Annotated in this window: 63 protein-coding genes (1 of these 63 running past the window's edge); 41 read left to right on the top strand and 22 right to left on the bottom strand. The window is 33.8% G+C overall.

Annotated elements, in window-relative coordinates:
• The 15 genes from MKX53_RS19070 to MKX53_RS19000 form a co-directional block, all read left to right on the top strand.
• Positions 1-1,040: the 3' portion of a DEAD/DEAH box helicase gene (locus tag MKX53_RS19070; RefSeq protein WP_340913552.1), read on the top strand. It extends 2,302 nt beyond the left edge of the window; the window shows 1,040 of its 3,342 coding nt (coding positions 2,303-3,342); the start codon falls outside the window, past its left edge; the stop codon is at positions 1,038-1,040.
• Positions 1,041-1,111: 71 nt separating this feature from the next.
• Entirely contained in the window at positions 1,112-1,684 is a 573-nt protein-coding gene (locus MKX53_RS19065; protein WP_340913550.1) for a hypothetical protein, read from the top strand.
• Positions 1,685-2,051: 367 nt separating this feature from the next.
• Positions 2,052-2,744, top strand: a complete 693-nt coding sequence (locus MKX53_RS19060) for a hypothetical protein (RefSeq protein WP_340765693.1) — start codon at positions 2,052-2,054, stop codon at positions 2,742-2,744.
• Complete coding sequence (locus MKX53_RS19055; protein ID WP_340913548.1) at positions 2,741-3,280, top strand: hypothetical protein; 540 nt, start codon at positions 2,741-2,743, stop codon at positions 3,278-3,280. Before MKX53_RS19060 ends, MKX53_RS19055 begins: the two co-directional genes overlap by 4 nt.
• Before the next feature lie 68 nt (positions 3,281-3,348).
• Positions 3,349-3,861, top strand: a complete 513-nt coding sequence (locus MKX53_RS19050) for a hypothetical protein (protein ID WP_340913546.1) — start codon at positions 3,349-3,351, stop codon at positions 3,859-3,861.
• 84 nt (positions 3,862-3,945) lie between these two features.
• On the top strand, positions 3,946-4,260 hold the full coding sequence (locus tag MKX53_RS19045; protein WP_340765700.1) for a DUF2325 domain-containing protein: 315 nt from the start codon (positions 3,946-3,948) through the stop codon (positions 4,258-4,260).
• Between the two features lie 177 nt (positions 4,261-4,437).
• Positions 4,438-4,995, top strand: coding sequence for a metallophosphoesterase family protein (locus tag MKX53_RS19040; protein ID WP_340765701.1), 558 nt, complete (start codon positions 4,438-4,440; stop codon positions 4,993-4,995).
• Positions 4,996-5,007: 12 nt separating this feature from the next.
• A complete protein-coding gene (locus tag MKX53_RS19035) occupies positions 5,008-5,193 on the top strand; it encodes a hypothetical protein (RefSeq protein WP_340765703.1) in 186 nt (61 codons plus the stop codon).
• Complete coding sequence (locus MKX53_RS19030; protein WP_340765705.1) at positions 5,190-7,376, top strand: type IA DNA topoisomerase; 2,187 nt, start codon at positions 5,190-5,192, stop codon at positions 7,374-7,376. The genes MKX53_RS19035 and MKX53_RS19030 overlap by 4 nt, the downstream gene beginning before the upstream one ends.
• 40 nt (positions 7,377-7,416) lie before the next feature.
• Entirely contained in the window at positions 7,417-8,265 is an 849-nt protein-coding gene (locus tag MKX53_RS19025) for a hypothetical protein (protein ID WP_340913544.1), read from the top strand.
• A 34-nt stretch (positions 8,266-8,299) separates the two neighbouring features.
• Positions 8,300-9,070, top strand: coding sequence for a helix-turn-helix domain-containing protein (locus MKX53_RS19020; protein ID WP_340913543.1), 771 nt, complete (start codon positions 8,300-8,302; stop codon positions 9,068-9,070).
• A gap of 25 nt (positions 9,071-9,095) precedes the next feature.
• Positions 9,096-9,380 carry a hypothetical protein gene (locus tag MKX53_RS19015; RefSeq protein WP_340765711.1) on the top strand — a complete coding sequence of 95 codons (285 nt, stop codon included), beginning with the start codon at positions 9,096-9,098 and terminating at the stop codon, positions 9,378-9,380.
• A gap of 109 nt (positions 9,381-9,489) precedes the next feature.
• The gene (locus MKX53_RS19010; protein ID WP_340913542.1) at positions 9,490-9,774 is read left to right on the top strand and encodes a hypothetical protein; all 285 of its coding nucleotides are present in this window, start codon (positions 9,490-9,492) and stop codon (positions 9,772-9,774) included.
• A gap of 498 nt (positions 9,775-10,272) precedes the next feature.
• Complete coding sequence (locus tag MKX53_RS19005; RefSeq protein WP_340913540.1) at positions 10,273-10,428, top strand: hypothetical protein; 156 nt, start codon at positions 10,273-10,275, stop codon at positions 10,426-10,428.
• Between the two features lie 18 nt (positions 10,429-10,446).
• Positions 10,447-11,175 carry a hypothetical protein gene (locus MKX53_RS19000; protein ID WP_340913537.1) on the top strand — a complete coding sequence of 243 codons (729 nt, stop codon included), beginning with the start codon at positions 10,447-10,449 and terminating at the stop codon, positions 11,173-11,175.
• 102 nt (positions 11,176-11,277) lie between these two features.
• Here MKX53_RS19000 and MKX53_RS18995 read toward each other — a convergent pair whose 3' ends face one another.
• Together MKX53_RS18995 and MKX53_RS18990 are read right to left on the bottom strand one after the other, a co-directional pair.
• A complete protein-coding gene (locus tag MKX53_RS18995) occupies positions 11,278-11,949 on the bottom strand; it encodes an SOS response-associated peptidase (RefSeq protein WP_340913533.1) in 672 nt (223 codons plus the stop codon).
• Positions 11,950-11,968: 19 nt separating this feature from the next.
• The gene (locus MKX53_RS18990; RefSeq protein WP_340913529.1) at positions 11,969-12,832 is read right to left on the bottom strand and encodes a helix-turn-helix domain-containing protein; all 864 of its coding nucleotides are present in this window, start codon (positions 12,830-12,832) and stop codon (positions 11,969-11,971) included.
• A 430-nt stretch (positions 12,833-13,262) separates the two neighbouring features.
• Here MKX53_RS18990 and MKX53_RS18985 point away from each other — a divergent pair, with 430 nt between their 5' ends.
• Entirely contained in the window at positions 13,263-14,111 is an 849-nt protein-coding gene (locus tag MKX53_RS18985; protein ID WP_340913528.1) for a hypothetical protein, read from the top strand.
• A 576-nt stretch (positions 14,112-14,687) separates the two neighbouring features.
• Here MKX53_RS18985 and MKX53_RS18980 read toward each other — a convergent pair.
• The 3 genes from MKX53_RS18980 to MKX53_RS18970 all read right to left on the bottom strand — a co-directional run bounded on the left by MKX53_RS18980 (position 14,688) and on the right by MKX53_RS18970 (position 17,003).
• Complete coding sequence (locus MKX53_RS18980) at positions 14,688-15,398, bottom strand: M50 family metallopeptidase (RefSeq protein WP_340913526.1); 711 nt, start codon at positions 15,396-15,398, stop codon at positions 14,688-14,690.
• Positions 15,399-15,433: 35 nt separating this feature from the next.
• Positions 15,434-15,751, bottom strand: coding sequence for a hypothetical protein (locus MKX53_RS18975; RefSeq protein WP_340913524.1), 318 nt, complete (start codon positions 15,749-15,751; stop codon positions 15,434-15,436).
• A 67-nt stretch (positions 15,752-15,818) separates the two neighbouring features.
• On the bottom strand, positions 15,819-17,003 hold the full coding sequence (locus tag MKX53_RS18970; RefSeq protein ID WP_340913522.1) for a tyrosine-type recombinase/integrase: 1,185 nt from the start codon (positions 17,001-17,003) through the stop codon (positions 15,819-15,821).
• A gap of 329 nt (positions 17,004-17,332) precedes the next feature.
• Between MKX53_RS18970 and MKX53_RS18965 the strand changes: the two genes are divergently transcribed.
• The 9 genes from MKX53_RS18965 (at position 17,333) to MKX53_RS18925 (ending at position 23,537) form a co-directional block, all read left to right on the top strand.
• Entirely contained in the window at positions 17,333-18,046 is a 714-nt protein-coding gene (locus MKX53_RS18965) for a hypothetical protein (protein WP_340913520.1), read from the top strand.
• 144 nt (positions 18,047-18,190) lie between these two features.
• Positions 18,191-18,859 carry a hypothetical protein gene (locus tag MKX53_RS18960; RefSeq protein ID WP_340913518.1) on the top strand — a complete coding sequence of 223 codons (669 nt, stop codon included), beginning with the start codon at positions 18,191-18,193 and terminating at the stop codon, positions 18,857-18,859.
• A gap of 41 nt (positions 18,860-18,900) precedes the next feature.
• Positions 18,901-19,263: a hypothetical protein gene (locus tag MKX53_RS18955; protein ID WP_340913515.1), complete on the top strand. Its 363-nt coding sequence runs from the start codon at positions 18,901-18,903 to the stop codon at positions 19,261-19,263.
• Between the two features lie 20 nt (positions 19,264-19,283).
• Complete coding sequence (locus MKX53_RS18950) at positions 19,284-19,964, top strand: response regulator transcription factor (RefSeq protein ID WP_340765794.1); 681 nt, start codon at positions 19,284-19,286, stop codon at positions 19,962-19,964.
• A gap of 31 nt (positions 19,965-19,995) precedes the next feature.
• Positions 19,996-20,748: a thermonuclease family protein gene (locus MKX53_RS18945; RefSeq protein ID WP_340913514.1), complete on the top strand. Its 753-nt coding sequence runs from the start codon at positions 19,996-19,998 to the stop codon at positions 20,746-20,748.
• An 89-nt stretch (positions 20,749-20,837) separates the two neighbouring features.
• On the top strand, positions 20,838-21,188 hold the full coding sequence (locus MKX53_RS18940) for a DUF6075 family protein (RefSeq protein WP_340765798.1): 351 nt from the start codon (positions 20,838-20,840) through the stop codon (positions 21,186-21,188).
• A gap of 1 nt (position 21,189) precedes the next feature.
• Complete coding sequence (locus MKX53_RS18935; protein WP_340913512.1) at positions 21,190-22,197, top strand: helix-turn-helix transcriptional regulator; 1,008 nt, start codon at positions 21,190-21,192, stop codon at positions 22,195-22,197.
• A gap of 446 nt (positions 22,198-22,643) precedes the next feature.
• On the top strand, positions 22,644-22,829 hold the full coding sequence (locus MKX53_RS18930; RefSeq protein ID WP_340913510.1) for a hypothetical protein: 186 nt from the start codon (positions 22,644-22,646) through the stop codon (positions 22,827-22,829).
• 9 nt (positions 22,830-22,838) lie between these two features.
• Entirely contained in the window at positions 22,839-23,537 is a 699-nt protein-coding gene (locus tag MKX53_RS18925; RefSeq protein WP_340913508.1) for a UPF0489 family protein, read from the top strand.
• A gap of 135 nt (positions 23,538-23,672) precedes the next feature.
• On the opposite strand, the gene MKX53_RS18920 is transcribed toward MKX53_RS18925, so the two are convergent.
• Positions 23,673-24,041, bottom strand: a complete 369-nt coding sequence (locus MKX53_RS18920; protein ID WP_340913506.1) for a hypothetical protein — start codon at positions 24,039-24,041, stop codon at positions 23,673-23,675.
• A 204-nt stretch (positions 24,042-24,245) separates the two neighbouring features.
• Between MKX53_RS18920 and MKX53_RS18915 the strand changes: the two genes are divergently transcribed.
• The 10 genes from MKX53_RS18915 to MKX53_RS18870 all read left to right on the top strand — a co-directional run bounded on the left by MKX53_RS18915 (position 24,246) and on the right by MKX53_RS18870 (position 31,902).
• Positions 24,246-25,118 carry a hypothetical protein gene (locus tag MKX53_RS18915; protein ID WP_340913504.1) on the top strand — a complete coding sequence of 291 codons (873 nt, stop codon included), beginning with the start codon at positions 24,246-24,248 and terminating at the stop codon, positions 25,116-25,118.
• Positions 25,119-25,241: 123 nt separating this feature from the next.
• Positions 25,242-26,096 carry a hypothetical protein gene (locus MKX53_RS18910; protein WP_340913502.1) on the top strand — a complete coding sequence of 285 codons (855 nt, stop codon included), beginning with the start codon at positions 25,242-25,244 and terminating at the stop codon, positions 26,094-26,096.
• A gap of 299 nt (positions 26,097-26,395) precedes the next feature.
• Positions 26,396-26,869 (top strand): hypothetical protein, encoded by a 474-nt coding sequence (locus tag MKX53_RS18905; RefSeq protein ID WP_340913501.1) that lies wholly within the window; start codon positions 26,396-26,398, stop codon positions 26,867-26,869.
• Between the two features lie 29 nt (positions 26,870-26,898).
• Positions 26,899-27,375: a hypothetical protein gene (locus MKX53_RS18900; RefSeq protein ID WP_340913499.1), complete on the top strand. Its 477-nt coding sequence runs from the start codon at positions 26,899-26,901 to the stop codon at positions 27,373-27,375.
• A 59-nt stretch (positions 27,376-27,434) separates the two neighbouring features.
• Positions 27,435-27,848, top strand: a complete 414-nt coding sequence (locus MKX53_RS18895) for a hypothetical protein (protein ID WP_340765814.1) — start codon at positions 27,435-27,437, stop codon at positions 27,846-27,848.
• A 71-nt stretch (positions 27,849-27,919) separates the two neighbouring features.
• Complete coding sequence (locus tag MKX53_RS18890) at positions 27,920-29,953, top strand: ATP-dependent helicase (RefSeq protein WP_340913497.1); 2,034 nt, start codon at positions 27,920-27,922, stop codon at positions 29,951-29,953.
• A 147-nt stretch (positions 29,954-30,100) separates the two neighbouring features.
• The gene (locus MKX53_RS18885; RefSeq protein ID WP_340765838.1) at positions 30,101-30,301 is read left to right on the top strand and encodes a DUF2187 family protein; all 201 of its coding nucleotides are present in this window, start codon (positions 30,101-30,103) and stop codon (positions 30,299-30,301) included.
• A 1-nt stretch (position 30,302) separates the two neighbouring features.
• Entirely contained in the window at positions 30,303-30,683 is a 381-nt protein-coding gene (locus tag MKX53_RS18880) for a hypothetical protein (RefSeq protein ID WP_340913496.1), read from the top strand.
• Between the two features lie 254 nt (positions 30,684-30,937).
• A complete protein-coding gene (locus tag MKX53_RS18875) occupies positions 30,938-31,600 on the top strand; it encodes a response regulator transcription factor (protein WP_340913494.1) in 663 nt (220 codons plus the stop codon).
• 26 nt (positions 31,601-31,626) lie between these two features.
• Complete coding sequence (locus tag MKX53_RS18870) at positions 31,627-31,902, top strand: hypothetical protein (protein WP_340913491.1); 276 nt, start codon at positions 31,627-31,629, stop codon at positions 31,900-31,902.
• 771 nt (positions 31,903-32,673) lie between these two features.
• On the opposite strand, the gene MKX53_RS18865 is transcribed toward MKX53_RS18870, so the two are convergent.
• On the bottom strand, positions 32,674-33,990 hold the full coding sequence (locus MKX53_RS18865) for a serine/threonine-protein kinase (protein ID WP_340913488.1): 1,317 nt from the start codon (positions 33,988-33,990) through the stop codon (positions 32,674-32,676).
• Positions 33,991-34,531: 541 nt separating this feature from the next.
• On the opposite strand from MKX53_RS18865, the gene xerS reads away from it, so the two are divergent.
• On the top strand, positions 34,532-35,647 hold the full coding sequence (gene xerS, locus MKX53_RS18860) for a tyrosine recombinase XerS (protein WP_340913487.1): 1,116 nt from the start codon (positions 34,532-34,534) through the stop codon (positions 35,645-35,647).
• A gap of 151 nt (positions 35,648-35,798) precedes the next feature.
• Here xerS and MKX53_RS18855 read toward each other — a convergent pair whose 3' ends face one another.
• On the bottom strand, positions 35,799-36,398 hold the full coding sequence (locus tag MKX53_RS18855) for a hypothetical protein (RefSeq protein ID WP_340913485.1): 600 nt from the start codon (positions 36,396-36,398) through the stop codon (positions 35,799-35,801).
• A gap of 187 nt (positions 36,399-36,585) precedes the next feature.
• Here MKX53_RS18855 and MKX53_RS18850 point away from each other — a divergent pair, with 187 nt between their 5' ends.
• The 4 genes from MKX53_RS18850 (at position 36,586) to MKX53_RS18835 (ending at position 40,534) form a co-directional block, all read left to right on the top strand.
• Positions 36,586-37,899 (top strand): hypothetical protein, encoded by a 1,314-nt coding sequence (locus tag MKX53_RS18850; RefSeq protein ID WP_340913484.1) that lies wholly within the window; start codon positions 36,586-36,588, stop codon positions 37,897-37,899.
• Between the two features lie 10 nt (positions 37,900-37,909).
• Positions 37,910-38,461, top strand: a complete 552-nt coding sequence (locus MKX53_RS18845) for a hypothetical protein (RefSeq protein ID WP_340913481.1) — start codon at positions 37,910-37,912, stop codon at positions 38,459-38,461.
• A 431-nt stretch (positions 38,462-38,892) separates the two neighbouring features.
• Entirely contained in the window at positions 38,893-40,320 is a 1,428-nt protein-coding gene (locus MKX53_RS18840; RefSeq protein WP_340913478.1) for a metal-binding protein, read from the top strand.
• 13 nt (positions 40,321-40,333) lie between these two features.
• Positions 40,334-40,534: a hypothetical protein gene (locus tag MKX53_RS18835; RefSeq protein ID WP_340913477.1), complete on the top strand. Its 201-nt coding sequence runs from the start codon at positions 40,334-40,336 to the stop codon at positions 40,532-40,534.
• 24 nt (positions 40,535-40,558) lie between these two features.
• Here the strand turns inward: MKX53_RS18835 and MKX53_RS18830 are convergent, their stop codons facing one another.
• The 11 genes from MKX53_RS18830 to MKX53_RS18780 all read right to left on the bottom strand — a co-directional run bounded on the left by MKX53_RS18830 (position 40,559) and on the right by MKX53_RS18780 (position 53,143).
• Complete coding sequence (locus MKX53_RS18830) at positions 40,559-41,683, bottom strand: hypothetical protein (RefSeq protein WP_340913474.1); 1,125 nt, start codon at positions 41,681-41,683, stop codon at positions 40,559-40,561.
• A 229-nt stretch (positions 41,684-41,912) separates the two neighbouring features.
• Positions 41,913-42,542: a hypothetical protein gene (locus tag MKX53_RS18825; RefSeq protein ID WP_340913468.1), complete on the bottom strand. Its 630-nt coding sequence runs from the start codon at positions 42,540-42,542 to the stop codon at positions 41,913-41,915.
• A gap of 17 nt (positions 42,543-42,559) precedes the next feature.
• Complete coding sequence (locus MKX53_RS18820; protein ID WP_340765876.1) at positions 42,560-44,470, bottom strand: peptidoglycan DD-metalloendopeptidase family protein; 1,911 nt, start codon at positions 44,468-44,470, stop codon at positions 42,560-42,562.
• An 8-nt stretch (positions 44,471-44,478) separates the two neighbouring features.
• Positions 44,479-47,850, bottom strand: coding sequence for a type IV secretion system protein (locus MKX53_RS18815; RefSeq protein ID WP_340913466.1), 3,372 nt, complete (start codon positions 47,848-47,850; stop codon positions 44,479-44,481).
• Between the two features lie 27 nt (positions 47,851-47,877).
• A complete protein-coding gene (locus MKX53_RS18810) occupies positions 47,878-49,959 on the bottom strand; it encodes a VirB4 family type IV secretion system protein (protein WP_340913465.1) in 2,082 nt (693 codons plus the stop codon).
• On the bottom strand, positions 49,925-50,827 hold the full coding sequence (locus tag MKX53_RS18805; RefSeq protein ID WP_340765881.1) for a hypothetical protein: 903 nt from the start codon (positions 50,825-50,827) through the stop codon (positions 49,925-49,927). Before MKX53_RS18805 ends, MKX53_RS18810 begins: the two co-directional genes overlap by 35 nt.
• Before the next feature lie 12 nt (positions 50,828-50,839).
• On the bottom strand, positions 50,840-51,160 hold the full coding sequence (locus tag MKX53_RS18800) for a PrgI family mobile element protein (protein WP_340765882.1): 321 nt from the start codon (positions 51,158-51,160) through the stop codon (positions 50,840-50,842).
• A 75-nt stretch (positions 51,161-51,235) separates the two neighbouring features.
• Positions 51,236-51,607, bottom strand: a complete 372-nt coding sequence (locus tag MKX53_RS18795) for a hypothetical protein (protein WP_340765884.1) — start codon at positions 51,605-51,607, stop codon at positions 51,236-51,238.
• 284 nt (positions 51,608-51,891) lie between these two features.
• Positions 51,892-52,311 carry a hypothetical protein gene (locus tag MKX53_RS18790; protein ID WP_340913463.1) on the bottom strand — a complete coding sequence of 140 codons (420 nt, stop codon included), beginning with the start codon at positions 52,309-52,311 and terminating at the stop codon, positions 51,892-51,894.
• Positions 52,312-52,547: 236 nt separating this feature from the next.
• Complete coding sequence (locus MKX53_RS18785; RefSeq protein ID WP_340913461.1) at positions 52,548-52,925, bottom strand: YolD-like family protein; 378 nt, start codon at positions 52,923-52,925, stop codon at positions 52,548-52,550.
• Entirely contained in the window at positions 52,922-53,143 is a 222-nt protein-coding gene (locus MKX53_RS18780; RefSeq protein WP_340913460.1) for a transcriptional regulator, read from the bottom strand. Before MKX53_RS18780 ends, MKX53_RS18785 begins: the two co-directional genes overlap by 4 nt.
• 136 nt (positions 53,144-53,279) lie before the next feature.
• Between MKX53_RS18780 and MKX53_RS18775 the strand changes: the two genes are divergently transcribed.
• Positions 53,280-54,056 carry an ATP-dependent DNA ligase gene (locus MKX53_RS18775; RefSeq protein WP_340913458.1) on the top strand — a complete coding sequence of 259 codons (777 nt, stop codon included), beginning with the start codon at positions 53,280-53,282 and terminating at the stop codon, positions 54,054-54,056.
• A gap of 88 nt (positions 54,057-54,144) precedes the next feature.
• On the opposite strand, the gene MKX53_RS18770 is transcribed toward MKX53_RS18775, so the two are convergent.
• The 3 genes from MKX53_RS18770 to MKX53_RS18760 form a co-directional block, all read right to left on the bottom strand.
• Positions 54,145-54,867: a hypothetical protein gene (locus MKX53_RS18770; protein ID WP_340913456.1), complete on the bottom strand. Its 723-nt coding sequence runs from the start codon at positions 54,865-54,867 to the stop codon at positions 54,145-54,147.
• Between the two features lie 127 nt (positions 54,868-54,994).
• Complete coding sequence (locus tag MKX53_RS18765; protein ID WP_340913453.1) at positions 54,995-56,023, bottom strand: PIN domain-containing protein; 1,029 nt, start codon at positions 56,021-56,023, stop codon at positions 54,995-54,997.
• Between the two features lie 484 nt (positions 56,024-56,507).
• Positions 56,508-57,020: an HAD-IIIA family hydrolase gene (locus tag MKX53_RS18760; RefSeq protein WP_340913451.1), complete on the bottom strand. Its 513-nt coding sequence runs from the start codon at positions 57,018-57,020 to the stop codon at positions 56,508-56,510.
• Positions 57,021-57,671: the final 651 nt, after the last annotated feature.

The following is a 57,671-nucleotide window of genomic DNA, read 5'->3' as shown; positions in this document are numbered from 1 at the left end:
CAAAAGAGAAGAAACTACAAGAAATTGTGGCGGGAGAAATGGAAGAAGGTAGAAAGTCGATAGTATATGTACGAGATACTGGTTCCTCTGTTGCAGGAAGAGACCTACGTCCTCGCTTGAAGCAAAAGCTAGAGGAAATTGGAGCAAAGGTATGTATTTTAGATACCTCCACTACGAAAACCAATGCAAGAAGTGAATGGTTAAAGAAAAAGATGGAGCAGGAAGGATACGATGTTTGTATAGTGTCTCAGGAATTAGTGAAAGTTGGACTAGACCTCCTATGTACACCTACGTTAATTTATTATCAGTTCTCCTGGAGCCTCTTTACTATTAACCAGAGTGCTAGACGGGCATGGCGCATCGGGCAGTCACAAGAGTGTCGTTTATTCTACTTAGCCTATAGTGGTACTTTTCAAGAAAAAATGGCGGAGATCATTGCTATGAAGAATCGGGCGACAGCAGCAATAAACGGCGAGGTATCTTCTGACGGTTTAAGCGCGATGCTTGGAGACGAGGGAGATTTGCAATCTATGCTTATTCAGAGTGTAAAAAAAGGTGGAGCAGTTATGAAAGGCTCAGCTGAAGATTGGATCGCTCAAAGTTCAGACCGAGCAAGAGAACTCCTTGCAAACATTGGTAAAAAACGAGAGAAACTAACCTTAATCCAACAATTTGAACAATGGGTAGAGGCGGGAATAAAAGGTGTTAGTACAAAAGAGATCTTACTTCGCGATAAATCTATTCTTACTCAAAACATTGAGAACAATCTTATTCCAGGCTTTGAATGGAAAGGGAATGTATTAGCAGTGGATATCGTAGAAGGAATTGGCTTCGATAGAAAATTCGTTTCTGATGGCGCTATATTGTATCACCTATCCAAACCACAAATTGGAGAGCGAGAGCATATAGATTCTAAACCAACAGAACAGGATACTTCACCGGTCATTATTTCTATCAAGGATGTAGAGAAAAAGAAAGTTAAAAAATCAAATAAAAAAGTTGTTTCAGAAAATCAACTTGCTTTTGATTTATTCGCTTAATAATACTTTAGGGAACTCTTGTATGGATGTATAGGTTCGCAAGAGTTTCCAATCAAGAGAGGACGGAGCATATGCTATTAATTATAGAAAGTTTACTTACACAAGGAATAATGTTTTTTATGACTTTAGGAGAAAGTTTATATTACTTTTTGACAAAACAAAAGGTGTCTGCAGAGGAGCCATTACCACTTTGGGGACTCCCTCGTTCTGTAGTTTCAGTGGGGAACCAGGAATCTGTTAGGCAAAACGAATATACAGCTTCTGTATTAACGGCCGAACAAGAACAATTCTTTCAACAGTTTCTTTCCGGAACAAATGAAATGGAAGATTGTATGGAGAATAATTATCTAGAATCAGTAACACCTATAGAAGATCCATCGTATGAATCAGAACTTTTATCGATGGCTTCTTGGGATGAATTAGAACCACAAGCTGTTTTGTTATCTTCTAAACTTGCATCTAAAGCAGATTGTAGAATCAAAGATTTAGTGATAGGGAAACAACTCTGGGTTGTTGAAGTAGTAGGAGAAGAACAAGGTTATTTACATGTCAGTGATGGAAGTGCAAGGGAATGGGTAAATTTACTTTTATTAGGAATATTAACAAGGGTGACATTTTGTCCATTTTTGTCGAAAGAAATGTAGATAATCACATTGACATACTAGCAATTGATATGCTACAAAAATATTCTTCTGACTTTTCCATAGAGGAAGAATTAATGATAAATGACGACTATTTCCATACTGAATCACATGTAGTAGCCTAGTTTATAAGGTCTGAGTCTAACTAAATTAGTTAGGTTCTTTCCTTCTTATTGGTTTTTAACTTATAGAAATCAATAAGAAGGAAGGAACCATAGTTATTATAAATAAAATAAATTGGAATTTTATGATAATTAATACGCGAATTATTATGTTGAATTAACCATATATGTTTGATATTGTTATGTTCATAGAACTAACGAAAGATATAAATCGCATGACATAAGTACCACGAAGGGGAAGATTAACGTTGAATAATGTCACTGAAATATCGAAATATAAATCAAATACCAGTCATTATGAAGTATTGGATCAAGCGATACAGAAAGGATTATTATTTTCTACAATTGAAATGGAATATAAAAGAGGTGCAAAAAATTTCTATACTAACGGGGATGGTAGAAAAGGTTTTTCATTAAGTGCGTCTTACTATAAACATTTGGAATTCCAATTAGATTCTATTAGAAATAGAATTATCATACCAATTATCAACAAATTAAATTGTAGTTTCGTGATTGTGTTTGAAGTTTCTCAAAAAGGTGAAATTCTTTCTGATCACGTTAAATTGTCATTACAAATGGAATGTCCTAAACGACTACCTTACTTAGAAACAGTAGAGGAAGTATTCAACGTGCTGATGCCATTCACTGATTATATAAGTAATCTCGAAGTAAATGGTCATAGTAGAGGACTATCTTATATCAGAGCTGAAATGAATATCAGTCGTGAAGATCTAATGGATACAATTCTAAATCCCTATGTAGATGAATTCATTGAGAAACAATGGCATGATTTTGGCATAATAGCTTACCACGAAGCCAAAGAACAGTTTTCATTAAATGTACGAATTCCTTTTACATATGGAGCTTTTACATGGGATACGATTGAAAAAAGCATAAGAATAACTCAACAAGAAACCTTAAAAGAGTTAATGAATATATGATAAAAACACCATTTTATATTCAAGCAAGTTCTATCATCCCATCTATTAATCCCGAAAATGAGTTTCAAGCTGATGGTTCATCCGACTTCTTAGGTAATGTAGTAGGAGATTTAGCAGCAGTTGTTGTACCGATTCATTACTGGGGAATCATTGGTCTAACAGCGATTTTTATTATAGGTACATTAGTGATGATTCTCTCTGCTTTGTTTAAGAATGGGCAGTGGCAGAAATACGGACAAAATTCGATGTTTTGGTCATTCCTTGTTATGTTGCTACTTCGGGGTGGTCCTATATTAGTCTTATCCATTAGGGATTCTTCCGATATAGATTCGTTATTACAAGATTTCGTTTTGACACTTAGTTATTCTGCAATCTTTTTAGGGGCTCTTACAATAGCGGCTAGTGGATTATACCGATTCGGATATAACTTGATTGAACATCCTGAATTTTACCGACGCTCTAAAGCACTTGTCATGGTATCTGTTCTAATGATGGCATTCGCAATGATTATTCCTAAAGCGTTCCAATTTATATAAAAGTGAACGCTTTCAAATTAATTAATAATATAGGTAAAATAGCCTTTAATATTTATGGGTTGTTTGCTATGATAAATAAAAGAATATTTCACAAAATCAAAGGGCGTACCCCTTTCTTTAAAGCATTATTAATGTGCTTAAGGAAAGGAGTGCGTCCTTTTTTTGGGTTTGAACACAAGGAGTTTAATACACTTATGAAAATAAATTTAATATATAACCAGAAGAGTTTGGTATCTACCTGGGAAGATATTCTCTCACTTCTTTACCCGAATGCCATTCAATCGTGTTTTCCAATAACTGACTGGAACAAACAAACAAACCAAGAAGATGTTGATTTGGTGTTCTACATTTCGATGAATGTAACGGATTCATTTAAAAAAATTTCGGATTATTACTACAAACTAAATATTCCTATTCTTTGCGTCATGGAACACTATACAGAAGTCGAATACAAGGTTTTAAGAAATAGCAAGTTGAAAGGCCTTATCCATATGCGTACTACCTCCGTAAAATCAATCAAGGAAATTACTGATTTAATCTTAGATGGTGGCTACTATTTAGAACCTCCGATAAAGAGCTGAAAATAAAAAAATATAATTATTGTTTACATATATAAAATATTAATATATTATAAATATTAACAATAATCATTAGGAGTGAGTTAGATGTCAAAAACAAAATTAGCTATTATCGGTGGCAGTCAAGAGCATACATATCAACAGATCGGCAAGAAAATGGGTTGTGAAGTTCTGTTTCATAATGGAAAGTCACGAAATGGTGGAGTTAAAAAGGATTTCCGTCCAATTATTAAGAAAGCCGATTGTGTCGTAGTACTACTAGGGGCAATTGGGCATGTATCAATGGATGTCGTAAAGGAACTTTGTAAAGAAAATGATAAACAGTTAGTATTCCATCAAGGTAGAGGAGCATCTGGAGCAGTATTTTCAGGATTAGAGTCTATCGGAAAGGTAGTCGCATAATGATAAGAGATTTTCAAAAGGGTGAACACCCAAGACCGAAGAATGGCTTTGGATTATTTTTATTTTGTTTATTGGTATCCCTATTCGTATATACCTTTTCCAATGATGTACATATAACGCCACCAGCAGAAAACGAACCAGATATAATCGCAAAGATAAATAATAGGAGTTGAGTAAATGAACATTTTAGCATTTGCAGATATTCGTACTTCTCTCGAATTACCGGATGTGCAGCCTGATGTGATTCTTTTGTTAGGAGATATACCTTCACTAGCCGTGGCTCGAATTGATAGAAAGTACGATTGCATCAAACTAGGTGTACTAGGAAATCATTGTCACCCTTCAGTATTCAGTGGTACCTCTGTAATCAATATGCATGAAAAGACGATTCTTATTAAAGGTATAAGCTTTGCAGGTTTCGAGGGAGTACCGCCATATAAAGATAGACCTCATGGTCAACGGACAGAAGCGGAGCTGCAGTCTTTTTTGAATAAAGTTAAGAATCAGCATATCGATATATTCATCATGCACTCAAATCCTTCATATGGAGACAAGGGATTAGATGATGCACATCGAGGCTATCAAGCAATCACTTCCTTTTTATTTGAAAAAGGGATTACCTATTTATTCCACGGCCATTTACACGATCCTTTTATCCGGAAGGTGGAAGATACTACTATTCATTCAGTGTACCCATATAGTTGGTTACCTAATTTGAAATTAGATAAAGAATAGGAGGAACATATTATGGAATTTACGGATTTAACGGAAAAACAATGTATCGGTTGCGGTAATTTTTATAGCATACCGACAGAAGTTGCGATGATTTCTTTGTATTGCTGCTCTACCTGTAAAGAAAATCATTCTATTTTTATGGCGGAAGATACTAATTTTTCATTTGATAAATCATTGAATGTTGGTGAGCATAAGTGAAGTTGCTAATATTTGAAAAGCCGAAACAAGCAAAAAGTATCTGTGAAGCGTTTCAGTATGAAAAGAAAAAAGGATATCTTTATCTGAAACCACAACAACCCCATTTCCCCGATGGGGCTTTTGCTATATGGTGCGTCGGTCACATAATGGAACAATGCCTTCCAGAAGAAATTAATCCCGAATGGAAACAATGGAAATATGAAGACCTTCCGCTTGCTCTCGATTCAGTCATTCCTCTGAAAGTGGTCAAAGAGAGAAAAACGGAGTATGCCAATATAAAGAAGTTTGTTCATGACCCTAAGGTAAAAGAGATTTACCATCTCGGTGATGCCGAACAGGAAGGTCAGCTTATCGTAGATGAGGTCCTTTATCATATGAAGAATAAGAAACCTGTTAAACGAGTGTGGTTGAATTCATATGAGAAGAGCGCAGTTATGAAAGCATTTCAACATATACGACCAAACGAGGAATATCATCCTTATTACGTCGCGGCATTATCCCGCTCCATTAGTGATTATCTAATCGGAATAAACAGTAGTCGAGCAATTTCTCTATTACTTGCAGACAAAGCGAAGTCCCTTTACAGTGCAGGCAGATGCCAGTCACCAATTTTAAGGATTCTAGTAGAACGGGACCGTGCCATTAGTAATTTTAAACCTACTCCTTATTACGAATTAACTGGAGTCTTCGAAAAACAAGGTGTTTTAATCCAGGCGAAGTTTGATTCGAGTGAGGACCCTCTTGATGATAAAGAGCAAGCGGATGCACTAGCCGACTACTTAAAGGGGAAAGAGGCAATTGTAGAATCAGTAGAGGAAAAAATGGAGCAAGTACCTCCGCCTCCTTTTTTCAATCTTACTTCGTTGATCAACGAGATGAATAAGATTACCAAACAATCACCGGAGCAAATCCAATCTGTAGCACAGTCTCTCTATGAGAATGGATATATCAGTTATCCGCGAGCTTTACCGACCGTGGTTAATCCCGAAGAAGCCCTGGCATTCCCTGAAATCTTAGATTCTTTAAGTAACCTGGGATGGGGGGAGAATCATTTACCTGCTCCAATTCAAGATATTAGTTCAGATAAACGGTATATAAACTCGCAAAAAACAGATGACCATTATGCGATTATCCCAACGACTAAAGTGCCTGATAGGAATCAACTGTCCAATGAAGAACAGCTAATGTATCAAATGATTGCTAATCGACTAATCACCGCACATTATCCAGCAGCTGTATATAGTGTCATGAAAGCCACTATTTTAGTGGATGACGAATATCCTTTCACTTTAAAAGAGAAGCGTTTAGTTACAAAAGGGTGGAAATCCTGTGTGTCTGAAACCGAATCTAATAACGAAGAGATGAAGGATATACCTGAACTAATCGAAGAAGAAACCTTAGTACTAAACAACGTTATCAGGGAAGATAAAGTAACCACTTCTCCAAAGAGATTTACCCAAGGGCAACTTCCTACCATCATGGAGAATATTTCAGCTTACTTATCAGAAGAGGAAAAAAAGGGATTAGGAAAAACAGAACTATCTCTAGGTACGGTTGCTACTAGAAGTAATATCATTCAACAGTTAATGAATCGAAGATATATAGAAGCTCGTAAAAACAATATTTTTGTCTTAGCTAAAGGCTTCATTTTGATTGATGCATTAGGCAAAGGTAGTTGGTTAAGTTCTCCTCGAGAAACAGGGTTGATGGAACAATACCTTGAACAAGTGAAAGCGGGGAAAAAGAATGCGGCTCCATTCTTGGAACGTTCAAAACAATTAGTCAGTGAGTTAATCCGTGACCTGCAGTTGAATGCGCCGAATTGGCAGCTAGAATCCTCCCACTTAGAAGAAGTTATAAAAGAACAGGAACAGTTGCAAAAACAGAGAGAGAAAAAGTACGGTACTAAAGAAGTAATAGGTAAGTGTTTATTATGTGATGGTGATGTCCAAGATCAAGGCAACTTTTATGGATGTTCTAACCACAAACAAACGGAATGTTCTTTCGCTATTAATAAAAAAATAAGTGGCCAGCCTATTAGTAAAGTCATTGCACAACAGATATTAATGCAAGGAAAAACTGATAAACTTTCTAACTTCGTAAGTAAAAAAACAGGGAAACCATTTAAAGCACAATTGGTATGGGATAGAGAGAAAAAGACACTACTATTCAACTTTGCTTAATTAAATAGAAATTAATTATATGTACAAAGGAGGATTTAACATGCATTCAGCTTTATTAACGGATGGAAAGGTTATAACAGCAAAAGCCTACGAAGAAACTCTACATGGTGTTCGACTAAGTTGTATCGATAAAAGTTGTGGTGTTCCCATTATTTTTATCCCCGAATCGAAAGAAAAAGAAATAGTGGCTCACTTTAGGACCTCTGGTAAAGGTGCATCTATTCATAAAACAGGTTGTGGTTTCGCTAAAAAATTATCTTTTTCTGAAACGGTAGAAAAAGTAACGGAATATCAAGCTTCGCTAAGGGAACAAGGGATACGAGAATTTATAGTCCGTTTAAACCTGGACAGTATAGATCCTGATTTCGTACCAAAAGAGGTAAACCGAGAGCCTAATGATACCGAAAAAGAAAAATCAGAGCTGGATGATAAATCACTAAAAGAGAGCAATCCTACTCCACAATCCATCGGATCCCTTAAAGCCGTTAAAAAGCTATTTACGAATGTGGAACCTGATTTACTTGCAAGTATCATTATCTCTGTAAAAGGAACCAAAATTCCTATCTCTGAACTGATTAGGAGTAATCGAGATGCGCATATTGCATTGTGGCAAAATAAGACAATGAATTTACCCTATTTTATCCACGGTACCGTTGATAAAGTAATCCGTCGAGAGAAAGTATGGTACGTCAACTTCGAAGCATCAGACGCTAGTTTTTTCTCTCTCGTGGTGTTCGAAAAACACTTCAAACACTTTACTTTTAAGGATGCCGAACTAGTAGGTAAAAACATATTAGCCTATGGTTATCTAAAGAAGAATAAGTTTAATAAAGATAGACCCGCAACTGAGATGATTATCAAGAGTAACAGATATTTGGAATTTCTATAAAATTCTAACGGAAGCCCGGAAAGGAGGTAAACAAATGAAGGCAGACAAGGAACAAGTTGCCAAACGTTTGCAAGAGATTCGTTCACGCTCAAATCTCTCAATTTCGGAGTTTGGAAAAAGAATAGATAATACTAATAAATCTACTGTCAACTCATGGTTGCGTGGCATAGCATTGCCACCAAGAGAGAAACTACTACGAATTGCTTTCTTAGCTGACACCTCTGTAAATTGGATTTTATGGGGAGATAGATTACATGAAAGTTGTGACAACTGTTCTTCAATTTTAAGTAATGGCGAATGTTTAAAATGCAATTTAGAAATTCAAAAAGAGATGAAGAATTTCTTAGATTTGGAAGACAGCAAATTTTTACATATAACAGTAAAGCCTGATAAGGAGCAAGTCGCTAAGAGACTGCAAGAAATCCGTTCACGTTCATACCTTTCTATTTCAGAGTTTGGAAAGAAAATAGGGAATGTTAATAAATCAACAATGAACTCGTATTTGCGAGGTATAGCATTACCACCAAGAGAAAGATTACTAAGAATTGCTTTCTTAGCTGATACCTCAGTAAATTGGATTTTGTGGGGAGATGAATCACCCGAAAGTTGTGATAACTGTTCTTCAATTTTAAGTAATGGCGAATGTTTAAATTGCCTACATGAAAGACAGGATGAAATGACGAATTTCTTCGACATGGTAGATAGCAATTTATTTCCTATGACACAAGAGAGGAAATCATTAATCTTACAAATCATTAGTAGTGAAATAGAAGAAATAAAATCAGTACACTGTTACAAAGTATAAAAAGAATTTATTTAGGAGTTAAAAGATGAAACTATTATTATTAGCTATTCTCTTATTCAGCATTTTAATGATGGGAGCAGCACTAACAGAGAGTTTAAACAAACCTAAAAAACAATTAGAGAAGGGGGTATGGTTGAGTATGTTCCCTTTATTTCTTCTGGTTACTATCTTTACTACGGTAAATTTGGTTTTACCCTTTCACCAACCATTTATAGAGGCAGGTCAAAATATTAGCATTCTATTATTCCTTTTCTCATGTCTGATATTTGAAATGGCTTTTAGATTTAAAAAAGGGAGCGTACCCACATGAATATGACGATAACAGTAATATTGTTTCTTTTTTCAATAGCGATAGCTACAGGAATAGTCTACTACTACTATCTATTCGATAAAATCTTCACTGAAAAAGGAGCAACAGAATGATTATTTCTATAATCTATATCCTTTTATACTTGTTTTCCTGTTGGATTACCATTAGTGGTTTCTTTAGAATTGCTTCTTCCGGAAATCCCCAGCGACGTAGTAAAGGTTTAATGCTTATATTAATTGGGGCAGTAGGTAGATTTATAATTCTATACATTGCATGGTCTGGTGGTTTTCCTTTATGGTATGCCATTATTGCACAGTTCTTACCAATTCTATGTTTACTAGGAATGAATCTCAAACATGTACTAAGTGATTATATAAACGATGTTAGATTGTGATGGGAGTGTAGAATTTAAACCAAAGTAGATAATATTTCAAATTTATCCAGAACCTCAACACATCTCCAGAAGAATACCGATAAAACTAATATAGTTGCAGCACCTTAGGGGGTACGTGAAAATGATTTCACGAAAGGATAGGTTTAAATCCAACAAGTCTACAATACTCGTTTTCCTCGATAAATATATAAACATCGTAACTGGTTTTTGGAATGACCAAAGTGGGTGGATTATATTAAGTATTCTTACCATTGTGATTTTCACTTTACCAGGGTGGTTATATATAATATTTGAGTAGCCAAAAGAAAAGAATTAAGTGAGACATGAAAATTTATGGAATTATAAGAGAATCTATTGAAATCAATTGATACAATATTCAAATTGTTCATTTCAAGCGTAAATAACTTTTAAATCTAATTACAATTCAGCGCTTGTACGTTTATATATTTATTTAAAATAGGTACAAATAAATTATATTCTGGAAATGAGGTACCATATATGGACGAAGTAATATTAACAACAGACGAGCGAAGTAACTATATATCTTTGTGTGCTCTTATTAGTGGTTATGACGTAAGTTGCTATGAAAAAATGAACGACTATATGTTAGAAAAAGAGTATCGACATTTAAATGGTATTAAAGAAGAAAATTAGTGTGTAGGGGGAATTGTAATGAAAAAGGCATTATTAAGTACTATTTTTGGAGGTTGCATTCTATTAAGTGGATTATGGATGGGTGGATCCACTTATGCTAATTCCGAGATTGATAAAGACCTAAATACTTCTGTTGAAGAAGCACAAGAATTTTTACTGGATACAAAAGTGGATGGAATGTTTGAAAATCGCCATGATACGGACTTTTATGAAGTAATCGTCCAAAAGGATGGTATTCTAACGATCAACTTAAATGCGGAGGAAATGGGAACTTATTTATCTATTCTAAAAGCAGACTTAACAACATTAAAACCATATCTAACAGTTAATACATTTCGAAATGTTGGAGAGAAGGATAGTGTATCAATTAACGTAACAAAAGGTACATACTTTTTAAAAGTAGAAACTGACGGGGCTCCATCAAGTGGGGGGGCATACAGTTTTACAACGGAGTTTATTAAGAAAGTAGTAAAACAGGAAAAAGTAATGTGGGGGAAAACCGAATTAAAACTGGGTCAAATAGGGAAGGTAACGATATTACAAGACACTAATTTAGTTAAACTAGCAAGTAATGGTTCTTTAACAATCGTTCGTACACTGGATAAGGGAGAGGAATATCGAGTTTACAGTTATAAGAGTAATCATGGCGGTTTATATGGTGTAGGTGGGGGCAACTTCATACAGAAGGATGTAAAAGTGAAATATGAAACACCTTCAAAGTCTAAACTTGCTTTATTAACACAATAGGAAGATGTCTATTCAACGAAAGTAAGCTGAATATAAATTAATTTAAACCACTCTGACAAAGTCTATTGTCTAGAGTGGTTTTTTTTACTACTTCACATAAGTTTATAACGAATTTAACAAGCCAATATGATTGTTCTTTGGTGAATTGACCTCACTAGAAACAGGATATACTTCCATTAATGCAGCATCAAAAGGAACCAACATACTCTTTAATGTCTCTTTATCCTGCAAGGATGGATTTAACCATTCCTTTTCATTCTCTCTCGTTAAGATAACAGGCATCCGATCATGAATATCTTTTACTAAGGTATTAGCTTCCGTTGTAAGGATCGTACAGGAATGAATGGTTTGACCATTTGGATTTTTCCATGATTCCCATAGACCAGCTGCTCCAAACATTCCATCATCCTTCATCTTTATACGCATAGGGGTTTTCCCATCTGGTCCCACCACCCACTCGTAGAAAGAGTCCATAACGATGATACAACGCTTCTTTAAGAAAGCATGTCGGAAGCTAGGTTTACTCTCAACTGTTTCAGAGCGAGCGTTGATTAATTTGTAGCCAATTTTCTCGCTCTTTGACCAACTCGGTATTAACCCCCAAAGGAGGCCGCCTAATCGGTTACTGCTCCCGTCATTAATAATAGATATAACCGATTGTGAAGGAGCTACATTAAAGCTAGGGGAGTAGTTTTCTTCAGCAAAGGCTACGTCTACATCAAAACGTTCTAATATCTGTACATAGTCTGTAAATAGCGTGAAACGACCACACATAAATAAACTCCTTTCAAAACTAGACAAGTATTTTCTCATACCTCTTAATTTCATCTTCTAAAATTTCAACCATATTATCCTCTTCTAAAGCAATGAGCATATTTATCCCCTTCAATATCCAATTTTCCCCTGACATTTCAATTGAGTTCAAACAAATTCCCTTCCGAACATAGCAAATTGCAAGACGTAAGTAGTCTCGATGCTTTTTGCACAGGTTAATTATTTGCGTAGTTTCATCTAATGCTTCGCTAAATCTTCCCTCTTTCATTAAAAGTAACGTGATATTAATGGAAATATTGATTTTAATCCGTTCAATATTCTGGAAGTCTTTATAACGATCTATACTTCTAAAAGCAAATTTTTTAATTTCTAATGCAGTTTCAAGAGGAAATAAAAATAATATGGAACTTATAAAATATATATCAATGATGTAGAAATGATTTCTTTTAGATAAACTATCCCAAACATCCTGTACCGGAATACGTGCTTGTTCAATTTTTCCAGTTTCGCTTAGTAAGATTAGAGATTCACATATTTTAGATAGATTTTCTAAAAGGATATCATCCTGAACTTTCAAGTATTCCGTCACTTCCGCCAGCAGCTGTTCCAATTTTTGTTTATTATTATAAGATAAATCAAAAAGTCTATTTATTAACTGATCTCGAACATTATACTTATATCCATTATGAATAAAACCAAACTCGTCGAGTGACATTTCTAGTTTAGCTAGTAATTCTTTAAACGTATTTATACGAATACCAGTGTTTAAATTCTCAAATTTTGAATATGCTCCTTGTGTCAATGAGCCTTCTGAAACATATCCCTGTGAATATCCTTTGTTTCGACGAATTACGCTAATTGTACTACCTATCTCTTTTGTCATTTTCATCCCCTCAATTTCGAATTATTCTTTTTGGAATATTATGAAATATATAGATAATTATACATTAAACTCTTTATAAGGAGGTGAAAATAGGCATGGACTTAGTAATTTCTATCCTAGAACTTTGGTTAGTAGGTACTGGAAGATAAGATAATTTTATTAATTGTACTATCCTTAGCTAAAATATCTTAATGGTTATTAACTCATATTTATCCCCGAGGACTCACTAAGATAATTGATAATGTTATGGACTTTCATACAATTTTATATTTTTCCTTCTACCCACGAGGCCTTGGAGCATTCTTCTAGAAGATATATGATGATTCAAACTTTGGACTCTGATTTTGGCGGAATATGACGTTAAATCTTTAACAGCTTTTTTTATGTAGTAGGAAAACCACTAATTAAATTAAAACATGGAGGAATTATATTGAAATCAAATATGTTATCTTTGACCAGAACCTCATTCATTTACCTTTCTATATTTACATTAGTCACTGCACTTGTATTAGGTATTATACCAACCAAGTCATTTGCAGCAGATTCATCTAAAGAAAAAGAAATACCTATAGAATCAGATTTGACTAAAGTAGACGATATTGGTTTTGAAATACTAGAAATGATTAAATTTACGGATACAGAAGTAGTATATAAAACGTTAGAAGATAATGAAGTATTTTTATATGAGGAATATATTGAAGGTGATGTTGTAACTACAGAAGTATATAAAATAGAGAATACATCAAAAGAACTTGTCAAGAGTTTTATAACAACTACTGAGTCAAGTGAAGATAATATTACAGTTACTCATGAAGACTTATTAGATAGCAACAATACATCTGAAACCTCTGTCCAAGTTTTAGAAAAAGATGAACCAGTATCAATAAATGCAACTAATCAATGGGTTCAAGCAAGTGGTGCTGGTTTTAATTATGCATACTATCAACGCACGGATGGAGGGGGAAGTGCTAGACAACTTGGCGATCAAAAAAATATTCTTTATTACAACACAACTTTTAATAATTTCACCAAAAATGTTGAATCATTGGATACTTTCGAAAGAGGTGTTCTAAGGGACCTATTTTTTCTTGGTTTACTAGAATCAGGGTTTAAAGCACTCAAGGACCCTACCGTTGCGACCTTTACAGCATTCTTAAAAAAATCTATGAAAAGCATACCTGCCGTTAGTGTTATAATTCAAGGTATAAGCTACTTTAAACTTGTTAATACCACGATGGATAACTACAAAGCAATTCCTGGTTCGGAAATCAGATGGTGATAATTTAAGGTAGGTTTGAAGTTCGTAAAAAAATGTATCCTTGAATCTTATTCAGGGATACATTTTTATTTTTATGGACTTTGAAAATCAAACCCCAAATTAATTGTGTGAGCAAGTTTTGAATTTCTAATATAACCCATACATAAAGTTATAAAACTCAGTTCTTCCTACTAGATAAGTAAAGGTAAAATAGGGAAATTGCAAATAAAAGTACGGCAATAGTTGTAATTCTTGGGAATTTGCCATCTTGAACTTGAAGAAAAATTTCTATTATTGAATAAAGTACTGCGATAACAACGATGATTGGAATAAATATGGATGGCATCTTTTTTTTGTTTTTCATGATATATGCACTAAATCATTTGAGTATTTTAATGCATCCTCTTTGTTTTTACCGTTAATGGTTGCTAATAATATCATCTTCAGTTTACCTCCTTTGTATTGAAAAAGATGGTCAATACTTTTTTTATTGAAGTTTTATATGACCTCCTATTCCATTGATATCTTACTGATAATAATAGAGAATATAGCTATGTATTACAATACTTTGTTCATTTTAAACGATATTAGAGGACTTTAAACAAATATGAAATGTCTAACGATATAAAAGGCAGCTCCTATAGATTGAACAAAAAACAATGTACCCCAAACTAGAGTAGGAATGAAAGTAAACCTTGCCAAATTCGATGCATCCCCAGCATTTCTTCTATCCGTTACACTCAACTTCAAAATGACAAAGGCACTTATGATAGATTGCATGAGCACCATACAAGCTAAGAAAATACTGATATGTATCAATAACACTTCAAAATGTTTATATAGGAAGAACACCATCATGCCAATAAAGGCAGTTAACCAAAGGAATCCAAACAGATTACGAACCCAAAACAACCAATTGATAGCTGATAATACGATGAAGAAATAAAGAATCCATTCATATTTTTCAAGATAAAGTAGGTAGAACAGTCCTACAGCGACTAAAGAAGAACCTGTATATCCTGCATAAGAAACTAGTATTTTGGCAACCCTTGAATTAGAGGTAGTTTCCGCTAGTCCCGATGTATCTGCAGATAAGGAAACCCCTCTAATTCGACCACCTGTTACGAGTGACATTAGCGCATGACAGCTCTCGTGAACCAAGGTATTCGCTATAGCCACGCTCATTCCAAAAGCATGAAATACTTTCGATACCCTAGCATTTCCCTTTATAAATGAATGTAGAAAGGGGATGTTCGATAAGACTAACGCTATAAATAGGTAGACGTATATTAAATTTTTATTTTCCAATATTGACCTCCGTTTTTCTTGTTTTTCTCAATAATTTATTTATTCCTTTTAAAAATCATCCAGTTGTTTGTAGACTTCTTCCTATCGGAAGTCTCTAGTATTTTAATAAATAGAAATATTATAAAAGAAAAAATAAAAAGAGGGGAAATCAGCCACAACATTACGCCGGCTGAACCATCTTCAAAGCCAAATATAGACCGTCCGAATTCAATATAATTTAATACCATATCCAAAGGCGAAGAAATAAGATAAAACAAGAAACTGCCCCAAATTGGGGGAGTTACTGCTCCTATAATAAGAATTAACCAAACCTTTACTGCATCGCTTCCATAATTTCGGTATCTTGCATTCATGATGATCCTCCAATATAGTTTTTCTAAATTTTTTATTACGCTTTCTGTTTATTAAAAGAATCTACTATTATATATACTCTCCGAATAATTCCGGTTTCCAACTATGGATCGCGTTGTTTTGTTTCGCAAATGTTTTCGCCAGATAAATTTCCGTTGTCTCTATTCTCTCATGGCCAAGGCTTCTCATAATGTCATACACGTCAACTTTGTTTAAGCGAGAGATAATAGCAAAGGCATGACGGAAATAATGGGGAGTTATACGAATAACTTCCACTTGCTCTTTTTCATCCTGAGCTTCTTCTCCATCTACTTTTTTCTTCACATATAACTTAGAAATTTCCTTCGTTACATATTGGGATAAATAGGAGGGGGTATAAGCATTTCCTCTATTCGTCGTAAATAAAGGATCAGAAGGCTTTGCTTTCTCCACAGGGGGAAGTCCTCTAGCAAAACGGAACTTATGAATACTGTTCACGACTTTTTCCTTCAGGGGAATAGTGCGCTCTTTCTTTCCTTTTCCTATAACGTCCAACACATATCCACCCAATACTTTATCTTCCTTCAGGCTCTTTACCTTTAAGGTACAAAACTCTTCATTTCGGATACCTGTAGTCGTTAAGATATGAACAATCGCAAACATAATTGGATGTTGCTGCTCCTGAAAGGAATCAAGGAAGTAAATAACTTCCTCTGCTCCTAAATCACGATTCGGTCTTTCTTCATTACGTATACCAGCGGTATATAAACCTTCATGAATTGGCTCGGAAATATACCCGACTTTATGGAGATAGGCAAAAAACGACTTTATGATGGTTGTCTTGCGGTCTAAGGTAGCAGGAGAATATTTGCCCTTCTTTTTCACATACGGACTTTCTCTTTTTAACCACTCTTGATACCTTCGTAAATGTCTCTTTTCTATCGATTTAAATAGACTTCCTTCTATTATATAGTCAATATCTAACCCTATCTCATTTCCATACTGGAGCAGCTGCTTCACAAACATCGTAAGTTCTTTTCCGTATTCTTTGACTGTTTTTTCAGACCTATCTTTAGCTTCATCCAAGTGCTTTCGTTCATTTAAGTACCAAAGTAATATTTCTGTATCAGTGAAATCCAAAAAGCCATTTTCTTTTCGTTTTTCGGCTTGATCTAATTGTTCTTGCAAAACAGGTACCAATTCTTTATCGAATATGAATTTCTGCAAAACGTCTAATTGTAAATCAGTTTTTTTCACTTCTACAACACCTGTCATTAACGACACTCCTTTCACCTTCGGTTAAAGCATATATCTATTAAATAAATTTCATAATCTATCGAACTTACATTCTATTATAACATTAATACATTCGCAAAATAGGGATAAATCTATTAAACATAAAAAAATACACCATTTGTTTATGTTTATTATAATAAAACCAAATTAATAATATAATTTAATATATATTATAATAGACTATATAAAACTATTAATGTATAATTATATTAATTAGAATATTATAATTATCTATTGAAATTTTAAAGGGTGATAATCTAACTTTTAAGTATTTGAAAGTTAAATATTATTAGTGAGGAGAAATGAAAATGTCAAAAACACAATTAATAGGGGATTGCCTATATGGATATGTCCCAGGAGAAGAACGAGTATGTATTGAAAACTCAGTAGAACAAATTTCAGCGTTCATTATGAATCATCGTTTTGATGGTCAAGTGAAGATTACGAACTACTTAGATATAATTGAAGTTCAGACAGTAGGGCAATTCATAGATCAGTGTGATAATAAGCGTTTTTTAAATGATGAATTATTGCCAATTTTAGTACCAATGCAGTCAGGCGAAGTTGAAGTCCCAGAATTTGTACCATATGTGGATGTATCCTATAGCGTAAAAAATGTACGTGTAGTCAATGAAGAAGGAAAACACCTCCTAATTAATATAGACTTCTTTGATTCTATGGAAGAGACATTGGTTAATGATGAAGTGTACGACACAGAAGAAGAATTAATTGCAAAATACCCGAAATCGATTAGTGAAAAGTTAGCAGAGCATATAGTTAATGCAATACCGTATGAACGTGACGAGTTTATTGATGAATACGTATATGATTATTGTGACGTAGAAAATGCAAAAGATTTATTGAATATCTCTAATGAATCACTCATGGAATTATGGGGTACGGAAGATGAGAAACTAGAATCTTTTACCGGGGTAGTCAAACAAAAAATCCATAATATGACTTTCGGAGAATTATTAGCGTATACATTCAAACACAATATGAACATCCGCTCAATAAATTAATTATTGCTGTTGCTGTATTACCATGCTCAAAGTTTATTAAAAAAGAATAAATAAATACTATACGCTATCTATCCTATAACCAGTTTTAAAAAAGTATAAAGCTTTGGTTAGTTAAATAATGTTGAAAGGGGGATTTTTAAAATAATGAATCAGTCTCTAGATTATGTAAACGTAATTCGATTTGATAACGATGGATTCTATACAAAGCCTTATAATTGCAGTACATTAGCTTACCCAACAAAACACTTTTGTCACAGTTTACCCTTCCTGAATATTGAAGTTACCGATATAGATAGCTCCAATTTAACACTACCTAGAAAAACAGAAATAACGAAACCAAAAATAGATGATACAGTTTGGTCTGGTTGCTTTGCATTTTTGGAGACGTTTGACCCTAAATTATTTGATGGTCCTATGTCATTTAGAGCTGGTAGTAAAAAGAAGATTGCTCTCCTCTCAAGAGATGAAAAAGTGTGGGTCAGAAACATTAATTATAAAGGGGAGACTATTTTTTCAACTTCTGAATACAGTGTTTTGCATGAGGGAAGAGAATTTTATTTCAAAGAAGTTAGAGACCAGTATGACTGGGTGTTAATGACGGTTGAGGATGCTCTTTTAAGAACACAAAAAGGAATAGAATATTTCGGACATTGTCCTGAGGAACTATCAGAAATATTTTTAATGGAAAACCAAGTTTTAAATATGGTGATAGGAACAGAAAAACCAGAAGTCATAGGGTTACAAAAGTCACTAATGACATTATTAATATCTATGCACGTACTATTTAAATCTATTATTTCTAAAATCTTCTAATCTATAAAATTCATTTAACACAAAGGAAAGGTGGTACCGTCATGGAGGAATTGGAACAACTATCTCTATTTGAAGCACCGCAAAACATAGCATTAGTAACTGACGAAGTCTCAGATATGATAGTACCCGAAGAAAATATAAATGTTAAATACGAAGAAAATGAATTAGCTTTAGATGAAACTCCTTACATAGAACATGAGATTGTGCCATACGAAATCGGGGATTCCGTTCGTGTAGATCCGGACAGTTTAGATGAAAATGATGTATTGAATTATAACTATCTACTCGATTTTTTAAAAAAGAAAGGCATCGTTACAAAAATTACTCATAAACCATCATTACAATATGAAGTTGCATTTGGAGATACAATAGCCTGTATGTATCATAAGGATTTAACAATATAAAGAATTGAGGAATACATCACATGACTAAACTAATTACTATTAACTTACATATGGTCCTAATGGAAGGGATTAAAAGCGTATTAAATTCTCAAAACAACATAGAACTAATTGCTACGGGTAAAATACATGAACTCGAACAGCTTGTCAGTACATATCGGATTGATACTGTTTTATTGCAGTGTGAGCGTCTTAATATATACGAAATAGAAATGATTCGTAGTATGAGAGAAAACTATCCAAGTACTCATTTCTTAGTTATATCTGATAGCTTTACTATCTCCACATTAAAAAAATTGATTAGAGTTGGTGTAATTGGATTTACACAGCAACAGATTTCCCCAGAGGAACTAATTCAAGCTATATCTTCAGTTGGCAAAGGACAAGCTTATGTTCCTTTATATATTTCCGAACTGATATTGCCCGATTACAAAGAAAGTTTAAATATACATGGGACTAATACGTTTATTCAGTTAGAAATTCGCAAGCCTTTTCATTTACTAACTCCAAAAGAATGTATCGTAATACAATTGCTGGCGGAAGGGAAAAGTAATAATTTGATAGCCGAGACAATGAAAATTTCCGATAAAACCGTTAAAAATCATGTATCTAGTATTCTTCTCAAGATGGAAGTTAAAGATAGAACTCAAGCAGTTATTAAAGCAATAAAGAATGGTTGGGTGGATCTAAATAACAATCTCTAGCAGAAATAAACGATAGGATATGGTGAAATAGATGAAGAAAATATGTGGGATATTAGTTTTAGTCAGTCTATTAGTCGGCTGCTCCGAACAGGTGACCGAAGAAGAAATTACTAAAGCGGTTACTGATAAAGTAGAATCGGAAATAAATAAAGCTGTAAATGAAACCGTCGATAAGGTAAAGCAAGAAGGGAAGGAAACTGCTGAAGGACTTATAGAAGATGGTTCCAATAAACTGAGTGAGTGGTTAAGTGGAACAACTGACACTTCATCGGAAACCAACGAAACTAGGGAGATAACACACTCAAATGGCTCAGTAGAAGAATACGAAGTGGAGTATATTTCCAACTATGATGGCGACACATTGAAGGTAAGGTTTTTAGAGGGTGACAGTGACAATGTAGGAAAGACCCTGAATACACGGCTATTATTGGTAGATTCCTCCGAGTTAAAAGATAGAAATTCCGGTAAACCTCAACCATATTCAAAAGAAGCACGAGACAGAGCGAAAGAGCTCTTAAATAACGCTAAAACGATAAAGGCTTCCTTCGATATTGGATCTAGGTTTGATCACTACGATAGGGCCCTTTTGTACATTTCAATAGATGGTAAGCTATTGCAGACCACCTTAGCTGAAGAAGGTCTTGTTATGGTAAGATACATCAACGCGCCTAATACAAGACATTTAGATGAAATAAAGGCAGCTGAAGGAAGAGCAAAAGAAAAAGGTATAGGTATCTGGTCAATAGAAGATTATGCAACTTCTGAAAAAGGTTTTACTCCATAAAGCCTTTGAAATTTAGATGTTTTTTGGCAGCACTTCAAGTAAATTTCATCATAATATTTTAGAAAATAAATTAGCGAGGTATCCCAAATATGATTTATAGAGATGATGAACATTCTAATAGGTTCCATAATCAACTTTATCAATTAAATCAATCTCAGCAAAATGATGTGTACTATCTATCAACTCTCTATATCATGACAAGTTCGGAAAAGATTTTTAAAAAGGTTTCCCCTTACTTCGATATAAACGATGGATTTCATGCTGAAGAGATGTTTGCGCATGAGGAATTTACTCAGGAAGAATTAATCTTAGCTAAACTCACTGGCCATTTGTTCAACAACAACTATCAAGTAACAGTTCTCGACTTAATTGAACTTAACGAAGATAATTATCAAATAGCGATGTCAGCAATCTATATAAGAAAGTACGGTGTGAACTAACATGAACCAAACAGATTATTACACACGGAAACAAGTAGCCGATTTGTTAGGGATTGCAAAGGTAACTGTATATCATTATGCAAAACAAAACAAAATCAGAAAGGTACCTGATCCTCACCATGCTATGCGTGAGGCGAGGTACTATAAAGAAGAAGTAGATGCCCTGGTCGAACAAAGAAAAGCAGAAAAAGTGGAAGGTTATTCTACTTCGGAAGTAAGTAAAGAGCTGGCCATTTCACAACAGAAAATTTATCAGTTAATAGAAGATAATGAATTAATGGTTCATAAAGTGCCATACGGGGATGAACGTATTCGGTACGTGATACCCGAGGAAACACTTCTCTGGATAAAAGAAGAGATAGAAAGAACTGCTCCAACTCGTGGGGTTCGCTCTGAGTTTTATGATTCTACTTTAGATATTACTTTATATCAGCTTTTCACTTCAACTCAACGTGGCGAAACTCGTGTTGTTCGCAATGCAGATAGGGAATGGGGTTTTTATTCTTCCTCTCATACCTGGATTCCTTATACTGTAGCGATAAAACAATTTATGTTTACACCTGTTTACCCTATTCACCGACCATCTTTAAAAGCATCGGGATATACTGATTTCATCTTGCCAAAAGACAATGAACTATCCTATGTATTCTTAGACTTTATGTACAGAAAACGTGGAATTGAAAACATTCGGTTACGTGAACATGAAGAACATATAGCATTATCCGTAAAGTCTGGACCCCTTCAAGTAAAGGATTCTGTTCCTGCAGCACTAAGCGTAACCATCATACAATCTTTTTTAGAAGGTGGAGCAGGTAATATCCTTTTTGAAGAAGATGAATGGATATTCGTTAGCGGATATCGGAAAACCTCGGTAGATTTGCCTGTATCTATGTTAGATACACTTCATAAGTTCGCTAAAAAAGAACAGACAACGACAAACGAATTAGTGGAACAAGCGATACAGGAATTTATTCAACGCAGATACAATGATTCAGGTAGAATCGATTGATCCTACCCAAATAGAATTAAAGCACTCTAATTACAAGTATAAAGAATGAATTAAAAGGGAACACCACCTTACGATGTGTATCAATATTTTTGACAATTTTAATACTTGATCCAGCCTTGAAGTCTTAATAGGTTTCTTAACTCTCTTTTTTTTCTGTTTTTTGACCTGCAACTCAATCTTAATTTTTATCATTCTTTGTTCCTCCTTAAAATGTGATAAGGAAGATAAATAAATGTCACACTATTACAAGACTTTTTGCAAAAATAACTACAATGTCGTTAAGAATTTTCCGAAACTAGGAGGGCTTAGTTAGATGAGCGAAATTTGTCTCAATTGCATAAGTATTTTACATAAAGGGGAATGTTTGAATTGGTTAAAAGAAAGAGAATTAGGAAAGAAAATTAACTTTCTAAACTTTAAAAATTGTTTTGAAAAGGAGGTTTAAAATGAAAACAACTGTACACAATTTAATCATTTGTCATACGTGTCACCACAGAATTAAAGATGAGGTATATACAGAATGGGAAAATTCCATCTACTGCGACTCTTGTTTCGAATTATATAAAGAGATGGTAAGTCCAATAGCTATTGAAGAAGTATCTGAAGACAATCACGCTGAAACTAAAACATGAGGTGAAAAAATGAAAGATGGAAATAAAATATTCTTTCCTGAAAAAAATATTTACTTAATGGACAATCATAAGTGGGCTTTTTATATATGGGAACTTGCTAGAGAAAAATCAATTATTAATCCGAACGCTACATTAATTCATGTAGATGCTCACCTAGATGACTGCCCATTTGTTTTACAAGACAATCCCGAGTATTTAGAGATCAATGAGTTATCAACTTTAAAAGAATTTACAGAAAATCATATAACTTATGACACATTCATTTGGCCTGCTTTCGGCAGAGCAACAATTGATAATATTATTTATGTGTCTGACTTTTACAATGAACCATTTGAGGAGTGGGCAACTGATTTTGTAAAGGGGAGAACATATAAGGGTTTAAGAGTTAGGTCAATGTCTCAATTCAAAAACAGTGTTGAAGATGGACAAGTAGAACCCTATGTAAATGATAACTCTTTAATTCTTAACCTAGACTTAGATTTTTTTAATGAAGAGAACTTTTATGGTGGGAAACCTAAATTAATGTCCGATAATGAAGTGTTCAATTCCTTAACTTATCTTAAAGAAGTATATAAGTGGGAGTTAATTACTGTGGCTCTATCTCCTGAATGTTGTGGTGGTGAAGAAGCATCTAATCATTTATTAGATATTTTTGTTGATGTATTTGATATTGATTTAGCAAAATCACTTTCATGGGACGACTTTTGAGTTGGAGACTTGGAGAATTTTATATAGTTTAATATAGAGTATTCAACAATTGGGAGCACATCACATTCTCCAAGCTCTTTTTTCTACACAAACTTAACCTATTAACATAGCCTATGAGATTAATCCTGCATCTAGCTATTTTTCCGCTGTATTACGCTCCATTAAATAGCTGCTTAACATTTCTTCTGATTTTTTCTTGATCTCCTCGTTTGCATACGTAAGATGTTCTTCATATCCCATACTTATAAGCGTGTATTTCGTAGATTCCAGACCGGGTTTATCTCGTACTAAACGCATATTGTGCCGAACTAAATAAATTGAGGATTCCTTTAAATCTCGTTTCATCTGTTTGAGTGCACGTTTCAAAAGGTTTACATATATATTCCGAAACTTAAAAGGTAAGTGCTGCATTGAATCTATATCTTTTTCCAATACAATTATCAGCAAAGGGTTGTAAATTACTCTTTCGAAATGTTCATATGCTTCTTTGGTTATATCAGGCATATTCATCCTCTCCTTTCCTTCATTATATGTATAAGAACAAGAACTTCCATACAATTTATGGATAACTAGATTTAAACCAATTTAGTCATTTAATGAAATACTACATGAAGTGTTCACTCCAGCACAACGATATTGAATAACCCTATCAAAAGGTAAAAGGTAATGGTACTATAGAATCACATATAGAATAAGGAGTAGGTAGAAATGAAGAAGGTTAATTTTAGCGGAATAGGATTGTCTATCTTATTAATCTTATCAGCTTGTAACAGTGAAAATGTTGAGAGTGGTATAGATACGATAGAAGAATTTGAAAAAGATACAGAAATAAATACAGAAAATGAACTTAAAGAGTTAGAAGATTTATTAATAGCAAATGAATACGATAAATTTTTAGTAAGAATAAATAGTATTGACGATTCTAATTTGGATGAATCAGAGATTGGTAAGTTTAATGTACTTGGAAATGAATTTGTAGATAAATTAATTACGGAAAAAAATATTGATTATATTAACTCTAATCTTAATGACATATCTAGTACTAAATTAATCAGCGATAACACTGAAAAACTAATGTATAACTTTAGAAATGAACAAAGAGATTTTTTCCAAGATGAAATGGAAAGAAATATTAGAGATAATGAACGTGGCAAAGCAATTAAAATTTTTGAAGAAAATGAATTTATTCATAAATCAAATGATGCAATTGCATTATATAACTTTGCACTTTATTTAATTAGTTATAATAAGGATACTATCGAACAAAAAGAAAAATTAGCTAGTGTAATTAGTCCATCGTATACCGGTAGAATGAGTGGAGAAATTCAAGAGGAACTTATTGCGAGTTTAACTGAGGAGGCTTGGAGAACAGTTTACTCTGAAAGTAATAGTATCGCTAAAAGTTCTAGTAGCCCTAGTATTGGAATGACTGATGAAGAGGTATTAGAAACTTCATGGGGCAAGCCAAAATCAATTAATAAAACGCAAACCGCATACGGAGTGAACGAACAATGGGTTTATGATCGAGGATATTTATACTTTGAAAATCACTATTTAGTGACTATACAATCATCTAGGTGATATGTCTCCAAAAAGAAATATCCCTCTAAAATTCGCAACTTTTATTGATGAACACACTGGTTTCATGTAATTTTTAAAAAAGACATAATGATAAAATTCAATTAAAAAAGGGGCTTGTTTAAATTGAACGATATAAAGTTTGTCACTAAATACGCAAACGAAATAAACGAAATAAACAAAATAGAAGGAAGCATAAATGAAATAAAGCAGAAAATAAATATATGTCTAGATATAAAAGAGAAAAATCAGCTTAAAAAGGACTTAACAAATTACAAGAAAAGAGTTAGTGCTCTTAGTATAAATGCAGTATGCCACTATCTCGACGAAAAAAATCCTGAGAATGAAGACTTTTGGCAATCTTCAAGCAGTAGAAGGGAAATCTTTAAACAGTTACACGTTTACTTCGGAAAAGGTTATAAAGGATATTATGAGGAACGTGATTGGATACATATATATAAATTTTTTGTGTCTTTCTTACAACACGAAAATGAAGATATGCTCGAATTAAGAACAAAATCGATATTTGACTTAACTGAAAATAAGAAACCAAAATCTCAATTAGAGAGACAAGTAATTGAAAAATGTTTTGATTATTTAAAAGAAGTTCAAGAAATTTTTTATGGATACACATATGAAGGAACTGAAGCATTTAATTCCCTAGACGATATTAACCCTATTAAAGAAACAAAAGAAACACTTCAAGAAATCTATGCTCATTTGTTATATGAAGAATCAGAATACCACGTAGCTTTACAATTATATACAAGACTCGCTAAAGAACGCAGTAAATGGGATATTTCCTGGCATTCCTCAACATATTCTCGAAAAGGTGATATATATTGTGCAATGGGTAGATATGATTTAGCACTAGAGGAATATGATTTAGCTGATTCTGTGCTTGATGGCAGTAGTATGAACGAAGGACAGATCAAAGAAGTAAAAGAACGAAGAAATCAAATAGTAGCCATTCTTGGATAATAGCATAATCTCGTTATAAAAATGCTATATTCCTTGTCTACTTTTAATTTCTTTCTATTATTGATGAACCCTTTAAATTAATGTAAAATAGGGGTATATTCTTTTATTTTAATTTTTAGGCAAACCTTTTAGGTTCTGCGGTGATGAACATTTAAAAGCCTTTGGGCATTTTGTGATCTTAGCATTTATTTGCTATGAGAAAACAAAACCCCCAATGGCTTTTTTTGTTTTTTCCGCATTCCTAAAAGGTTTTTTTAGTTATCGGATAAAAGAATAAAAAAGTGAATGGAGTGAGTGAGATGATTTTCAAATCGTACAAAGGGAGAACCATCCGTTTTGGAGAAGAAGTAGAAGTGTACCGGAATTTGAATATTAATAATGGTTACAGCATTCGATCAGCAATTACCAAAAAGGTTCTGGCGCATTGTTCGAAGGTTACTTTATCGAATTGTGTATTCATCATTTCTGAAAGTGGCCGTCAATTAACTATTAGAAAAAATCAAAAACAAGTACATGCAGTAGTCCGTGGAACTATTTTGGGAGTTAATGGGGAAAAACCATCTGAACTTGATATGGGGGTTAGTTACAATCCATATTTAACAGATTCATTTTTCCGATTGAACACACTTAGTCCCGTATTAACAGCTAGTTTGGTGCATTGTGAAGATAAACATTGCTATGTATCCGCTAGGGAACAAGAGGAACTTGCCTTACTACATGGAGCAGTCTATTCAGCAGAATATACTTTGTTCCAACAAGTAAAGGAAGCTTAATAAAAACTTTGAGAAAGGGTGTTTTTACAATGACAACAACACAGGAGAATCAATTAGAATTGGAGAATGTTTATACCATTACCGACAAACATGTTTATACCGTGTTGAATACTTCCGTTTATGAGGAATGGGAAGATTGTTGTGAAGTTGGCAATCTTACTTTACTTAATCGTATAAGCGGTGAACAAGAAGAATTTACAATTTGGGGTGGAAATTCAGAGGGAAATTACTTCTATGTTTGTCTACCAACTAATGAATTTGATGAAGATGACGAGGAAATTTTAGATGTTACTTCACTCGATTTTTTTGGAATTGACTTATCAGCATTTAAAGAACTCTCTAATAAATCACGTATAGCTGCAACTTATGATTTTTTATCGGGCTTGGAGGAGTACTTTCATATGCCGGTATCTTTCAGAGAAGCGTATCGTGCCTTACGAAATGCAAACCAATTGTATTTATACAATGCGGAGGGAAAATTAATCACAAATGACGGAAATTATTAATTCCTAGTCATCTAAAGAGAGATGTATATTTACAATACTGTATTTGGAGGAAGTAGCTTATGAAAAACAGAATAGAACTATCAGCGGGTAGCGTAGAGTCGAAATTTCCTAGTTTATTTGAAAAATATCTAAACAGTGAAATAGAAGTAGGGGACTTAACTTATAATGAATTCAATAAACTCATGTTAGAATGGTACAATTCTTTCAAGAGATCAGGCGGAAATTATACAACTATTATCCAGACGGTAATTACTCACTCAAAAAGCATTGAATTAGATGCAGATAAAGAAAATGAGTTAAAAATAATTAATTTATGGCTAGAAAAGAACATTAATGTTATTGAATCACAAACAGAGAAAACGTCTATTGTATCCTTTCCACAACATCCTAAAAATGAAACGGAAATGGAACGAAATAGAAGATTAGCTATACTAGAGGCAACATTCAATGATCTATTCCCTAATGAGGAATAGAGATTAATATAATACAAAAAACAAGATCAATATAGTTTCTATTGGTCTTGTTTTTAAAAGGAGAAAAATATATGTATACAACTTTAGAAAAATCTTTTGAAAAAACTGCTCCATTAGCAGATATATATATACCAAATGAAACGAATAGAGACTCTGAATACTATTTTCAATTACTTTCAGATTACGGAATATCCCTTAATCCTTCTCAAAAAGAAGCTGTTTCTACAGTGAACGGTCCCGTGCTACTAATAGCAGGTGCAGGAGCAGGTAAAACCACTGCACTTACTTGTAGAATCGGTTACATGATTCATACCGCTAAAGTAGATCCCTCTTCCATATTACTTGTTACCTTCACTAAGAAAGCAAGTGTGGAGATGGTGGAAAGATTAGCTCGTATACCAGGTATCACCCGACAAGCAAGTAGAGAAGTTGCCTCTGGTACTTATCATTCTGTATGCTTACGTATTTTGCGAGAACAAGGATATGATTTTAGCGTGTTATCGTCTGAACGAAGAAAACATATTATGCTAAAATCTATTTTAAAGAGAATGGGACTTCAAGATGAATACTCAGCTGAAACATTAGCTAGTATTATTTCTAACTGGAAGAATCAAATGATTCGTCCGGCACAAGTCGATATTTCCACTCCGATTATGAAAGAGTTGAAAGATGTATATGCAGCATATGAGAAAATGAAAGACGAACAGAATTTATATGACTTTGATGATATGTTGCTAGAAACCTATTATCTATTTACGTATGAACCGAGTGTATTGGAAATATACCAGGAGAAGTTTAAATATATTCTGTGTGATGAGTTTCAAGATACGTCCTACGTTCAATATGAAATTATTCGACTACTAGCAGAGCCATATAACAATTTGTGCGTAGTAGGAGATGATTCACAAACCATTTATAGTTTTAGAAGTGCTAGTTATCGCTATATGGTGGATTTCGACAAATTCTATCCCAACAGTATTCGCGTTATTATGGATATTAACTATCGATCCGTCCCTTCTATTGTGGGGTTTGGAAATAACATTATCCATGCGAATACCAAGCAGATTAAGAAAACCTTGCAAGTGGTAAAATCGCAACCTATACCTATATACTATTCGACTCCTGAAAATAGTGAGGAAGAGGCAAATCAAATAATATCGCAAATTAAAGATAAGCAGTTAGATGGTACTTCCTTAAAAAACATTGCGATTATTTATCGAACGCATGCTACAGGGAGGGCTATATTCGATAGATTGATATTAGCAGATATTCCATTCGTTACTTATGGAAAATCAAACGAATCCTTCTATCAGAATACATTTATCCGTCCCATTTTAGCATTATTACGAGTGGTTAATAATCCGCTGGATGTTGATGCTATGATTGAAGCAGCACCCGTCTTTTATATTAGTAAAGCGGATATGCAAAAGACGATTGATGAGGTGGCTGGCCCTTATTTGGGGAACTTGCCAAATGACTTCGTTAATCAAGCACTAAAAAGATTAGCTGATAAAAAGAGTGGTTTTCAACAACGGAAGTTACTTGAAAAAGTGGATGCCTTACACGATTTAAAAGAAATGACAGCTCCACAAGCTATAAGAGAGATCCGTAAAGGAGTTATCGGCTACGATAGTCAATTAGAAGTCGATGGAAGAAAGACGATTAGCATTCACAAAGAGGTTATTGCAGAAATCTTGGATGAATTTGAACAGGCTTCTAGAGGGTTTGCTAATACGCAATCATTTCTTTCCTTTATTCAACGAGTAGAAGATAAGAATAGAGAGATGGAAGAGTTAAGAAAAATTCCTGATATAGAGGCAGTTCGTCTTATGACTATTCACGCGTCTAAAGGATTAGAATTTCAAGTCGTGTATGCTATTGGTTGGTCTGAAGGAATCCTACCACATGCTTCATCACTTGATACGAAAAAGAGAGAAGATTCACCTTTAGAACCGCTTGAAGCATTAGAAGAGGAACGTCGGTTAGCTTATGTATGTGTTACGAGAGCAAAAGAATCTTTGTATATCTCGGCTCCGAAACGACATCGTGATAAAGAGGTAGAGCCTTCTCGATTTATTGAAGAAGGATTATTAATTGCCACATGAAAATGGAAAGATGATAGATTAAGTGATAGAATAGTATCATAAATTCATTTGTGAACTAAATATATTCAACCAGGAGTACCCTGATAAACTAGCTAATGCTAATTTATTTGGGTGCTTTTTTATTTTTTAAAAGGGAGTCGATACGGGATGAAAAAACAAATACAGGTAGTAGCAGCTATTGGAAACATAGTGGCGTTTGAGAGGAAAGGGAAATTAATTGAAGGCTTAGTGATATCAGTATTGGAAAAATCAGTAGTTGTGGAGGTCTCCTTATATGACCAATTATTTCTCTCGCTAGATAACGACCGTACAGTCGTAAATTATAAAAAGGTTAGCGTGGTATCTTGATATGTATTATGTAGAGCTACAGGAAGACCTTAAACAATGCAACGTTGTCAGTGTTTATATTTCCATAGGTGAATCACTATTTTTAAATTATTTGACTGATAAATTGCTGCTATTTCCATTGCATATAGCATTTGAAGAAAATTTCTGGAGACATGCTAAGCCGTATATTGGTACTTACCAAAATACAGACAGTAAAAGTAATCTATTTAAGCTAAATACGGCTATCCAAGTTGTTATTCCTAACAACAGTTTGACAAATAGTATTCCAAAAACCAAAGAGTCACTAGCTGATGTCCTGTTAAATTGGTTAGATGAATCCTACAGCGAATTTCAAATTAACCATAAAAATAAGAGAATAAATAGTTTTGGACTAACTGTTTGACATATTAACATTTATAACATATCATTATATTATATTAGTTAATAAATATTAGGGAGGTATTAAGTGTTGAATGATTTGGTAACAATTGTTTTCTATATCATTGGTATATATCTAGCCTGGAAAGTATTTTCCGTTCTCAAGACAATTGTTTTTAGAGTGCTTGGTTTATTAAGCGTTATTTTTGTTATCTGGCGGTTGACACTTCTATTTTAAAAGACTTAATCGCAAACAATTAAAGAAGGGGTTGTGGTAGTTTGAATACAGTTATTGTAGAGCAAGACACTGTTTACAGAAATCTTCTAAGTACCAATTTAACGGAGCAAGGGATAGTTATTGTTCCCGAGGACATACCTGTAACTGAAATAAGTTGTTTATACAGAAAATATTTTCCTAACTTGTTCGTATTAGGGATAGGTGATAACTTTCAACAAAGCATAGAAAGCATTGAGTACTTAATGTATGAGTATCCATTCGCAAAGATCATTGTAACTGCAAATGAAATAGAAGATTACCATGTAAAAGAAATAATACGTGTAGGCGTTAAAGGAATAGTGTTAAAATCATCCGGTTTCGATTCATTATTGCATGCAATGCAAACAGTCGATAATGGTTTCAATTTTTTCGACCCATTTGTAACAAATATTGTAATTCAAGAATTTTTCAAATTACGTACCCTAGACGATTTCACAACATCCAAGAGGAAAGTAAGAGACCCTCGTAATATATTAACCAAAAGGGAATACGAGATATTAGAAAACTTAGTATTAGGAAGTAACAATAAAAAGATTGCAGAGAGTTTAACGATATCGGAAAAAACAGTTCAAAATCATATGTCTAATATCTTCGTAAAGTTGAAAGTTAATGACAGAACACAAGCTGTCATACTAGCGATTAAAGAAGGATGGGTTGCTATTTAATCTACGAACAAGAAATGGAGATTTTCATGAAATTTACTGGAAAGATTCTAAGATTAAGTAAGGATGGAAAATTACGTATTCCAAAGAAAATATTAAAAAGACATTATACTATTGATACAAAAAATCCACAGGTTGAGATATTTCTATCCTCTGATATGATTGTAATCCAACCTTATAAAACAAGTTGTGCAGTAACAGGAAAAAAATCCGAAAATTTAATTGAACTCCTACCAGAATTCTTTGTAAGTCAAGAGGGGATGAAATTACTACTCTATGAACTTAAAAAAAATTTTAATAATTAAGTTTACGCTTAATACTAATTTAGTTTAAATATAATTGTAGATCAATAAAATATACTGAAATGAGGAACTATTAGAAAATGCTAAAAAAGCAATGACAGAAATATTAGCTATAGGTATATTTCCACAAATTACTTATTCAATTAATGACTCAAATGCCCTTACTTTTTAAAATGTATTACCTGGAAAGATTGTGGAATCTAAAGATGGAAATATCGGAATTATTACAGGAGTAAATCAAAAAACCATTAATGTTACTTACACAAATAATCGTTCCGTTCAAGGTCCACCAACATTTCTCAAATTATCTGATGTATCCTTTGAACAAGCTAGAAGTAAACGGAAAAATTACTAGAGGTAAAGCAAGAGTATACGTTGTCAATTCTGCTTCAGCTTATACACTTCCCGAGGATAAACTATCACTTTACATTAAAGATGAAATATCAGAAATCCAATAAAAAATTTAAGAAAGTGAGTAGATAATATGTCAATGCTCAAGATAATATCCTAAAAAAAGAAGTATTAGCGATGGTAGGTCAAACGATACAAACCATTTGGGGTCCTTCGCAATGAAGTATTGAAAAATGAAAATGGAAAAAGAATAGTGCATCTATAATTTTGCTCTGATAAAATACAGTAACCACCTATCACTAAAATTAGATAGGTGGTTTTAAATTGTTTAATGTTACTTATTAAATTCACTTCGTTATATATTGAATTTATAATCCTTACATCACAAGTGAATAGATATATTATTCGATTAACTATCCATAGTTATCCTCTTAGAGACTGGATTGCTCTTACGATAATTTCTGAATGAATTCTACCTACATTCAACTTATCCATTTTAATAAAAGACTTACCTAAGTGTAAAATATGAAAAGCAAAATCCTCTGCTATTTCTTCGGGTATTTGATTGCCAGATAGAATATCAATAAATAAATCCTGTATAGCCCATTGATCATGACACGCAGCTAACTCCCAAATTTCTTTCAAACATTCTAATTGACATGCTGTACTTTGAGGTGTTGCCTTGTAAAATCTATTTAAGAAATAACCAAATGAGTTTAAAGAACTGAATGGCCACCCGACTTGCTCGTAACATTTATTAATATTTACAATAAATAATTTTACAAATTCTAAAGCTTTATCTTCCCCAATAAATAATACAAAACTTGATATTTTACTAATTGTTTCGAAATAGTTTATTATAGGCTCTATAAAATCGTAATAAACATGATCGTATATATTTGATTTCATAATTACTTCATAAAGTTCATTCGAGTCAATAGGATTTTCTTTACTTAAATATTCTCTCACTGTATTTTTCTCTATATTTTGGTTATTCAATTTTGAATACAACTCTTGATGTTTAAGTAATTCCTTTTTTAAAACTGACACATTTTCATATCTATCCTCTATTCTTTCAGAAGCTGCTCCTTTGATGATGAATTTATATGTTGGAACATCACTTATATCCCTTGGTTCTCTTCCTGTAAGGATAAAGTATAGTATTTTCCCCAAAGAATAAATATCGCTCTGTATATTAGCATCTTTTAAATTATCTACTTGTTCTGGTGCTGCATAATTAAAACTGCCATATCCTTGAACTGAAGAATAACCACCTTGAGTATGTTTAGAATAATCTTTGCCTAAACCAAAATCACATATATACCATTCACCGTTTATTCTTAAAATATTATTTGGAGTTATATCTCGATGTAATATACTCTTAGAATGCGCAATCGAAATCCCATCAATAATATGCTCAAAAATATTTATACGAGTATCTATATCTAAATCTTGATTATTTTTAGTAATATATTTATGTAAATTTTGTTCTGCACAAGGCATGATATACCACAATTCTTCTTTATTAAAATCTATTAATGGAACAATATTAGGCTCACCTGTTACTGCCTTTAAAATATCAATCTCTCTTTTAAATCTTTTTACATCAATTTCATTCTTTTTAGATTCATTCTTCAATTTCTTTACAGCGTATTTATCACCATTTTTATCTACATATCTTGACACGTGTGCAAATGCACCTTCACCAATTACAGCCTCAAATTGTAGCTCATTTAACATAATTTTCACTCCTCTTAATTAATCTTTTACACTAACAATTCATTCGAACCTTATCTTAATTTGAACTAATTCTTATATAAATCATTTTATTTACTTTTTAAGAAAAAACAAAGATTTTATCATCAACTTATGTAGTTATGCTCTTTCAGTATACAGGTATTAGATGACCATTTACTAAATCTCTTTGACCATAACATAGAATAATCCACTTGTTAATGTATAAAATAAGTGGTTTAGACTCTTTCAAATAAAATTAATATGTGTGTTCTTTTTGAGATCCTACTTTATTCCTGTAGAAGGACATGAATATTTGGATAATACAAAAGGCTCTATAACAACATTTTCATACCTATAGTCCACAAGTTGTTGTCCACAAAAGCAGGACACCAGAGTTAGGACGATTTGTCCTAACTTTGCTGCCCTTTAACAAACTTAGCACATAACCCCTCCTCTTTCTACTATTCTACTAACCTGTTATAATTAAGCTAAAATTCAATTAAGCTTAAACTTAATTATAATGATTTTTAAAGGAAGTGTAATTATGCCTGCTCCAACAAGAAAAGTAATTTTAGCAGAACAACATATTGAACGTGCTTTAGTAGAACTACCCGATTATGTAACAGATTTTGTTCGGGCCAAGAAACGTAATCGCAACTCCCCCACTACTATCAGTGGTTATTTGCATGACTATAAACGATTCTTTGATTGGTTGCGTTCTGAAAAACTCTCCGATGCCACTGACAATAAAGATGTGAAAATTGAAGTGTTAGAAAAGCTACCTAAGAAAAGTATGGAGTTTTTTATTGAAATGCTAACCGAAGAAAAGATAGAAAAACAAAAAGGAGTGTTCCTCCCTCGCACAGAGGCTAGCGTAACGCGATTTATCCAATCATTAAAGTCCCTTTTTAATTATTTAACAGAGGAAAGTGAAGATGAGGATGGCGAATGTTACTTCTATCGCAATGTTATGTCGAAGATCAAGACTCCTAAAAAATCCGAGTCTGCAGCAAGACGAGCAAAACGAATTAATTCGGCAATACTTACACAAGAACAAATGGATGGATTAGTAGATTACGTTAAACATAGTTACATACACACTCTTTCCCCTGGCCATCAAAAGCGATTTATACGCGACCAGTTACGTGATATTGCGATAATCAGTTTATTCCTGGGGAGCGGTATTCGAGTAAATGAATTAGCAGGATTACTATTAACGGATATTGACTTAAAAAACGATGATATTAGCGTTTTAAGGAAGGGTAACAAGTTAGATACAGTTAGTATCACCCCCACCGCTTCCAATGACCTACGAGCTTATTTAGACGTGAGAGAGGAACAATATAAACCGGAAGATAGTAACAAGTTTGTGTTTCTAACGAAGTATGGCGGAAAAGCAAACCCAATCGCTGTAGAAACGATACAAACGATTATCGGCAAATACTCAAAATCATATTTAGAAGGAAAAAAACTTAGCCCCCATAAATTGCGTCATTCCTTTGCAAATAGTTGGATGGCGAACGATGGTAGTATGATTGGATTGCGAGATCAATTAGGACATAATACAATCGAAACAACTGCTTTATACACCAACCTTTCTCAAAGTGACCAACGAGAGATATTACAACGGATGGATAAATCTAAGGAGCAGAAAGAATAAAGACATCAAAAAACGACACATCAACAGATGAATCGCTCGTTATTTAAGAGTCCTACTGAGAAAGGGCTCTTTTTACTTTATTCAAAAAGTACATTGTTAAAGATTCCACTGTCACATTCTAACACTATAAATAATTTCACTATATAAAACTTCAGTAACTAACTTTAAATACTTCTCCCTCTGAAACATAAGCTACCCTATGTATTTTACCTTCAATCCAATGATAAGCAATTAAACCACGCGTCTGATATGTAACAATATCTGAATCAGTGCTAGTAGGAGGACCCCAAGAAGTTTTCGAAATGTACTTCGCATCCATACCTACATATGGAGGTTTTAGCTTGATATTATTTTCGAATTGTTCATTATTTTCCTTTACAATAGCTTCATGCTCCAACACCCAAAGGGACGATTCATCACCAAACCGCTCAGTTTTAATGAGTATTCTAGTGTAAGTAGGAAACTGATCATAAGGATACTTTCCTTGTTCTCTATATTCTTTTAAAAAAGCGTACATTTCCTCTTCAATTTTCTCCAAGTAATCCTCTGAATCCCAAAACCCATTTGCTTCTTCAAAAGCTTCATATGCATCAGTTAGGTCATATCCATATTTATGTCCATACTGAGCATCAAATTCATAACTATTCTTGCCATAACTATAATTACTATAGTCTTCATAAAAAAATAACATCCAACCAAACAAGACTATGACTATAAACAAACTACCGATATATATATATTTACGTTTCATCTTAAACCAATCCCCCATACAAATATAATCGGCTAAGATTCTATAGTCTTTAAAACTTGGCTAAGCTGAGTTATTTAACAAAGATTGTTCGAAAAGCCTTTGACTAAAGGTTTTTTATACGATATAATTAACGTATAAAAAATATTAATATATTACATTAAAGCAAATAGAATTTGAGGTGGAATTTATGTTACAGGATTTACTTTGGTTAGCGAGTGCCAAACAACAATACAATATGCAACGTTCAGCAGGTATGGCTGGATTAATGGGGTTTTTAAGTCTCTTCTTCATTGTTTGGAAATGGGATGAATGGTTTTATCCAGTATTTCAAAAGTTAGGTTTCGTCGATATGGCTCACCGTGTCGGTATAGTTAGTGAATTGACAGCTCTTACTACTTTAAGCGTCCTACTTCTTATTGCAATGGTTAGTTTCTTCTTTGCCCTTATTGCCTTTTTGCTCTTATTTGCCATTGGTACTTTCTTTGCTATCGGGAATACCAAAAAAGGTTTAACAATCATCTCTTACGGTATCCTTATCTTGTTTGCACCAATTATCCTTCCTGTTGGTCTTTACTTCCATCTAAAAGATAAGAAAGCTAAAAAGAAAGATTTCGAGAATGGCATTATCCATCCTACTACAATGGAAAACAAGTATAAGACAGACAAAACACTTAAACCATTATGGAAGAATTACAAAAGTGATTTAGAGACCATTCGGATGTTCCAACTGTTTCAAGAGCAACTAAAACGTGAAGGAAATGGTTCCAATCTTATGTATAACGGATTGAGTACAATGGTTTCTCAAGTTATGGAGCAAAAAAAGACATTACACAAGTATTTAAATCGTGCTGTTGCATCTGTTTCTGATGATCGCAACTGGTTAATTGCTCACAATCACGACAAACGTAGTAAACCTAAGAATGAGGACCATTCTTATTATCTATTGTTCCCGAATCCACTTCCTGCTTATGCTTCTAAGAACTTTTTAGACGACTGTTATACAGAAGATTCCGTTGTGCGAATTAATCCAGATTATCTTCACAGAAGTCCTTTCTTGTATAACTATCTTATCTTGAATGGAAATCATGAGAATGAACGCTATAAAACGGAACCACTCTATGTGCCAGCTATAGAAATCGAGTTTGTTTGGAATGGTTTTGAAATTGTACCGCAAATTAAAGAGAATGCTCAAATGCAATCCCTTTCTACTCAATATTTAGATATCTACCAAATGGAGTCGGAGCAGCTTAATTCCTTCTTTGAGAAAGTTGGAACACGAGAAGACGTAAAAACAGCAATTAAAGAGGCTCATATCGCCCTTTACTTAATTCCTGCTGCTTATGATGAATCAGAACTTACTCTGTATAATCAATATGTACAAGCTACACCTAATGCTCAGGCTTTTGCACCGTTATATCAAGCAGATGTACAAGAAAGAATAGTTCAGTATGCAAAAGTAGGAAAACAATGGGCTATAAAATGGTTGGCTACAGATATTTAAGGAGGAAACCATGGCAAGAAACAAAAAGTATCCATTAGATCAGCAAAAGTTAATTGAACTACTTCAAAACCATAAAGACCATTTGACGAGTATGTCTAAATGGAATGTTTACAGCAAGGAACATGACCTTCCCCATTCTCAAACGATTATTAAATATTTTGGGACTTGGAACAAAGTAAAAGAAGCGTTGTCTTTAGAACAGCAGGGTCAGAGTAGACCACCTGAATATACAGACGAGATGCTATTGGAATACTTAGATAGATACAAAGAAGAATTCACGTCTATTTCAGAGTGGAATACATTCGCTAAAACCAACCAACTCCCCTCTTACTATACATTTACACGTCATTTAGGGACTGAAATAGTGGAACAAAAAACAATGACTATGGTGTGGGATAAGAACAAACTAAAGCGTTTGATATTGTCTTATTTCCCCGACACCCCTCCTACTGTGGCTAAATGGATGGAAGTTGCTAACAAAGAAAAGTTACCCTCTCACATGACTATTGTTCGCCATTTTAAGTCATGGACTCAAATGAAATATGAAGTTTATAGAAGTTGAGATACCATAAATTAATTTCCTTTCTTTAGAAAGGGATTAGTTTTAGTAAACCTTCAAATTAATAAAGATAGGATTCCTCTTTATATCAAAGGAACCCTATCTTTTTTTAAATGGCTATGTGAAGGGAAAAGGTTGATATATAAAAGGGTTTTCCTATAAACATTGGAACTGGATATTTATGTTAAAATAAATAGAAGATTGTGAAAGGGTTCACTTAAACTAACGAGGCATTTGATTGAAGAAGGAAAAGAATAAACGAGAGTGAAGAAATAAACAAATAAATAGAATGGGGACCTAGCTTCCTTATCATAGTTTTAGATCATGCAAGTATCTTAATAATCACTTTCAAGAGTCAAAGACCTCAAAGAAATGGAGATGTATTAATCCCATTAGACTGGAAGTATAAAACAAAATAGAAAGAGGATTTAAAAATGAATGTAACTGGTGACTATCAATGTAATGTTTGTGAACATATAACTAGAATTAAGGTTCAGTTAGGTTGGTTAGAAAAATATCCTGTGAGAATAAAATGTAGCAATTGTAATATCCCCATTTATGGTGAAGTTAATTTAGACCAGAAGGAAGGAACTTTTAAAGTTGATTTAAATAATGTCACACAAGTAGAAGCGAAGAATGACCCTGATTTTTTAATCGAAGTATCTGGTGAGCTACTAACTGAAAAGTTAAGAACATATACTGGAAGTTCTGATACCTATTTTCCTCCTTATTTCAAAAGTGGTATTTTTACAATGGGAGATTATAATGTATTAGAATTCCAAAGAACTATAGTCAATTTTCTAAACTCTATCAAAAATAATTGGCCCGTTGTAAGACGTATAAATGAGCTTTGGCTTAGTGAGAATTATAAATATCTACCTAAAGAATTAAATAAAGTTTTAAATAAAACTAATTTTCCTGCTGATAATGAACTAGAGTACTTGCGAGCAGTTCATATGTTGAATATAAGATTTTTCAAACCTATTTTTCAGGACTACTTTGTCGTAACAACGGATTTCATATTCAAAACCATAAAAAAACTACTTAATAAAGATCATAAAATTTATAGAGAATTATATTTAATGTTTGGCCCAAAGCTAAATACTTATGAAGAAAAAATATATATTATTATGTGTAAGTTCATAGAGAAATTTCCAATGATACTTCCTGTGATTGGCTTGGATTTTTATAAGGAACCAGAAAATAAAGATGAAGCTATAAAAAAAATGGGTCTGACTACAGTAGATTTTGAAGATATAAAGGATTTTTATATTGATACTTTTGAAGATATTGCTGAAATTTTCGATTTGATATTAGCATATGAAAACTTATTAGTTAGAGATGATTTTAATCTAATGAACCCAAATGTTAATAAAGAGATAAAGACATTAAAAGATTATCAAACAAAAATGAATAGTAAAGGAAGAAAATTAGAGTTTATTAACTCTTTAGAAGAATTTAAGGTACTGTTTGCTCTTAAAGTAGATAATAGATTAAGAAATGCTATAGGTCATAGAAGTTATAAATTTGATATAGAAACCCAGCTGATAAATTATTACCCATCAGGAACTATTAATAAAGGTGAATTAGAGAAGATATATCTCAGTGAATTTGTTATAGAATGTTTACAGTTGTTTAGGACCTGTTTGGGAATAGGTGAAATAATTTATCAAACCAGAAAAAACTGTTTAGTTGAGCAAGGTCATCCTCTAAGAAGAACAACAGATTACTTTCCAGATTTATTAGAGAAAAAAGTCAGACAAATTACTAAAAATAACAAACCTAATGATACATATAGAAAAAAACGGAAAAAGAAAAAAATTCAAAGTAATGCGAGAAAAATAAATCGTAGGAAGAAATAAGTAGGAGTTGAAAATGGAAAATTCACTTAACCGTGATTGGTCATATGCCAATATTGCTGGAATAAAGACTAGAATAGAATTAACATTGTATTTCAGTAGAACACATAAAGAATGTAGATTAGTGTCATTAACGGAGTGCTTTAATAAAAAAGGACATCAAAGTAAAATGAGCTGGGAAATACATTTTCCAGCTCACTTTTCATGTGCATCTTAAATCAACCTTTACCTTTAACATAGCCTAAAATAATGAAAATTCCTGTTGTATTTCCTCACTATCTTTACTATTACCTTGTACTGGCTCTGGATTTACATAGAAAATACAATCTTCCCCATCAGATGCTTCATCCTTTAGCAGATATCCATTATTAACTTGCTTCGACAAAGCGATGAGAATGTCAAAATAAATATACGGTCTACCAAAGTCACCTATTGAAATGCGCTTATCCACATCAAAGTTCTTAACGATAATCCAACTAATCTCTACTGCACTATTTACCCCATTCATTACTAGCGAATAAGCTATTTCGTCTATTTTCGCTCCTTGTCTAACTAATTCTATAGTTGCTTTGAGTCTTGCATCTTGCTCCATCTTTTCAAGCAACACTTTTTCTTTTTCTTGTTGTTTTCTCTTTTTCTCTAGTTCACTTCTAGCTTTTCGTTCATCTTCTAACATATCCTCTATTTTTTTCTTCTCTTGTATGAGCTTTTCGATTTTTTCATTTCTTTGTTGCTGTTCTTCTAATTCAAGTTTTATCTGAATTTCCCGTTGTTCTTCTAGTAAAGCTTCCAATTGTTTTTCAAGATACTTCTTTAATAGATTCATTTGCCGATCAAGTAGAGGAACATTAACTTCTATATGCTTTACTATTTTGGGGGAAACAACTGTTTTATCTTGTATTTTTTCATAAACTTCATATCCATATTCCCCATGTTTGACCTTCCATAGCAATTCATCCAATTCATGATCAAACCTATCTAATTCATTAATTACCCCATTAATATCCTTCACATCAATGTTTAGAAATACACTTAAATGGTCTTTTCCATATTGAATGATTTTTCCTGTTTGCTGATGCTCTACGGTGAACTGATAGCGTAACTTTCTACCACATGCACATTGACCAGCGAGATTTCCCAATCCATAATCTGCGAAGTCAATAATCATCCAATCGATTACAAGCAGTTCATCTTCTTCTAGTTCAGTATCGATTGACTTAATTGCCGATATCTTTTCATCCCTCATTACATTTTCAAAAATGGTACGTCTGCCACGCTTCAATTCCTTCATCAAGAAATCACGTTGTTCTGCAGTAAGTAATAATAGAAGTTCTTCTCTTTTTTCTATAGAAAGCCTATCGTACATATACATTCCCCTTTCTAAAAATCTACTATGTATCAAAAATACTTTTACTTTTATTTTAGGATAATCATACCATTTATTGCTACATAAAAGATTTTATAAGAGATAGCAAATAAAATATCGTGTATAAAATATAAGAGCATATCTTGAATTATATTACATTTTCAAGACATGCCCTATATTCCTATTTGATCTAAAGTTAGAATGATACATCTAATACAAATGTATATTCTTATTCAAATAACTTTCCAATTTCTGATAATGGGGTAATCACTTCAAATGCACGATGCTCTTCATCCCCAACTGGCTGTATTTCTATTTCTACTAAGATTTGTATGCCATCGCTATACAGGAGCGTTAAGAGCCCTTTATTGCTTTCTCTATCATATTCATCTAGTTTAAATTGATATTCTAACTTCTCCAGAAGTCCCTCACGATTCACTAGTTTCAGAAAATCTGCTAATACTTTTGGTAAATCTATTACCGTATGTGTACCTTTTTTTAGAGAACGAATGGAATCAGATGAAAAAGCAACCGTTAGTTGATCAACATCTTGCAACATAAAAGCTGAATAGACAAATTGCATAGTTTCTTTTCGTAATTCTTCGGTAGTTACATCATGCGAATGTCCGGTAAATTGTTCTCTTTTAAAGAAAACCTCATCCCCACCAGGAATCTTTGACAAAATAAATTCATCTATTTGTTTTGATTCATCAATGACCTCTGTTATTTCTTCTGTTGTATCCACAGGAACAACGACTTTTTCAGTCAATTTGGTTGGTTCTTCTTTCCATAATATGAAATAGAGTAATACGAGGAGTCCTACGACGAAAATAGCTATACCAAGTTTTTTGTTTTTCATTAATATTCCTCCTCTATTTAAAATGGAATATATAAACCAGGATTTAATACATTATTCGGACGTTTATAGGACCCTTTATGCAATTCAACATGAAGATGGGGACCAGTAACACTTCCGCTTGCACCCATTAACCCAATGACTTGTCCTTGATTTACTGTTTGACCATTAGACGCCATTGTTTTTGAAAAATGAGCATATACTGCTACAAATTTATGTCCTTGTACTACATGTTCAATATATACGTGATTTCCCCATCCGCCTCCACATTTACTATTCAAAGAACCTACTTGTGGACACCCTGTATGGTATTTAATAACTTTCCCATCCGCCATAGCTACAATTGGAGTTCCAATACTATTGGTAATATCCGTACCATAATGGAATCCATTTTTTAAGTTACGAGGCCCATATTTTGATGAAACTCCACCAACAGCAGGACGCATAAATGAACCTGGTGCGAGTTGTGGTATTTCTCCACCACCTGAATATTTAGCTTCATTTTTCAATTCCATTGCTTTCTTCTTAACCTTTTCTATATAAGCAGAAGAATGATTATAGTGCCAAATTGCATTATCTATATTTTTAGAAAAACCACTTTTACTTAAATAGTTTGCCGCTGTAAAAATTGCATCTGCTACATCCCACGGATCTGCTTTACCATCCCCGTTTGCATCTGTTCCATAGCCACCATAATCTTTTATTTTACCTGGATTCAATTTAATACTATCGGGGATATTAGCCCCCCCATTCCCACTACAAGCGGGGTAGGACCAGCCAACAAAAGTGCAAGGCATAAACTGCATGTGTCCTTCAGCACCCACACTGGATACCATTGTAGGATGTGTAGAATAACCAGTTTCCACGAAATGGATCGCAGCCAAATAATACCAATCGACCTTATATTTCTTCTCAGCCGCTAAATAATACTGCATATATTCTGGAGGAACACCTGCTCCTGGATTAACAGTACCATCAAAACCGATTAACGAGTTTCCTGTTAACCAACCAGTATAGTTAATGTATTTATCTGTTGCTTGATAAAGAGCTTCTACTATAAATCTATCATCTTGCCCGTAAGAGAATGGTTCTGTCGCGAGCATTCTATCGTAGTGGGAATAATCTTCTGTTACCACTTCATCTATCAAAAATGTATGGGAACGTACTTTGGTTGTAACCGTCGTAACATCTGTTTCTACTGCATACTCGTTTGGTATGACCTTCCCATTAGCATCCGTTTTCTCTACAGACCTAGTTGTTGTCGAAACTTGTGTTGCTCCTTGTTGCCATTCCGTCGTATGCGGAGTAAAGGTAGCTTCCATTATTCTATCCCAAGCTTCTACTCTTTCTAAAGGCTCTAAGATAAAGGGAGTAGAAGTGGTAGAACTGGAACAACTACCATTTACACAAGTAGTTGTTTCCGCTTCTATTGAACCTTCTAACTCTGCATAAGTGAAAATAGGTTTTAATGTTTTCCCCATTATCGAAGCTGCCTCTTTTTGACTTACATTCCCCGAATTATATAACTGCAATGCGGCAATAATAAGCTCATGTGGTACTCGATAAGGTAATTGCTCAGGTCTAGACATATCGACCGTAGAATCCGCAACCTGTACGATATGGTTGCGTAATTCTAATGCCTCTCCTTCTAAAGATTCGGGACTGTTAGAGAAAATCATGCTAACCGCAAGATAAATAACGAAGATAGCTAATAAAATACCACCTACTATTAGGATAACTGGTCCTGCTGTTCCCATTAGCAAAGTTACCAAGAACTTACCAATGGCAAACCCAACTTTAACTGCTGCTTTAGCAACTACTTTAGCTGCTTTTTTGAGTGCTTTTTTTCCTAACGCTTTACCCTTTTTCTTCGCATAGTCTTTCGCTTTTTGGGCTACAATGGATTCTTGTTGTTCTTCTGGTGAATTCATTTACAATCTCACCCCAACAATCCTTGTTTTCTTCTAACTTGATCTAGATATCTTCGTTTTTCAGCTGATTGACTTGCATGTTCCATATGCTTAGAATCCATCATATCTTCGACACTGATTATCAGACCTTCTACTGATCTAGACGAATAATAGGCTTGGTTAGATGAAGTAAGAGCCCCTACATCTGAATCTGGAACAGAATTTTTCACTGCTAATCTAGCACCATCTGCTTGAACAGGTATTTCGATGGTTTGAGAAGACCCTAAACGTGAATCTCCTGCAAATACAGGAGAAACCCTGTATGATATACCGTCTTTTTCAGCCGTTACAAACTGTCTGTTTTTCTCTACCACTACTCTAGGATTAGAAAGACCTTGTGCTTTTATTTCTTCTACTTTAAAGTTACCGCTATCCACTTTTTGATTGAATATAGGAACTTGTTGTTTTTGAACTGGAGCAGCTTTTTTAGAACCTAAAAGCGTACTACTTAATAAAGACGAAGGATCTTGTGCCACTTCTACGTGAGAAGGAATTCTTGCACCACCACTATCTAAGCGATAAGTTGACGATTGACTACCTTTTGATTGAACAGGTACAAGAGAATCGTTCATGACGGATAAATCTTGATAAACTACTTCTCCACTTTTCAACTTACTATGTCCAGAACCTTTTCGAGAAACAATCTCTGTAGAACCACCTTTTGTCTGTACCTCGATATAAGATTCATTAGGAGTAATCACTTGTCTAATTGCTCCTGGTGCAATCTGTTGATTTCCATTTGGATCGGTTACTGTTCTTGCCATTTGGATAACTTCACTCGGTGTCTGGATAGCTTCTTGTGTTTGTCGTTGATATGGTGAAGCGAATTTAGCTGCTGCTGTTGCACCCATACGGTAACCTTTTGCTCCCATCATGACTCCACCTGCATACCCTAGTGAATTTTGGAAGTTTTTCTGTGCTTGTACCATACCGCCTTGTAATTCCGCAGATTGTTGAACTCCTTCGGAATACCCACCTTGTATTGCAGAAACAACCTTGCCTCCGAAACCTTGTGCATCACTAGATTGAAATCCTGCTACAGATCCTTGCCCCATCGATTTAGCAACACTTGCTATACTCGTAATGCCCGTAGCTGCTCCTACACCCGCAATGACTCCAACTGTTTTATCTTCTAATTTTGCTCCTATTGAATCGCTATTTGCACGGAATCGAATACCTTGTGAAGCTTGAGATAGTGTACTTTGAGCACTTTGTACGTTTTGCGCATGAACACTCTCTTTATGATTATTGTCCCAATCCCTCTCAGCAGAATCTACACTGATGCCAGCAGATTGTTGTTGAGCAACAAAAGCTTCTTTCATTTGATTAGTTTTTGCGTTAGCTAGACTTCCAACAACAAACGGAGTATTCGGCTTTCCATTTGAAGCTAAGATACTCGCTCCGGTCACATGATCTACCGCTTGTTTACCTGCAGACGAAAGATTAGATACGTTTCCTAAACCTTGCATTCCTCCTACCGCTGAACTCATATGTTCATGGAACTTGTCTTTCGCTATTGGCTCATTACCATCAACTGCATTTTGTTTCACATATTCTTGACCTGCCTGTTCAAAGGCAGATTGAACACCGCTCTTTTTCTCATTAAATGCAGACATTCGACGGGCTTGATAATCTTGTTGTGATTCACCCGTTTTTCTCCCATTGTTTTGATCATAATCCGTAAAGAAACTTGCTTGATTATCTTTACCCCATTGGTCAGCCATTGCCTGAGAAGAAGCATTGACCATACTCTGACCACTTGCCATGTTTTCTCCATTTTGTTTCATTGATGCAATGGAGTTTTTGGCTCCTTGATGAAACTTTTGTCGTTGAGCAGATTGAATATCGTTAAATTTAGATTCCAATTCTTGCGGTGAAGCATCTGGAAACCTTTCTTGTAGATTACTCATGACAGATTCTTTATTGTCTTTAGCCCAAGCAATCGACTCATGGTCGGCCATTTGATTTGCTAAATTATCCTCTAGGTCAGCATTCCGAGCATTCATTTTATCTAGCCCTGCTTCACGACCTTTTTTAAATTGTCCTGGTATTGCCGCTAATCCTGACAATGCTGCTGAACCGGCTCTCCCAGTTATACCCCCTACTACTCCACCGACTGCAGAACCTGCAGTAGCCCCAGCAATAGAACCGACAGGGCCTAATCCCATACCTGCAATCGAACCAGCCATACCAAGAACTGCTTTTCCACCTTTACTGAAAAAGTCTCCACGTTGTAACATTTTTTCGGCTTTTTCAGTAGTGCCTGCATCCGTTCCGGCTTCAGCACCATGATTTTTCAGCATAGAAGATGTGTCGTCCGATGTATCTGAACCACTTGTACCTTCTGCACCATTACCGTTTCCGCCTTTTCCTTTAATGCCGTTATAACCATTTTTAAGCGCTCCTACAACACCTTGTCCTCCTGTGATACCTTTGGCTACGCCGTACATTCCAGAAAGTGCCCCTATCCCCATCATAGCTCCTGCTTTAGATAGGTTACCTTGCATTCCACCACCCATGCCAATTAGGTTTCTCAGACCCTCAGAAACTGGAATAAAGATTGCATACACGATAACTGTTTCTATTAATCCATCACTGGATGCGGAAATTGCTGCAATCACCCAAAATACTAAACTATGAATAGACTGGACGAATATGGAACCCACCAATTCTTTGAACCAGGCTCCAGTCATTCCTCTAAAACGTTGGTTTAAGTAAAATACCATCATTAAAGGACCAAGAGCCATTAAGAGAATTAATGTAACTTTTCTCATAAAGTAGTAGAAATTTGCCCATATACTCAGACCTAATAGAACTAATTGAACAGCTATTTGACCAATTAAGTCCGATACTCCATTACCACCCTCGTCTTCTCCATCTAAGGAGTCACCAAGGGTTAACTTATCAAGGTTACTTTCGTATGCCCCACTAAAGAGGTTTACTATTCCTTGATTGATAGTAAATAGTATGTCGTACAATAGCGGAAGGTTGAACAATACTAAACACACCATCACCAAATCAGTTACAAAGGAGATTAATTCATTCCGTTGTAGCGGATTTCTACTCGCATCCGCTAATCGCATCCCATAAATGACGATAAATATTACGAATGCAAATCCCGCCAATGTTGCCATTGAATAGAAAGTTGGCACGAGTGCACCTGTAAGATCCGTTGGTTGAAATGTTCCCCATATTAAATCGCCACCTTTAGTGCCGAAAATCAAGTCTTTTAAATGAGCTAAACCTAAAAATGGTTCTAATAAGCTTTTAAACATCCATGTGATTAGGGATTCAAAGATGCTAATGATCTTATCTGCTACTCCCCCAAAGAATTCACCCATTTAGATGCCTCCTTTCTTACTTATTTCTTATACCATTTGTTTTGTAAATGCACGTTTCTGTCTTGTTTCTTCTAATACCGCCATATTACTTTCAATAAATTCAATCTCATCTTGTGTAGGATCTGTCTGCAACCATACGGATGAACGACCTTGACGTAATATTCCTTCTCCTTTATCTGGATTTTGGAAAAGGATATTAATCTCCCCTTTAGATAAATCAAAGTTTTCTTCAATTAGCTTTAAATCAATTTTGTTTTGACGCAAGAAGAAGAACGTATGTGTATTTTGCAGTACCCCACGAGCTTTCTTCGATTCGAGTATTCGCACAAAATCTTGGGATGCGATTCTGAAGCCTGAATTCCTTTTTCTTGCTCTTCTAGCAACTTTTTCTGCAAATGAAACGGTCTGATCATTATCGACCATCGTCCAAAACTCATCGGCATATACTATTTTTTTCATGTGGGCATTATCCGCATTTTTTACGAAATACTCCCATACATAATTCAAGATAACGTGATAAGCGATTGGACGTAAAAAACCTTCTTCCATCTGAGAAATATTAAAATTAACTAATCTAGCAGAATGTAAATCTATGGATTGATTACTTCCTAAATATGTTTGTCCGTCAAAAATAGGTTTGGAACCGTCTCGTAAAAAAGGACGGATAGCAGCGATTAAACGCTTAGCAGTGTATTCTTCTTTATAATGCGTAATCAAATAGTTATAAACATCGCTTAAGGTCGGCTCTGGTTTACGTACTTTGGATTGAATAAGCATTCCATCTACCATTTGAGGTTTTTCTTCAAATAACGAAGATGGGTGTGTCGTGAAATTAAAGCCATCCGGTCCGAATAAATATTTCAAAGCTTCTTCAATATAGTTCCGCTCATACACCGATAACCCATCATCTTCTTGATTTTTCCCTCGACATACAATATCAAAAAACTCCGTTGCTTCATTAATTTTTTCTCGAAGTGGCACGAAAGAAATAAATCTTTTGCCATTCTTTTCAATTATTTCTCGCTTATCGTCTATTTCCAATAATTCTAATTCTTCATCTTCTGGATCATAAGGTATGCTCGACAGATTGATAGCTAATGGATTAATAACAATATTACTTTCTTCTGATAAACTTACATTTATTCCACCTAAGCGTTTTACGATTCTAGTAAACTCTCCCTCTACATCAATTAAGCGAGAGTATACCCCTAGTCCTGTTGTCTCACGAGATAATAACAATTTCATAGCTAAAGATTTTCCAGAACCCGATACACCGAATATGGCCATATTGTAATTCTCTGGACGAGATTCATCCGTACCGAAAGCATTATAAAACTCTTTTTGTCCTGTATTTCGATTAATTCCAATTGGTATACCGCCATTAAATTTACCGCTCCCACTTATAAAGAAGGCAAAAGTAGTTAAAGAACGTCGGTCTAGGTTACGAAGAGAATCTTTAATTTCATTGAATGCAAGTGGAGTATTCGAGCGGAATCCTTTTTTAATTCTTCCCCAAGTCGAAGTCAACTTGAAAAATTTAGATGCTAATTCATCCTCTAACGATTCCGTATATTTATCTAAACCTCTTTCCGTCTCTTCATAAATCATTCCTTTGGTAGAAACCAAGTAGGAATCATTTTCACCAAATTGAATTTCCTCCATCAATATTTCTGTATCAGCAATCTTTGTTTGAAGATCCATGATAGAATCTTGATTACCCCGTTTTAACTGTGCTTGTAAAGCTGCTTTAATGATGGTGTTTTGTCTTTGGAGCATACGGATCGCATCATTTTTACCAATTTTATGAATGTCCACCATCATATCGACTTCTCCACTAGCCGTTATACTATTCATCCACGTAGTCATCATTTTTCGAGGATAGCCGTCTCGTGGTATGTAAAATGGACGGAAGAAGGTTTTACTTCCTAATGATTGTTTAATAACTCCGTAATCATCGGATATTCCACTTATTTTCAATCCATCGGGTGAAAAAGTATCCCACATGTTAGGCTTCATGTTTATCTGAAGTTCGTCTTCTCTAATTTCTTCTTCGACTTCTAGCACTTCTTCAGCTTTAAACTGTTTGGTTTTCTTTTTGAACAATTTCAATTTCTCCTTTCACTCGAACAATTTGCTCAGCTGATTGGTCTGCTGTTACATAGAGAGAATGCATTTCTTGTCCTTCAATATCTCTATATCGATTTTTCACAGCTTTTTTACGGTTAAATGCGTAGTAGAGCACCTCCGAAATACCATCCGTAGAAAGTAATTGCACTTTCATATTCGCTTTTCGTAACTGGGATTTAGCTGTATTCACACGACGGTGTAACTCATTAAATGCTTTATCTAGAATTCGTTCTTGTAAATCCTCTTGGTCGTCTGCTTTGATTTCTTTTGGATCTACTTGATAGTCAAATAATATGTAACGCTTTGTTTCATATCGTGGTTGAGCATTTTGCCAACTTCTCAAAGACTGAATCATATTTTCACCAAACTGTTTTGCCAAAGGGTCCATATCATCTTCTAAGTCCATATTTTTTTGAATCTCGTTGATAGGATCTGTTAAATCTACATATCTATTTTGTAAGTAAACGCGAACATGGTAATTTATTTGTGCTAACCATGTTTCAAAAATAGCATCTATCCCATTTTGTTCACTTTGGTCTAACAAATAGTAGTTAACTGGTTCTACTTCGGCTATCATGACAAACTGGTTATTTTCTAAATGCACCATATGATTATCGATGTCTAGAACCTCTGGAAATAACTCTCCGAACGGAGCAGCTTCATCTTCTGCTAACGGGTCCACTACTACATTTTTTTTCTTATTACTATTTTTCATTTGATTGTTGAACTGTTGTTCATTAGTGGTAACTTTCTTTTTTCCACGCCCTGGAATAATCGGCTCTTTCATCATGATTTTATAAAACACATATATTCCTAATCCGAGCGCGGCGAATACTAAAATATCTGTCATACCGTTTCCTCCTTAAAATCCTTTTCGCCATGAACCATATTGAGACTTTTTGGTCAGTTTTATAAGAAAATAGGCATCTCTGTTCATATTTAATTTAGATACTTTTAAAAAACCAAAGAATCCAACAATCGCTAGTACCGGAAAAGCTGTAATTAGCGAAAAAATGAAAGCAAACAACCACCCTAGTGGAAACATTAACTTAAAGATAAACGGAATATAAGCGTATAAAATGACACCTCCACCGACCAAATAGCCTAATTGACGTTTCGATAGAATTCCCATAATTTCTTTTTGTTCGCTAGACATATCAACTGGTACTTTTTCTAATCGCATAAACTCAAACCTCCTGTTGTTATGAAGAAAAAGCACCTTCTCAAAAGAGGAAGGTGCTTTAGCTAAAGTAGAACATTAGCTACCAATTCCAGTTGCCCACGCTGCGATGTCGAATGATTTATAAATTATAAACAGTCCACATAACACCATGAATAGTGCGCCGATTCCCTCATTACGTTTTTGAGGATTACCGTTACTGCCTGCTAATTTCATACCCGCAACAATAAGCCAGGTAATACACCAAAACGCCCCTACTGTCATGACTGCAACGACAATACCATTTAAGTCAGCAAAAAAACCGGACATATCCCCTGTTTTTTTAATACCAGCTGTACTGAATGCATCTGTTACTTTTCCAGAGGCTGCTAATGTATTTTTTGCGCCTATAAATGCAGTAAACAAAAGCGCCGATGCTCCAGCTACAAGACCTTTTAACTTTCTTTTCATGCGTTGACCTCCTATCGATTAATGGTGTTCTTCAACAACGACGAAAAACCCCACCCTACACACGAAAACATACACGTCTTAGACGTGTGTTCATGTATAGAGTGGGGTATTCCCATTCGTTCTCTTATTGAATTAACTTTATCTTAGCGAAAATCATATAAAGTTGCAACACATTTTATTAAAGCTTACTATATTTTCAATAAAGGCAGGACTCTATCTTAGCAAGGCAGTCCAACATAAAAAGTTGGACTTTCCTAATTTAGTACTGCTTTTTATGTTTTATATTAAATTGTTATATCCAGTATCTTCAATCCATTTGTTAAATATTCACCTAAAGGTAATTTTTCTGTCATTTGTCCTATTTCTATTTCCTTAGTATTCCAACCATTTCCCCCAATGTATCTTAAATAATCATCGTATATTTCATTTGGGGTTAATTTACTATCATAATCCTTATCCCTACCAAGATACATAACAGTTTGCAACATTTTTACATCATCAAAACTTAATTTCGATAAATAATCTTCTAGTTTTATTTGAGCATCTTGTATTACTGCTGCGGCAGGAGTTTTTTGGAATTCTCTTATTTCTTCTGGAGAACCACCATAAAAATTAGCTTGGTCGTACTTTTGTCTCCAATCTTGCGCTAGAGTAATTACCTCTTTTAAAACCTGTTCTTTACCTAATAACAATTGTGTAGTCAACCCATTCACTCCATTCCCCGTATATGTTAATAGTATAATCTTTTTTACAAATATTTCATAATTTTATACTCTATGAAAATACTTATAAATTAAAAAGAAGAACTATTAACTATTATAACCAGTATTGAATTTAGTATACTTTCAGATTACAAATATACATTTTGCAATACTTTAAAAAGGGGTGATTAAAACTCCCATAGAATCTAATTGAGTTGCCTAATGCTATTCTTAACTTTCTAATCCATTATCGTCACATCAACTATTTCATCTATTTTGATAGAAAACAAATAAAAGGGATCTTGCAACTCTAATGTTCTTCTCTTTATATCAATCCCTTCAACAGTTCCTCTGTTATAGGAGAACTGTCCATCTCTCCACAGTTTTACTTTCGTATCAGCTTTTGAACGCATAGCTAATTGAAGGTTGTCTTGTATCGCTTCAAAATCCCATTCATTCAAATCAGGTTTAGGTTCTCTCTTTATTTCCGTACCATATTCTCTAAGCATAACAACGTGTTCTGGTAACATCATTGCGGTTTTCCACTTTACGTTTCTTCTAACATCCTTTACATATTTTGAAGTTTCTTTTTGATTCCATCCATTTTTTTGTATCACACAACCACACGCTCCCTATCGGATACAGGAACAAATGCCAGTACACTTTCTATTTTAAAAATCCTTGTGGTCTTTCGAAGAAAGCAATAGGCTCTGAATGTATTCTCTCTTGCACTTATTAATTTTACCCTTCGTTTGCTGATTTCCCCGCTTTCTTTCATGTAAATCATTTCAGATATTTGGTTAAACTGCATCGTCTTTAAAATATTTGCACGCACATTTATTCCCTCCTTCTTATTCATTATAGAAACATACGTTCTATTTTACAACAATTAAATATTTCTAATTTTACTCATTTACTTAGTGAATTGTAATTTTTAAGTTGGAAACAATAGAGGTGAGGTGAAATATCTTATGAAAATCGTGAAGCCTATGCTACTGGAATACCAAGAAAAAGCAACAACGGAAGATGGGACAATTTTCGAGCCAAAATATAATGGAATTAGGCTATTAGTAGGGAATGACTACTCTTATACACGTCATGGAACGATTACAACGAACCGTTTTCCAGAACTCCTATTTTCAGGTACTCCTGTTTTACTTGATGGAGAACTAATAGCTCCTGGCACAGAAACACCGGATGATTTTGAAGCAGTTATGTCCCGTTTTAGTGGGAATAAAGTACAAGAAATAATTTATATGGCCTTTGATATTATTACCTATAAAAGTGAAATGATAACAAGGTATCCTCTAGAAGAAAGAAAAGCACTACTTACTGAAGTATTAGCTAACATAGATTCTCCATGCATTAACTTAGTTCCATACATTCACACAGAGGGAGAAGCGGTTTTTAATCTAATGAAGGAAAATAACATGGAGGGAGTCGTCGCTAAACGCTTGAAAACACCGTATCTTATTGGTAAAAGAACAGATTATTGGAAAAAAATAATAGCTTGGAGTTATCATGATTGTATTATTTCTAAAGTTACATTTGGACCATTAACAGCTCAACTAACAGATATAGAGGGTAATTATTTGGGGAGTGTTAATATCGGATTTACTAAAGAAGTGAAAGATGTACTGTTTTCGAGGACTCCGCCCTATGCATGTAAAGTGAAATCTAGAGGATGGACTAATACAGGTAAGTTACGAATACCACTAATTATTTCTATAGAAAAAACCCTATTATAAAATAGGGTTAAGGTTTCTTTCTAGAATTTTAAAGTTGTTCAGCTGAGTTGTCTTCTCTTTTCATTTTGACAGCGAGCCTTTACTTACTTTACTTACCTTCCTTATTCCACTCTCCGCTTTTAACTTGCCACTCTAAAAATTCTTTAGTTTGATTATCCATGATAATCTCTCGATTAGGTTCGTTCGTCTGGTTTGGTATTAAATTAGTATCTGATTTTGTAAATACCCACTGTCCCTGCCTTACATATTCACCTTCTCGCAATATCATTCCAGAATTTAAAATCACATATTCTTCATCGGAAATAGTAGCAAAAATAACATTACTAATTTCACCATCATTATCAGACATAAATGTTATTACTTCTTCGTTATTTAAACTTATTTTATAATTATTTTTCTTGTTATCGTCAAAATTTAAAACCAAAGACTGATATTTTATCTTTGCTCCATTTATCGCCATACCTTTTGGTGTGCTCTCTCCATAACTGCCACCTTGTAATTCAAATATTTCCTGTGTTAAATCTCTTAGCAATGAATATTGTTCAGAGGAATTTAACTCTAAATATGACGAATTTACAGGAAGTAAAATATTATACATGAATATAGTTTCATCTTCGTCTTTTATTGAATCGAATTGTTCAAATTCAATACCTTCTTGAACGTATTCAAAAATTCCCTTTTCTGAAATTAATGATTTTACTTCATCTTGTTTATTTTGAATGCCATCTTCTAAGGATTCTTCTTTATTATTACAACCAATTAACAAAAATGACGTTAATCCAAGTAAAAATAATATTGAAATTCTCTTCATTTTTTACATCTCCTTGTTAATATAAGGAATATATTAACACACTCTGTTAATCAATACATTAGAACTATTTATTTGCAGTCCTTATTTACTAATTATATATTTTCAAATCTTCCTCTTTATATAAAAATCAATAAAATTCATCAATATCATAAATGTCCGTTTCTTCTATGTGTTGACATACTGTACATTTATAAAAGACTTTTTGACCTTTTCCGTCCCATTTGTGAAAATATTTAACTTTCAATTTTCCACATTCCTTACACTTAGGGAGAGTTTTTAAACGCTCTTGGTAAAGTCTTTCGCATTCCTTAATGTAATCGTGATCGGTTACTTCTTCAACGTTATGATTTAATGCATCTTCCAAAATGATAAAATATCTTATTTCAATACCTTTTGCCGTAGCATAATTAATGAACTGATTATGCATTGAATACATCAAAGGAGGTTGGGGTGATGCGCTGAAATCTTCTTTATTGTCGGTAACAAAATATAAGATTGGATTCTTAAACTGTTCTACATGATTCATTATACTAAAAAATAGCACAGCATCTGCGGTACTATTTTTCTTCGGAGCAAAGGGAGGGACATTTTGTAGGCCCCATTGTGCCGCTTGTATCAATACATTTTCATCTGTTTTGATTCTCTTACCTAAATCCATTATTTCATCTACTAGAGCTATTGTTTGCCCACCAACGTACTTGACCTGCTCCTCTTTAAATTGTGTTGCTTGTATAATTAAGTCAGAAAGTTGTTGTTTTTGGACTTCATCTGTAATAACTCTATCTCTCAAGCTCGTGGTTTTTCTTATAAGTTCATCTATAGTCTTTTCTTGCTGTTTGTATACCTTCTCTTCCTTATGCCGATCCCATTCGACGGTTAATTGCTCAGGTATTAAAAGAGAGATATCAAGTTGCAAAGCTAAGTCTGCTATTTTTAGGAAATTCTCAAAGTTACCTTTTTCAGCTTGATTCAGCCAAGTACATGTATCAAGGAAAAGAAAAATGTTCTTGCCTCTTTTAATTTCTATTTGATTTTTTCCATTGACCTCAACAATATCCTGTACTTTTTCATTTCGTTTAGAGTAAGCATTTTGTTGAATATATGCATATTTATTATCCTTCTGCAGCCGTTCAATTAATTCATAACGATTCATCATTTTTTCCCCCAAAAGAAGATTTATATATAACTAAAATATTTTTCCGCAAGCGACGAAATGTAGTCACTTATTTTGCATAGGACTTCACCCGAGTTTGCTGTACTTGCCGTGTTGCTCGCTTATTACTCCAGCTATTTTAACATAGCTATCCAACAAAAAATCACCTCTCAGTAAGAGAGGTGATTTTATTTTATCAATTTTTAATATATATCAGTAACCTACTTTAATGTAAAGTTACATTATAATTGGTAACTCCAAAATTCAATAATAGCAACGAAATACGGATGTATGGAAAAATTTTAATTTACATTATAGTTGGTAACCCACCATCTAAACGAACTTTAAGTTTTTTACATTATAGTTAGTAACCCAATGTTATGGTTTTAATTTTAAAAAAAGCAGTAATAATATTAATTGTTTCGAATAGCGAATCTTTAATTGAAGAAGGAATTTTTTTTTGTGATGGCACAGCTATAAAATAATATTAAATATAAAGTGGTAATTCTCTCACACTGTTCAATTGATATATATTTTCTTTCTTGTAATTAGAACCTACTCTGATTCCAAACCCTCTAATTCCTAAATTTATTGCTAATTCTACATCAACTGCTGAGTCACCAATCATAAAGGACTCTTCGAAATTAATTTCAGGATATTTATGAATTACCTGCTTAATCATTCCAATATTAGGCTTCATACAATTACACCCCTCACCTTTACCATGCGGACAATAAAAGACATCAAGCAGTTCAACACCTTGGCTATTTAATTCTCTTTTCACTTGATTATTTATATCATGGTATTGGTCAACCGTAATATATCCTTCGTTAATAATGTATTGGTTGGTAATAATAATAATTTTATAACCTTTCTTTATGACTTCTTTTAACGTGCTAATTGACCCCTCTATAAATACTGGACGCTCTATTCTAGTCCATTCATGGTCTAAATAATCTTCAATTATAGTGCCATCTCTATCAAAAAATGCAACCTTCAATTTCTACACTCCCTATCGAATGATTTTTCATTTATTCTTATTCAACAAACCTGCTGCTTTAGCTTAAGAAGAAAAAGGCTTTACTCCTTCTTGAAGTAAAGCACTCGTTAGTTCAACAAGGAACTCAATTCAAAGTACTCCATTAATTTTACACTCGCGGGTGAAACTACCGTCTTTCCTATATATATAGAAAAATAGGAAGAAAGTTAAAATAGTGCTAATAACCGTTAGAAATGACCAAATTGAATCATGGAACATTATTTCTGTGAACATATAGGTTAATATAACAGTAATTAAAAGAATTGTGACTGAGCCTAAGATAGAGTTAATTTTTAATTTCTGAATAAGAAATTTTGAAATAAACCAACTAAGACTGAAACAAACTAATGGTATTATTGAGAAAGAAATAGGTAAAATTGAAGAATACCAAAACGATGAAAAGTAATCATCCTCCATACCAAATCTGTAAATATACTGTAAATTTAAGATTGATAAGAATATTACGTTAAAAGTTATAATAAAAAAAATAAACTTCTTAAGTGTTTTCATTTTTCCTCCTCCATTTCGGTGAATCCTATGTATTGTTCAACTGACCTGTTGCCTTAGTTCAATAAGAAAAAAGAGTTGCCTAAGCAACCCAATGATTTTTAC

This window comes from Psychrobacillus sp. FSL K6-4615 (genome assembly GCF_038008225.1).
Lineage (GTDB): Bacteria > Bacillota > Bacilli > Bacillales_A > Planococcaceae > Psychrobacillus > Psychrobacillus psychrotolerans.
Note: the sequence above shows the minus strand (reverse complement) of the source record. Positions and strands in the feature narration are given on the sequence as shown.

Bases quoted from the DNA above. Each gene is read 5' to 3' on its own strand.
- MKX53_RS19025 (WP_340913544.1), top strand. From the start codon at position 7,417: ATGCATTCAGCTTTATTAACGGATGGAAAGGTTATAACAGCAAAAGCC.
- MKX53_RS18765 (WP_340913453.1), bottom strand. From the start codon at position 56,023: ATGATGAATCGTTATGAATTAATTGAACGGCTGCAGAAGGATAATAAA.
- MKX53_RS19005 (WP_340913540.1), top strand. From the start codon at position 10,273: ATGGACGAAGTAATATTAACAACAGACGAGCGAAGTAACTATATATCT.
- MKX53_RS18865 (WP_340913488.1), bottom strand. From the start codon at position 33,990: ATGTTAAATGAGCTACAATTTGAGGCTGTAATTGGTGAAGGTGCATTT.
- MKX53_RS18845 (WP_340913481.1), top strand. From the start codon at position 37,910: ATGGCAAGAAACAAAAAGTATCCATTAGATCAGCAAAAGTTAATTGAA.
- MKX53_RS18855 (WP_340913485.1), bottom strand. From the start codon at position 36,398: ATGAAACGTAAATATATATATATCGGTAGTTTGTTTATAGTCATAGTC.
- MKX53_RS18990 (WP_340913529.1), bottom strand. From the start codon at position 12,832: ATGACAAAAGAGATAGGTAGTACAATTAGCGTAATTCGTCGAAACAAA.
- MKX53_RS18820 (WP_340765876.1), bottom strand. From the start codon at position 44,470: ATGAATTCACCAGAAGAACAACAAGAATCCATTGTAGCCCAAAAAGCG.
- MKX53_RS18905 (WP_340913501.1), top strand. From the start codon at position 26,396: ATGATTTTCAAATCGTACAAAGGGAGAACCATCCGTTTTGGAGAAGAA.
- MKX53_RS18970 (WP_340913522.1), bottom strand. From the start codon at position 17,003: ATGACAGGTGTTGTAGAAGTGAAAAAAACTGATTTACAATTAGACGTT.
- MKX53_RS19040 (WP_340765701.1), top strand. From the start codon at position 4,438: ATGAACATTTTAGCATTTGCAGATATTCGTACTTCTCTCGAATTACCG.
- MKX53_RS18960 (WP_340913518.1), top strand. From the start codon at position 18,191: ATGAATCAGTCTCTAGATTATGTAAACGTAATTCGATTTGATAACGAT.
- MKX53_RS19010 (WP_340913542.1), top strand. From the start codon at position 9,490: ATGATTATTTCTATAATCTATATCCTTTTATACTTGTTTTCCTGTTGG.
- MKX53_RS18825 (WP_340913468.1), bottom strand. From the start codon at position 42,542: ATGAAAAACAAAAAACTTGGTATAGCTATTTTCGTCGTAGGACTCCTC.
- MKX53_RS19000 (WP_340913537.1), top strand. From the start codon at position 10,447: ATGAAAAAGGCATTATTAAGTACTATTTTTGGAGGTTGCATTCTATTA.
- MKX53_RS18915 (WP_340913504.1), top strand. From the start codon at position 24,246: ATGAAGAAGGTTAATTTTAGCGGAATAGGATTGTCTATCTTATTAATC.
- MKX53_RS18885 (WP_340765838.1), top strand. From the start codon at position 30,101: ATGAAAAAACAAATACAGGTAGTAGCAGCTATTGGAAACATAGTGGCG.
- MKX53_RS18835 (WP_340913477.1), top strand. From the start codon at position 40,334: ATGGAAAATTCACTTAACCGTGATTGGTCATATGCCAATATTGCTGGA.
- MKX53_RS18945 (WP_340913514.1), top strand. From the start codon at position 19,996: ATGAAGAAAATATGTGGGATATTAGTTTTAGTCAGTCTATTAGTCGGC.
- MKX53_RS18775 (WP_340913458.1), top strand. From the start codon at position 53,280: ATGAAAATCGTGAAGCCTATGCTACTGGAATACCAAGAAAAAGCAACA.
- MKX53_RS18830 (WP_340913474.1), bottom strand. From the start codon at position 41,683: ATGTACGATAGGCTTTCTATAGAAAAAAGAGAAGAACTTCTATTATTA.
- MKX53_RS18955 (WP_340913515.1), top strand. From the start codon at position 18,901: ATGGAGGAATTGGAACAACTATCTCTATTTGAAGCACCGCAAAACATA.
- xerS (WP_340913487.1), top strand. From the start codon at position 34,532: ATGCCTGCTCCAACAAGAAAAGTAATTTTAGCAGAACAACATATTGAA.
- MKX53_RS18935 (WP_340913512.1), top strand. From the start codon at position 21,190: ATGAACCAAACAGATTATTACACACGGAAACAAGTAGCCGATTTGTTA.
- MKX53_RS18925 (WP_340913508.1), top strand. From the start codon at position 22,839: ATGAAAGATGGAAATAAAATATTCTTTCCTGAAAAAAATATTTACTTA.
- MKX53_RS18975 (WP_340913524.1), bottom strand. From the start codon at position 15,751: ATGAATGCAAGATACCGAAATTATGGAAGCGATGCAGTAAAGGTTTGG.
- MKX53_RS19020 (WP_340913543.1), top strand. From the start codon at position 8,300: ATGAAGGCAGACAAGGAACAAGTTGCCAAACGTTTGCAAGAGATTCGT.
- MKX53_RS19045 (WP_340765700.1), top strand. From the start codon at position 3,946: ATGTCAAAAACAAAATTAGCTATTATCGGTGGCAGTCAAGAGCATACA.
- MKX53_RS19050 (WP_340913546.1), top strand. From the start codon at position 3,349: ATGATAAATAAAAGAATATTTCACAAAATCAAAGGGCGTACCCCTTTC.
- MKX53_RS18850 (WP_340913484.1), top strand. From the start codon at position 36,586: ATGTTACAGGATTTACTTTGGTTAGCGAGTGCCAAACAACAATACAAT.
- MKX53_RS18940 (WP_340765798.1), top strand. From the start codon at position 20,838: ATGATTTATAGAGATGATGAACATTCTAATAGGTTCCATAATCAACTT.
- MKX53_RS18770 (WP_340913456.1), bottom strand. From the start codon at position 54,867: ATGAAGAGAATTTCAATATTATTTTTACTTGGATTAACGTCATTTTTG.
- MKX53_RS19065 (WP_340913550.1), top strand. From the start codon at position 1,112: ATGCTATTAATTATAGAAAGTTTACTTACACAAGGAATAATGTTTTTT.
- MKX53_RS18815 (WP_340913466.1), bottom strand. From the start codon at position 47,850: ATGGGTGAATTCTTTGGGGGAGTAGCAGATAAGATCATTAGCATCTTT.
- MKX53_RS18895 (WP_340765814.1), top strand. From the start codon at position 27,435: ATGAAAAACAGAATAGAACTATCAGCGGGTAGCGTAGAGTCGAAATTT.
- MKX53_RS18840 (WP_340913478.1), top strand. From the start codon at position 38,893: ATGAATGTAACTGGTGACTATCAATGTAATGTTTGTGAACATATAACT.
- MKX53_RS19055 (WP_340913548.1), top strand. From the start codon at position 2,741: ATGATAAAAACACCATTTTATATTCAAGCAAGTTCTATCATCCCATCT.
- MKX53_RS18795 (WP_340765884.1), bottom strand. From the start codon at position 51,607: ATGAAAAGAAAGTTAAAAGGTCTTGTAGCTGGAGCATCGGCGCTTTTG.
- MKX53_RS18920 (WP_340913506.1), bottom strand. From the start codon at position 24,041: ATGCCTGATATAACCAAAGAAGCATATGAACATTTCGAAAGAGTAATT.
- MKX53_RS18870 (WP_340913491.1), top strand. From the start codon at position 31,627: ATGAAATTTACTGGAAAGATTCTAAGATTAAGTAAGGATGGAAAATTA.
- MKX53_RS19035 (WP_340765703.1), top strand. From the start codon at position 5,008: ATGGAATTTACGGATTTAACGGAAAAACAATGTATCGGTTGCGGTAAT.
- MKX53_RS18890 (WP_340913497.1), top strand. From the start codon at position 27,920: ATGTATACAACTTTAGAAAAATCTTTTGAAAAAACTGCTCCATTAGCA.
- MKX53_RS18880 (WP_340913496.1), top strand. From the start codon at position 30,303: ATGTATTATGTAGAGCTACAGGAAGACCTTAAACAATGCAACGTTGTC.
- MKX53_RS18930 (WP_340913510.1), top strand. From the start codon at position 22,644: ATGAAAACAACTGTACACAATTTAATCATTTGTCATACGTGTCACCAC.
- MKX53_RS18995 (WP_340913533.1), bottom strand. From the start codon at position 11,949: ATGTGTGGTCGTTTCACGCTATTTACAGACTATGTACAGATATTAGAA.
- MKX53_RS18965 (WP_340913520.1), top strand. From the start codon at position 17,333: ATGTCAAAAACACAATTAATAGGGGATTGCCTATATGGATATGTCCCA.
- MKX53_RS18950 (WP_340765794.1), top strand. From the start codon at position 19,284: ATGACTAAACTAATTACTATTAACTTACATATGGTCCTAATGGAAGGG.
- MKX53_RS18805 (WP_340765881.1), bottom strand. From the start codon at position 50,827: ATGACAGATATTTTAGTATTCGCCGCGCTCGGATTAGGAATATATGTG.
- MKX53_RS18900 (WP_340913499.1), top strand. From the start codon at position 26,899: ATGACAACAACACAGGAGAATCAATTAGAATTGGAGAATGTTTATACC.
- MKX53_RS18800 (WP_340765882.1), bottom strand. From the start codon at position 51,160: ATGCGATTAGAAAAAGTACCAGTTGATATGTCTAGCGAACAAAAAGAA.
- MKX53_RS19015 (WP_340765711.1), top strand. From the start codon at position 9,096: ATGAAACTATTATTATTAGCTATTCTCTTATTCAGCATTTTAATGATG.